Raw genomic sequence first — 57,671 nt, 5'->3', positions numbered from 1 at the left:
AGCAGTACGGATCCGACGCGCACACGCTCGCGCAGGTTTTGCAATGGATGCACGCGTCGAGGGCCCGGTAACGCTTGATGCCTTCAGGATCGGGGGTATTCGTGTCGCATTGCAGTGAACAACATGCCCCGTCGACGGTTTTCTTGTCGCACGGGCCAGGACCACCCGGCAGCCCCGAGTCATTGCAGAACATCAAAGAATTGCACGTTTTCCATTCCAAACATGCCGTCCACTCGGCTTCGCACTCATTCGCGACGGCCCCTGTTTTCCCCAAGCATTCGTCGCATGTCGCGTAATTGCTTCCGCCGCTGCTGCTGCTGCTGGAGCTCGACCCTCCACCGCTGCTCGACGACGAGCTAGTCGACGACGAACTGCTCGACGACGTCGAACCACTCGAGGAACTGCTCGCCGAGCTGCTCGAAGACGCCGAACTGCTCGAGCTCGAGCTGCTCGACGAACCTCCCGCCTGTCCCCCTTCGCTCACGGTGCCTCCGCAACCGACGAAACAAACCGCGCTACCCGAAATGCAAAGCCCCACGACGAACGAAGAAATTTCCATTGGATGCCTCCCTATGCGCAACCTCGGCTAGCGTACCTATATTTTGGGAACGGTTGCCACGAATCGGCGTCATCGATATCTTTCCGCCCCTCATGAAAATTCCTCGCTTGCCTGGTCCTGCTTTCAAGACGCCTCGGTTGTCTGGACCAACCCTTGCCGCAATCCGGCGTATCGCGGAAACTCCAGGCGCCGATGTCGCTTTGCGGGCTTACCTGAAAACGACCATGGGCATCGATCGTCTTACGGAGCTACCCGAACGCTTTCGCGGGCCACTTCCCATGCAATTGCGGCCGATTCGAGCTCGCCCGTCGAGATCACGTCCGAGCGCAGGTTTGCCTTTGCCCGAAATCGGCGCGTGGCCCAACACAGTCGATTCTTTCGCGTCCGCCTATCGAGACGGAAAACTATCCCCGCGTGACGTCGCCGACCGCGTGCTCACGCGTCTCGACGAGCTCGCCACGCGTCGCCCATGCATGAACATTCTTGCTGCCAAGGATCCCGCCATGACCCTGCGCGACGCCGAGGTATCCGCGGACCGTTTTGTTCGCGGCCGCCCCATCGGCCCCCTCGATGGCGTCCCATTTCTCGTCAAGGACCAATGCGACGTCAATGGTTTGTCCACGCGCGATGGATCCATTTGCGAAAGTGACGCACCCATTTCTTGTGATTCCACCATCGTTGCTCGCTTGCGCCAAGCAGGCGCCGTATTTTGCGGAAAAACCGTGCTCACCATCTGGGGCATGTCGCCCATTGGCAATAGCACCGATTACGCCATGCCTCATAATGCGCACGATCCGACGCGCGCCGCGGGTGGTTCTTCCACGGGATCCGCCGTCGGTGTCGCGCTGGGGATGGCTCCGATTGCCATTGGTACGGACGGGGGCGGGTCCATCCGCATTCCAGCAGCGCTCAACGGGATTTTTGGTATCAAACCAACGTTCGGCCGAGTTCCACGATCGCCCACGTCTTCCAGCTCCGTCGCGCATACCGGCCCCATTGCTGCATCGACCCGCGACCTCGCGACGTTTTTGGATATCGTCGCGTCCGAGCCCGATCCGAGAGATCCCATGACCTCGTGGGCCCCCGCGCCTCCCGAAGGCGGATTCGGCGCATATCTCGGCTCTGGCGTGCGCGGATTACGCATCGGCGTCGACGAGCTCGAAATGCGCCAGGCCGAGCCCGATATCGTTCGGGCCTTCGAACGAGCCATTTCGGCGCTCGAAAAGGAGGGGGCGGAAATCGTTCGTATCGAGATCCCCATGGCGAAATATGCCCCCGCGATGGGCTACATGACCATTTCGCCCGAGGAAGTTGCCATCAAGCGCGACATTTTGCGAAGTAGGCGTTCGGAATTGCCCGATGACCTTCGCCTCATGTTTGCCATTGTCGAAGGGTTTTCTTGCGGCGAATACCTCGACGCGCAGCGCCTCCGTTCGGGGCTGCGCATCGCCGTCGCCGAGCTGTTTCATGACGTCGACGTCATTGCGCTTCCCACGACCGCCATCACGGCACCGCGCTACACCGAGGCCGAAGAGCGTTTGCCTTTCAGCGACCCCACGGCCATCGATGGACTCTGTCGTTTCAATTTTCTCGGTAACCTCACGGGTTTGCCTGCGGCAACTGCGCCCATTGGTTTGGACTCAAAAGGTTTGCCCATCGGCCTTCAAATCATCGGTGATGCGTGGGACGAACCCACCGTCCTGTCTGTCCTCGCGCACCTCGAACGTATCGGCCTTGCGACCGTGAAAAAGCCGCCTCATGCATGCGATTTGCTCGCATGATCAATCTCTGTCCTGCGCTCATCCCGTAAGCGTCGGAAAGTTGCCTTGCCGTTGACCAAATCGCGCCGATTGACCGATACTTCACGAACGTGCGAACGTCGCGCTTGAAACTCGCGAGCAGTCACCGTATGTAGCGTCTTGGAGCAGATCGAATGACGGAAACCCCGGAGGAACCCGGAGTCGCGGTAGATGAAACGCGGGTCGAGCGAGTGCTCGAGGCGTTGTCGTTGGCATCCGTAGGGGCGTTCGAAGAAGCGATCGCTCTCTCCGGCGCGCTCTCCGAGGACCGTTTCGGTGCGCTCGAAGAAAGCCTTCTGGTGCTCCTTCGCGAGCTCAAGCAAACGCGCGAAGAGCACGACAAGGCGATGAGCGATCTCGAGGCATCGCGCCAGGATCTCGAAGTGCAGCTTCAGACGATCGAGCGTCAGCGCATCGCGATCCGCGAGCTCAGCGTGCCCATCATCGACGTGTGGGACGACATCATCACGCTGCCGCTCGTGGGCGCGATCGACAGTGCACGCGCCTCGGAGATGACCGAAAAACTGCTGCAACGCATCTCGGAACGCGGTGCGGATTATGTTTTGATCGACCTCACGGGTGTCGACATCGTGGATACGATGACCGCCGCGCACCTCGTGCGTCTCACGCATGCTGCAAAGCTTCTTGGAGCGCGTTGTGTGCTCACGGGTGTGCGTCCCGAAGTGGCGCGGACGCTCGTCGAGATTGGCGTGCATCTCGGTGGTCTCATGACGCTTCGCACGTTGCGCGACGGTTTGCGAGCGTGTCTTGCGATGCGTTCGGCAGATAAGCGTTCGCTGCGTTCATTCAAGAAAATTCGGCGAGCGAAGGATCAGGCTGAAGAGAGCGGCCGAAACGCCGCACCTGTCGACGACAAATCTGCGGCGACGCCGGGCGCCTGAGGCGCATCGAGATCTGTCGTCCGGTACGCGGCCGCGTTTGCAGCGCCGAAAGAAATGCTACATGAACGCTGACGATGCGAGTCGACGGCGAGCGGACACGGCCATGGTCACTTCCGGCAGTGCCGCGAAACCGCGAGTAGCATAGGCGCCGAGCAGGCATCCGACCGGGGGGTAGGATCATGAGCGAAATCCAAGTCGTTGCGAAATTCGCCATCAAGGACGGCAACCTCGACGAATTCAAACGTATTGTCGGCGAAGCAATGGCCATCGTTCGGGAAAAAGAACCGGAAACGCTGGCATACGATTGGTTTTTCGATGACGACGGCTCGACCAGCGTCGCCATCGAACGGTATTCGGGATCGGCGGCACTTTTGCAACATCTCGGCCACTTGGGTGGCCATCTTGCCGAGCTCTTGAAGCTCTCCAGCATGACCGTCGAAGTTTACGGCATCATACCCACCGAGATAGCCAAGATCATTACTCCATTTGGAGCAAAAATATTCGTGCCGCGGTTTCGAAAAGGGAATTGAGCACCATTGGGGTTCTCGTTGACATTCGGACGACGCGTCAATTCAGTTTGACCACCGAAATGTTGTCGAAATCGACGCGCCCTGGGTAGTGGGCGCTGAGCCAAACGACGATGCGCCGTGCTCCGGGCGGGGCCACGACGTCCCACCAGACGACTTGCCAATCGTAATCGTTCAGGTCGGCGCTCGCCGGTTTGGGATTTTTCACATCGCCGAATACGCTGTCATTGCCGTCGAGCCATTGCGCGCCGATGTGAAACCACGCGGCAGGATTTACCGTATTGCCTTGCGAGCGCGCAGCCGTGCTGATGCGGTACGTCGCTCCCTCCTGAATCGTATTGTAATCGCTGAAAATTTGCACGGCGTAACAATCCCATTGCCCGCGAGCATCCACGGCAAGCGCATTGCCACCACAACCAGGCGCTGCCGTCGTCAAAAAGACGTGGCTGTCGGGCGCACCCGATCCGAGGCATGCGCCCGGCGCCCCAGGATCGCGCACCTGCCAATAAGCGGGAGCCTGACCATTCATTCCTTCTTCGAATGTCGTATGCGCGAGGATGTTGCCCGGCAATGGATTGCAAAGATCCGTTGGACCCATCGGAGCATCGGGTGGCGCATCGACTCCACCATCCATCGGCATCTCGCCACCTTTCACGTCGACCATCAATGTGCGATAAACGGTATTCGATGGATCCGCTCTGAATATCAATTGAGTCGTACCGAGCGGCAGTGGCGGCGCATTCCAATGCCATGCAAACGGCGCCATTGCACTATCGACTCCACCGAACGTAGCTTGCACGAGCCCATTTGGCGTACACAGATCGACGCCCACGTTCGTATGCCCCGTCTGCGCGTCCGCGACACGAATGGTCAATGCATCGATCGTCGTCAATACCGTAGGCTCGACGCTCATCGACGTGACTGCACTGTCGACATCGGACACGACGCACGCGGCGGACGGCCCCGGAGGCTCCGCATTGCCTCCCGCCCCGCTGCTCGACGATGCTGACATGCTGGAACTTTGCGCTCCGCCTGCACCACCGCTTCCGGCAAAAGCGCCCGAGCCGTTCTGTTGCGTGCCATCCGAACATGCGAACGATACGACTCCAGCAGCAACGAGGCATCCAGTGCCAAAAAGAAGACGTTTCATTGATCGAGAGTACATGAAATCGTTGAGGAAACAGATAAAATAATGGTTGACCCAACGCTTGGAATGCATGTACGCATCTTCCATGCGCCACACGATTTTATCTTTGGTCATTGCAGGCTTTGCGGGCATGTCCTTCGCCACGGGCGGTTGCGTTGCGGACACCGAAACGCTCGATGGTGTCGATACGAACGTGGACCCGCTTGCACAATCCAACATCGACATGGCCGATTACGTCATTTCGAAGTGCGATGCCCCCGCGGGCGGGTGGCAGATTGGTTCCGAGCAGTTCCGCGTGATTCCCATGGGCATCCAGAACGGCGTCGGACGATTCGTCATCGTGAAAAGCACGAGCGGCGATGGCTTCGAAGAGTGGTCGATTGAAAAGGATTGGTTACGCATCCGCACCGACACGACGTGGGCATACGAGGAAACGCCGGGCGGAGCGTGGTGTGACGTCAAATGTGGTGACAATGCGCCGGGAACGTGCCAGCAGCGCTGGAACACGAATCCAAACGACCCGCGCAATGGGCTGAATCCAACATCGCCGTGGGCATATACGATTTATCAGGAGCCAGGAAAAACCGGGGTGGGCGCTCGTTGGATTCAGCGAAAGCTTTCGCTGGCGGTTGGTGGAACGACCGAATTCACGACGCAAATGGAAATCAAAGGGGCCGAGCGCAATACATGCAATTCGTGCGCGGTCAACTTCGGCACCAAGCCCGGTCAGAGCGTATCGCGCCGGGTCCAGGCGCGCCGGTATGCGAATTGGAAAGGTTTTACCGACGTCGTGCACTTGACGGTATTGTCGGGACCCGGGGCGGGCGAGCAATATTTTTATGCGCGCGGGCAAGGCTGGATCGGATTCAACGACCGCGTAGCGACGCACAAGGTATCGAATACCGTCCTCCCGACGTCTTCGTGTGCAGGATTTCAACAAGGAAGCATTTGCGCAGTCGTCGGCAAATCCGACGGCTCGTCGCCTCCACCGCCACCACCACCACCGCCGCCGCCTCCACCGCCTCCACCGCCGCCTGGAACGTGCGAATGTCGCACGGACGTCGACAATTATTGCCTTTACCCCAAATCGACGCCGAATTGCGCCATGACTGCGCCCGGTGGGTATTGTGATCCGAATGGCGACGGGAACTTCAACGATGCTGATTGGGTAAAAGGGTACAACGAATACCACGCCAATTGTCCGGACAATCCACCACCGCCGCCTCCGCCGGGACAGTGTGAATGCCGAACCGATGTGGACAACTTCTGCCTATACCCACCCAAAACCACCAATTGCGCCATGACGCACCCGGGCGGATACTGCGACCCGAATGGCGACGGAAACTTCAACGACGCCGATTGGACAAAAGGGTACAACGAATACCACGCAGCGTGCCCTTGAAGTCAACCCGCCAGCGGTCTCTGCCCCCACAGCACGCGTGTATCCACGAAGCGTAGGATGCGCATCGACACGAGGGGCCGGCTGCGAGCTTCAATCCCCAAATCAAGCCGACTCGGCAATTCCGTAGAGCCCCAGCCCCGAAAGCGTCGTTTCACACGCAAGGGGCGTGAGTCCGGCGTTGGCATACACGGACCTGAACCGATTTTCGTCGAATCGCCCATACGTGCGCGAGTAAAACCGCCACAATGTCATTGCTAAGACAAACCGAGGGTCTTCGGTGACTTTTCCGAGCACTTCCATTGGAATCAACGTATCGAACGTGTCGACGTTCGGCTCGAGAAAAGCGCATCGCCCTCCGGGGCGCAGCACTCGTCGCACCTCCGCCAGCACGCGCTCCGGCTCCGGCAACAAATACAAAAAGCTATGCCCCGTGACCGCATCGAACGAGTGATCACCAAAGGGTAATTGCGTGGCATCGGCCCGGACAAACTCGATGCGATGACCGTTGGGCTCCACCTTTTGCCATTGCTCCGCGAGAAAAAGCATCATGCGGCTGAGGTCGAGCCCCACGATATCGACATCGGGCACTCGGTCCAGCATGCCGAATGCGCTTATTCCGGGACCGCAACCCAGGTCGAGAACCCGATGGCCAGGTTTGACGGCGGCACGATCGGCCAAATCCGCACAATGCGCTCGCCACGAAGGCGCGCGGGTCATGAGCGCGTAACCGAGCGCTCCTACCTCGAACGTGGCAGCCGACAATGTGTGTTTGACTTTTCCGACGAGATTCATGGCGTCCATGGGGCCCCTCAACTCGCTTCGGCGGCATCCTGAACGTCGTCGATTGCGTCGACGACGATTTGCCCATCTTCTACCGACAAGAGAGCAACCGAACCCGACGGCAATTCACCACGGAGAATCATCTCCGCAATGGGCGCTTCGACGTGCCTCATGATTGCTCGTTTCATGGGGCGTGCTCCAAGCCCCTCGTCGAATCCACCTTCCGAAAGGAGCACGTCGATCACGGCTGGCTCGACGTCCAGCCGAATGCCCCGTTCGAAGAGCGATCGGCCCAATTTTCCGAGCAAGCGCCGCGCAACTTCTTCCACTTCGGTCTTTCCGAGCGGCCCGAACACCAGCACTTCGTCGATACGATTGTACAGCTCCGGAGGAAGCGCCGACCTTGCAGCATTCAGCATGGCTGATTCGAGTTTTTCCCCAGAAACCTTGTTCGTCGTTCGAGAAAAACCCACGGCCCGTTCGGTCTTCAGCGCCATTGCTTCCGCGGCGCCAATGTTGCTCGTCATGACGATGACCGTATTCGTGAAATCGACTCGGCGCCCGCGTCCATCGGTCATTCGCCCCTCGTCGAATACCTGCAGGAATGCTTCGAGCACGTCGCGATGAGCCTTTTCAATTTCGTCGAGCAAGATGACCTGGTACGACCTGCGTCGCACGGCTTCCGTCAATTGTCCGCCCGCTTCATGGCCCACGTACCCCGGTGGAGCGCCGATCAATCGAGCCGTCGCGTGCGCTTCGCTGTATTCGGACAAATCCAGGCGCGTCATTGCATCGGCCGAATGAAATAGCGTGTGCGCAATGGCTTTGGCCGTTTCGGTTTTTCCGACGCCCGTAGGACCCAGCAGCAAAAACGTGCCGAGCGGCCTTTCGGCTCGAATGCCGGCCGCATTTCGTCGAAGAACGCGGGCGATTTTGCCAAGCGCTGCCGTATGCCCCACGACCGATTCCGCCAAGTGTTTTTCCATATTGAGCATGCGGTCGCGGTCGGTTTCCAAAAGGCGTTCTTCCGGAATGTCCGCCAAGCTCGCGACGACCGCTGCAATTTCCGCCGGACCCACGGGCGAAACGCGATTGCGCCCCGCACGCCGGCGCACGCGAGCGCCCGCGGAGTCCAGAATGGAAATGGCTTTGTCCGGCAAGGCTCGGCCGGGCAAATAACGCATCGACCACGAAATGGCCGAAGCAATGCCTTCGTCGGTGTACGTCAATTGATGATGCGCGCCCAGCGTTCGCGTCACCTGCTTGCATAGCAAGAACGCCGAATCCTCGTCCGGCTCTTCGATGAATTGCACGGAAAATCGCCTGGCCAGCGCAAGATCCGTTTCGATGTTCTTGCGGTATTCCTCGGGCGTCGTTGCTCCAACGATACGAAGCTCCCCGCGAGCGAGCGCCAGTTTCATTTCGGCCGTTGCTTCGTCGAGGCCGCCCGTGAAGAGCTCGTGAATTTCATCGAAGAAAAGCACGACCTTGCGCCCGCAATCTCGAGTTTCGCGCAAAATCGTCGTCATTCGTTCCGCAAGGGCTCCGCGCGTGCCCGTGCCCGCGACGAGCTCGGATACGGTCAATTCGACGAGCAGGCGCGCCGTCTCCGGTTCGCGATTGCCCTCTTCCGCCAATCGCAAAGCAAGACCCCGCACGACCGAAGTTTTCCCAACGCCGGCGGGGCCGATGAGCAAGCAACTGTTTTGGTTTTTCTTGGCCAATGCATCGAGCGTTTCGTCAATTTCGAGCTCGCGCCCAATGACCGGATCGATTTCACCGAGCGCCGCCATGAGCGTGAGGTTTTTTCCGAGCGTCGAAAGCGTCGGCGCTTTGGCTCGATCGAGCGCCAGCGGATGCACGCCACCTGCGCGTGCTGCAAGCGGCGCCAAGGTTTGTCCAAGGAGACGATCCTTGTCGACCGGTTTTGCAAGCGCGGACAACGGAACGGGGACGGCCGTTGCGACAGGCGGAGTTGGGCTCGCCGATGCAGGATGCGTCGGGGCCGGGTTTGTCGAGGCCGCAGGCGGCACGGAAGGCGTTTTCGCGGTCGTTCGTTCTGGCGCTCGTGAAGGCGGCGGAAACAGCGGCACGGTCACGCCAGCGCCCAAAGGCCGTTTCGGGGGCGACATTGCAGCCGGTTTGTCCAGCTCAACGCGCTGAGACAGGCGCGTCGACAATGACGAAGGTTCCGTTTTCGAGGTTTTTCCGGTCGACGCTCCAGCGTTCAATCCACGCCGTGCAGCGACGACGCCGAGCGAAAGTTGCATCGCGGCGGTGCGCAGCCTCGCGGTGTCCACGCCTGCTTGCATGAGCGCTCGATACGCCGCGGACGAGCGGTCCGCCAAGAGCGCGAGCAACAGATGCAGCGCGTTTGGCTCGCCAAACGGCGCTCGCTTGCCGAGATCCCGCGCCGCAACGGTGGCTCGCGCCAGCGGATCGGGACTGTCTTCATCGAAAGATCGACCTGCCTTGAGCAGCGTTTCCGCATCGAGCCTCCGCTCGCGAAGCAGCTCGCCCGCTTGACCCTCGCGCGATGCGATGGCCGCAAGCAGATGCACGCTCGTCGGCCGTTCCTTGCGCGATGCTGCGAGGTCTTGCGCAAGCTTGCGCAACGTGACGAGGTCGGCCTGCGAGCCGGTTTGCGAGCGGAGAGTCGTCATGGTCGAGAGGGGGTCGCATGCTCCGACGCTCGGGGGCAAATTTTTTGCAGGTGAGTTTTTTGTTCCGCTGGGTTGTGTAAGTTGCGTTACGCAGAAATGTGCTCAAAATTCGGCTTTGGCGCCGATTTGTATCCATCGAGGCGCGCCGGGGCGTGCGCCATAGGGACGTCGCGAAACGATATAGGCCGCGTCGAGTAGGTTGCGACCGACGCCGTACAGCGTGAGCCAACGCAGGATGCGGACATTTGCGGATGCGTCGAGCAAGAAGAAGTCGTCGGTGGCGTATCCTTCGGGGATGTCGCCTTGGCCGGCGACTTCACGCATTTTGCCCGTGTACGTACCGGAAACGTTGACGCCCCATTTCTTCATTTCGACGCCGATGGAAGCGGTCAGTTGATGCGCTGGCACGTACGGAAGCTCGTCTCCTGCTCGGACGTTGCCGAAAATGGGATCCGCCGATTGAAAATCGGTCAGAAATCGCGCATCCGTAAAGGTGTACGAAAGCCGTCCCGGAACGAAGAGACCCTTTTTGACTTCGAGCTCGCTTTCTGCATACGCTTCGAAGCCCAGGACGCGCGCCGTGCCGCCATCGGATTGCTGATCCAAATTGTCGAGCACGCATCCGGTGGAGAACGTGCAAATGTTCGTCAGGTTCCGGTAATCATTGTAAAATCCAACGATTTCGGCCCGGAAGCGGCGCGGCGAATAACGGACGCCCGCTTCGTAATTGGTGCTCTTTTCCGGTCTGACGATGTCGTTTTGCCCCGGCGGGACGGGGGAAAACCCTTGGTGCACGCCTGCAAAAAGGCCGATGTCTCGCGGCAATGCAAGAAATGCTCCCGCACCCGGAACGATGACCTGCTGGATGGTCAAGTCCTTTACGCCGGTCGTGCGATTGTCCATTTCGCTTCGAATGGATTCCAATCGTGCGCCTGCGGTGACGGTGAGCGGGCCCCAGGTCATTGCGTCGATGGCATGCATCGAATAGGCAATGGTGTTCGCGTCATTGTCGGCGGTCGTCTCCGTCGGCCGCCCTTCCGGAACGAGCTCGTTGCCTTGGACGAGAAAACCGTCCTGTGTGTGGAGGCGCCTGATGGAATCGTAATGAAAACGCAGCCCGTATTCGATGCGGTGTTTGATGGGGCCGGTTTTTTTGCGCATCGTGATGGCGCTTTGAATGCCCTGCGAAACGAAACGCCTATCGTTTGGCCCGACGAGCAACGTTTCCGCATCGGTGCTCGGGGCAATGCCGCCGGTGAGAACGCCATAGAAAACTGCGTTTCGAGGATCGTCCGGATTGCGCAATACGTCGACGATCGACGCGCCGCGAAAACCATTCACCTTGCGCCAACTGCGATGCAAATCATGGCGGTAAGCCGTGCTGACGATATCGACGTCTCGACTGAGCTTCGCGCGATGCGTGAGCTGGAATTGCGTCCGATGATATTCCATGCGATCGAGCTGGCTTGCACCATAACGACGATATGGGCTGGCGCGAAAGTCTTCGTCCGTGAGCCCGAGGTACGTTTCGTTGGAGATTTCGCCGGAATAACCCAGCTTGATCTCGAATTCGCTGATGGGAGCAAAGACGGGGCCGAGGACGTATCGGCCTTTCAGCATGATTTCATTGCGGGCAAACCCCGTATCGCCGCCGCCATCGAGCTGTTTGAAGCCGTCGTTGGCCAAATGTGCCGCTTCGATGAGAATACCGTAATGGTCGTCGGCGAGCCCTTGCTGCAAGTGCACCTTGCGATGCATGAATTGACCCACGGAAATATCCACGAAGCCGCGGCGTTCGGAAGGAATGGGCGCCGTGACGAGGTCAATGGCGCCGCCGACGGTGTGCGGCCCATACGTGATTGCGGAGGGACCTTTGATGACCCGCACCGATTGCATGCGCATCATCAGGGGGAAGAAATATGCCGCCGGGGCCGAATAAGGTGCAGGACCAAAAAGAACACCGTCCTCCATCAGTGTGATCTTTTTGCTTCGATCGGACAGGGCGCCGCGAATGCCAATGTTCGGACGCAATCCGAATCCATCTTCACCACGAACGTACACGCCGGGGACCGAATTCAATACCTTGTGAGGATCGTCGTTCTTGAATCGGCCAAGCTGTTTTGGCGAAATGACGTGCGCCGAACCGCTGGTCTGTTTGACTCGAGTTCCAACGACGGAAACGTCGAGCGGCACTTCAGGCGCGGATTTCGGCTCTTCCGGCGGTGCCGCTTCTGTCGCAGCAGCATCCGCCGGCGGTGCAGGCGCAGCGGAAACGTCGATTGCTGCTTCGGGCGCTGCTTCGCCCTCGGGTTTTGGCGACGCGTCTTCCGCAGCCGACGCCAATTCGGCGAGCGCAAGAAGAGCCAGCGTGGGAAGAATCGAACGTCGAATCAACGATGGTGCCATGCGACGGCCTCGAGGTGAATGGGGGGATCGACGGGACTGGGCAAGATCCACGATGCCTTGGCAAGTCCGTCTTCGATGCGAGCGAGATCGACATTGGGGTCGATGAGCAATTGAGCAGGTCGCCCATTGAGAGATACGAGCGCGTGCACGCGAACGATGGGGCGCACGCCTTCACGCGCCTCGAAATCACGCGCAATCCAATGAGCGACGCGCAAAATGAGGTCGGGCTGCGTCGAGTAATCACGCTCCTGGCGGCTGTTCAAGTATTGCCGCGGGCTCACTTCGCGCGTTCGGCCCGTCTGCGGGTTCGTTACCGAATAAGTGACGCTGCCGTTTTTCTCGCGCAACATCACGCGCCAGGAAAAACGCATTCCTTGCTCGTGCCAAAGGACGTTGCCTCCATAAAGGTGCGTTCGCAAGGGCCATGCGACCTGGAATGCACAATAACAAGCAGCAACTGCGACCAGCGCTTTTCCGAAAATCGTAAAGCGCGGAACGTTTGGCAGAGCGACTTCGGGAATTTGCACCTTGCGGCCGAATACGGCGAGCACCTTGCGCGGCCAGCTCGGCGAGAAAAACACCAGCGCCGAGACGACCATGATGAACGGGAACATGCCGATCGGAAAGAGCGTCTTCGTCGCGATGTGGAAGAAAATGACGACCAAATACGCAAAGAAGCGCGTTTTGGGCACGAGCAGGAAGAAGACGATGCTCAGATCGAAGAGGCATCCGGCCCAGCTCATTGCATAAGCAACCCAGCGTTCACCGAGCAGCGGTCCCACGACGGGAAGATATGTGCGCGACGAAAGCCATAGATTGAGCGGCTGCGCATGAAGGAGCCAATCCGAATTCACTTTGGCGAGCCCGGCGAAGAAATACACCGTGCCCACTTGAAAACGCAGGAGGTACGTGCACCACGCTGGAAACGTCAGAGTTTTATGCTTGGGGAAAAGCAGCGCGTCCACCGAATACGCACGATGGAGCGGCATGAAACTCATGAGAAACGCGACGAGACTCACGAGGTAGTAGTGATTGAGGTAGTTCGTGACATCGATGAGCTGGACGAACGTGAATGCCACGAAGAAGGTGACGATGGCCGCGCGGTAAAGAAATCCCATCGCCACGCAGGCGCTCGTCACGGCCAGCGTGACGAATAGCGCGTGCATACCTCGAGAGGAGAGGGGAGTGATCCAGTCGAATCCCCAATACTGCAAGAAATGATGCGGCTGCGTGAAGAGTTGGTCCACCCAACCATACGCCATGAATCGCAGGGCGCTCACGAATCCGAGCATTCCAAAGCAGAAGCGAAACGCTGCGAGCGCTGCCGCGTCCGTGGGACGAAGCAAAATGCGCGCAAGCTTGTCGAAACGTCCCTCGGGAGCCGAAGTTTGCGCTTCAATCATTGTCGCCCTCCACGTGTTGTGGCGGTTCGAGGTCCAGGATCGATACGAATTCAGTTTTCAACAAATCCGTGATGCTCTTGACGGCCGCGTGCAGCGCCAAAACGCTCGAGGGGTCGTTGGCGAGCGCTACGGCCAAATCGTCCTGAGGCACGGCGTCCGCCGCTGCAATGGCCAGGTCGACGTTGGTTGTCAACTTTGTCGCAAGGGACCCCGCGCCCGAGGCCGTGAGCAAATCGTCAAAACCAATGTTGCCGCCCGCATCGCACCCGCTCAGGAGCATGCGAAACCCGACGAGGTTATTGCGAATGTGCGTCCTCGATCGCCCGGCATAACGAGATTCGACGGCCTCGGGGCACGACGCAGCGTCGCAATCCATGATCCCGAGAGGTCGTGCTAGCTTCAAGTCCTTCAATGGCTTTTCCATGTAAAACATGGCGTCGCTCACTGCATTGAGGGCCATTTGTTCGGTCGTGTAGACCGAACCACTCGACCCAGCGCCCAGGAACTTTCCAATGAAGTTACCGCCGTCCGCGCGCCATGCTTGTTCGAGCGCACGCGCCGAATTCGCGACCGACGTGGCGATGGCGGAGGCATAATGCGCCTTGCGCAAAGCGAGCTCGTCGGTGCCGAGCGCCGCCCAATCTCCGGATGCATTGATGTTCGTCGATGGGCTGCACGCATTGTCGCTGCCGCCATAATAGAGAAGATATTCGGCTGCGGCGAGACCTCGCATGTTGACCAGCACAGCCGTGCCGAAATCCGGATTTTCGTAGGACTTCGAAACGATGTTTTGCTCGACCAAGCAGCGGCTGACGAGAGGCCACGAATAAATTTGATCGCGGAGAGATTGACCTCCTGGCGTATTGCTTGGAGCCGCGGGGCCAAATTGAAACAATTCGGCCTGTTGCCAGACATCAATGGCTTTCGTCCAGGCCAAACGCGCTGCTTCTCGTGCAGTCGGGTCGTTTTTTGCGGCGATTGCAGCCGTGTCGAATTCCTCGGCGGCTTTGCGGAAGGATGCGAGCAGGTCGAGTTGACAGGCGGCGACGGATTGGAGCAGCGCGCCTCGCGTGAGAGAGGGTCCTCCGCTGGATGACGTTCCGCTGCTGGTCGAAGTCGAGGGAGGGGGATCGTTGCGGCCCGTCGAGTAATAAGCGATTCGCTCGCAACTTGTGATGGCGCCAACGCCCGCAAACAACGGGACGAGTACCCAGGCGGCCTTGCGATCGACAACGGTGCTTTTTGTCACATCCACTCCACTGCCCTCAGGGCGTTCGAATCGTGGGACGAGTCTTAACGAACTTGAAAACTACTTTCAAGTTCAAATTTCAGTTTCTTGCTTGACAACTGTCCAAGCGAAAGGTATTCCCTGCGCTTGTTGAAAATGCCTTTCATTTTCCTTTTCGATAACGTCACCGACAAAGCTACAAAAACATACTCAAACACACGAAAGCATAGGTACACCTACATGAGCGGACATGTCTTCCTCGTTGGCCCCCGCGGCGCTCGATCGAGCCGCGTTCTTGCAACCGTCCTTGGCATCGCCGGACTCAGTTTCGCCGCCGGATGCGATGACGGAACGACCACCACCACAACATCCAGCGGGCAATCATCCAGCAGCTCGAGCAGTGGCAGCACTGGAGGTATGGGCGGCGAAGGCGGAATGGGCGGCGGTGGAATGGGCGGTGGAGGAGGAATGGGCGGCGGTGGAATGGGCGGTGGAGGAGGAATGGGCGGCGGCTCATCCGAGGCAAAGCCCGTTATCGTCGCCCTTTCCGAAAATGGACACGACCGCTTCTTGGGCGTCACGCATGATTCGCAAGGAAATATCTATACAACGGGTATCGTCTCCGATGGCGCCGACGCTGCCGCGGATTTTGCGACGATCGTTGCGAAATTCACCCCCGCTGGCGAGCTCGATGAGGCGTTTGGCACCAAGGGTATTGCCACGCATAACATCATCGTCGGCAAAGGCGGCGAAATCGCTCGCGGCATCGTCGTGCAATCGACCGGCAAAATCGTCGTCGCGGGCACCGTAGAGCATGATGGTGCGGCCGATGAACGAGATCGCGACGTTGCCGCGCTTCGCTTCAATACCGACGGGACGCTCGATACGACGTTCGGCACGAACGGCGTCGCCATTCTCGATCTGAGCGACGGAGAGCTCGTGGGGACCACGTACGTTGCTGATACGCAATGGGGCCTCAATCTCGCAGCCAACGACAAACTCGTCATTACTGGTGCGCAAAAAGCGCCCGGACGCACGGACCTCGATTTCGCCGTCGTGCAACTCGACGCGGACGGCAAGTTGGATACCACGTTTGGAACGAATGGCGTGACGCTGGTCGATATCGCCCTGCAAGGCGCGAGTCCGAAGAGCGCGACCATTCTCGGCGATGGAAGCATCGTCATGGCGGGATACACGCGCGACATGGATAGCATCGTGAGCCCCGTCCTCTTCAAGCTCACGCCGGCGGGACAGCTCGATCCGACATTCGGCGCGGGCGGCATTTTCAATCAAATCGTGCTCGGTGCAGTGACCGAAGCGTATGCGGTAGCCTTGCAAGGGACGAATTTCGTCACCGCGGGGTATGGCAGAAACAGCGCGGCGGATTCGCTGGATTGGATCTCATTGCGCATTGGGGCAAACGGAACGCTCGATACGACGTATGGCGAAAGCGGCGTCGCCAAAGTCGACGTGGCGGGATTCAACGACAATGCCCGTTCGCTCGTCACGCTGCCGGACAATCGACTTTTGCTCGTGGGCGGCGGCAGGTCGACGATGGACGATTCCAATGCAACGGTCGGCGTGCTGATGGCCGATGGCAAAATCGATACCACCTTCGACGCCAAGGGGGTCAAGACGTACGACCTCGGGGGCGCATCCGACTTTTTCTGGGGCGTTTCCATGTCTCCAGACAAGAAGACCGTCGCCATCGTGGGCGCCAGCGGAAATGCCGCGGGAATGGGCGACGATGACGCCGCGATCATGCTGATGCCCGCATCGCTTTGATGGGGGACGGGCTCATTCTCTAGAGCTCGACACGATTTCCTGCCGATAAAGTCGTCATCGCCAAAATTGCCATGCTTTGGGGCTCTTCCTTTGCAGAGCCGAAAGCATGACGTTCCCGAGCGCTTGCCAGCGGCCGCTCGCTGTATCATGTCCCCAATGAATCGAAGGATCGGGTTGGCCGACCTGGGAGGGGGTGTGCCATGGCGTCGCAATTCGTCATTTCGGCGATCGCGATTGGGCTTCCAATCATTTTGGCGGGAGGCGTTTCGCAGGCGCAGCCCATTACGCCCGTTGCAGCTACGACATCGGCGCCGGTATGCTGGAAACCGGCCCAAAGTCGCGGCGTGGGCACACTTCCCACGATATGCGCGGCGGGTGAAGAGCTCAGCAGCGGTTTGTGTTATCCAATCTGTAAATCCGGTTATGCCGGCGAAGGCCCCGTTTGCTGGTCGAAATGTCCCGCCGGCACGGAAGACATTGGGCTTTTTTGTCGTCGCGGCGCGCGCGTTACGCCCAAGAAATCGCAGGGGCGGGGAGTTGGGAAATTGCCCGAATGCCGTAACGAACGCGATGCCGGCCTCTGTTATGACGCATGTCCGCCGGGAAAAACTGGTGTCGGGCCGCTTTGCTGGCCCGCGTGCGAGGGACGATATGCAACGAGTTGCGGCGCCCTTTGCGCGGTATCTTCCGAGGCTTGTGCCAAAGCCGTTGCTGAAATGACGGCGCGAGGGCTGCTCGTGGCTGTCGAAGCGGTGATTACGCAGCGAATCAATCCTCAGGCATTGGCGGATCTGGCCCGCGTATTCGCATGGCCCGTATGCGAGCAGCGCGAAGGGCCTGGTGTCAGGCAGTAGTTCCCGCGCGTGAGAGTCGCTCGCGTGATCAAGCTTGACGCCTTGGTTCGGTCATGGCAGGGCTGAATTTGGCGCTTGGCGCCCGAGGAGGCTCTCATGTTCGACGTCGGCGACGTCATCGACGACCAATATCGACTCGTACGACTCATTGGCGCAGGCGGTCAAGGTTCGGTATTCGAGGCTGAGGACTTGGAAATCGGGGCGCCGTTTGCCATCAAAGTCCTCAATCGAGAATTCGCGATGGATGTGGAGTGCGTGAGGCGCTTGCGGCGCGAAGCTCGCGCGATGGGAATGCTCACGGGCACGGCAGCCGTCCAAATTCTTGCCTTGAATCATGCCAAGAGTGGCCAGCTCTATCTCGTGATGGAGCTTTTGCGTGGGCAGGATCTCGAGCGTTACATCAACCAGTTCGAAGCGCGTGGGATGTTCATTCCGGTGCGCATGATGCTGGAGGTATTATCGCCGGTCGTCGAGACGCTCGAAGTGGCGCATGGGCGCGGTATCGTGCATCGAGATATCAAACCGGCCAACATTTTCGTGCTCGATTCTGGCATTCGTGGTCGTGTTCGCTTGGTCGATTTTGGAATGGCGAAGGACCTTTCGTCGCCCGCGCAGCTCACGCAAGAAGGGGTCGTCGTGGGATCGCCGTCGTACATCCCGCCTGAAGGATGGCACGGAAAGCCGGGCATGATCACGCATTCCGCTGACGTGTACGCGCTGGGCGCGCTCGTGTTTCGAATGTTATCGGGCCGGGTGCCGTTTCATGGTGCCGATTTGGTGGACGTCATTCGTCAGGTTGCTCGGGGACCGAGGCCCAGTTTGCATGCGAAACGTCCTGATTTGCCGAAGATTATGGATCCTTGGGTGGCGCGTGCGCTTGCCATTCACCCGCAAGAGCGTTTTGGTTCGGTGCGCGAATTATGGGATGAATTGATTGCGATTTTGAGGCCAGACGACATCATTTAGGGGGCGAACGTCGATACGAATACCTCGAGCGGCCCCTCGTGGTTCCAATCATTCCAATTGGGATCGCTCGGATCCACGACGGAGCCAACGACCGCAATTTGCCCGGTGCAAGCCACCGCAACGTCATGCAGCATCTCCGACGTTGGTCCCCCAATGCTCCGCGCCCAAGTTTCGTTGCCATTGGCGCCGAGTTTTACCAAGTATACATCGTCTTCGCCTGCGCTCGTGAGTCCCGCCCCCCAAGGTTCGAGCACATCTTTGAATTGCCCAGCGAGGATCACATTGCCTGCACCATCGGCTTCGACGTGCGGCGCTGCGAAAAAGTGGCGCCTATGCCGACCCGCCGCATCGAGCTCGAGTAACAAATGCTCGCTGCCCGACTCAATGACGAGCGGACCCGTTCCGACGTCGACGATATCCTCGTAAGATCCCACATGCCATATTTTTCCCAAACCATCGACGGCGACCTGCAATCCCGAATCCCATTCATGGCTTCCGAACCGCCTCATCCAGCGTGCGCGTCCATGAGGGTCGAATCGCGCAAGGAGCGCATCGGTGCCTCCATCGCTCGCGGCTGCGACGCCGTCGACATTGATGGCACCTTTCAAATCGCCGGTGAGCAAAATATCGCCATCCGGTGCGGCCGCGAGATCATTCACGATGCTATCGACTGATTTTGTTATCGCTTTTGCAAATAGGGTATTGCCAGCATTGTCGATTTTCGCGAGGAAAATATTGCCAACTGCGCCGATGGGTCCGAGGCCCAGGTTGAGATTTCTCCCTTCGTAACGGCCTGCAATGAGCAAGTTGCCTTCCCAATCGACCGCTGCAGCAGTCAAATACTGGTATTCGCCGCCGATGTATTTGTGCGCGAAGCCCTCGACGCCATCGGCATCGAGCTTCACGATGAAAAACGACTCGAGCGAATCAATCGCGAGGTAAACGTCTCCGCTTGTGGTCACGCCCAGGCCACGAAGCATTTCATCATTGAAGTTGCCGAATCGTTTGCTCCATAGCACGTTGCCGGCCCGATCGAGCTTTGCGGCGAATACATCGTAGCCGCCTGCCGAAGGGAGAACACCATTACCTGGATCGACGGAACCTCGGAACGACCCCGCGACAATGGTATTGCCGGACGCGTCCACGCCCACTTGGAGCTGCGCTGTCCGCCATTTTGTATCGACGACGAACGTGCGCGTTTGCACGTGCTCGCCCGTGGCAGGTCCGACCTCGGGGCAAAGCAATGGCGGCACTTCAATTTCGCCCGTGTCCCGCGCCTGCTTCGGTTCCGAGCACGCGCCCATGACAAACGCCATCTTTCCCATCACGATGAGTGTCATGAATCGTCGTCGCATTGGGTTCTCCTTCGACGAGGCAGAAATCGTCATGGGGACACTTTCAAAATGAATCCGGTTCGACCGGGACCGCCAGCGAGCGCATTTCCATCGAATTCGAGCTCTTCGATAAAGGAACCCGTCACGAAACCATTGCCATGTGCGTCCACGGCAATACCATGGGCCGCCTGAAATGCTTTGCCCCAGCGATGATTCCAAAGCAGTTGTCCGTCGGGAGCAAATTTCGCGAGAAAAACACCGTCGAGGGCGCCTCCGAGCAAAACGTGCCCCGCAGAATCCACCGTTATGCGCGGCGATACCTCGCCGACATATTTGCGAGCGAAGAGGGGTTGGCCGTGAGGGTCGAACTTTGCGAGGTAAAAGCCGCCTGGTGCGGAGAGCAATTCCCCGCCAAAATCCAGATCGCCCGAGAAGGCGGCAGTAAGAAAAATGTTGCCACGATCGTCGATGGCAAGATCCGGGGCCTCCTCGTGGAGTTTGCTGCCAAAGCGCAGGGCAAACCGGGGTTCACCGTTCTTGCTGATTTTTGCAATGAACGTGTCCGTATCACCCGCGCTGTTCAGCACGGTCGAGCCAAAATCGATGCTATCGTAGAAGGAACCGGCAATCACCACGTCTCCGGTATCATCCACCGCAATGCTGCGGACATGCTGCGGGTTCATTCCTGGAAACGTCTTGCTCCAAAGGACATCGCCGCCCGAGCTCAGCTTGAGCAAAAAGACGTTGCCCGCCCCGACGTGAGCGTCCGTGCCAAAATCGATCGATCCAATGAATTCCCCCGCTACATAAATATTGTTTGCATCGTCGACGGCGACGGCGCGCCCATCCGCCTTGGGTGCACCCGGGAAGGTGCGCACCCACAGAACCTGCCCGGTGGGGGAAAGCTTGACGACCAAAACATCGTTCGATCCCACTGGCGCAATCGGCCCCGCGCCAAAATCGCTCCAGCCGATCACGGTTCCAGCGACCAGAACATTGCCCTGAGAATCGGAGGCAATGCCGCCTTTGTCCCATATTCGCGATTCGCCGAAGTGCACGCCGAAGCGGAATTTCGCTTCTGGTCCGAGCCCGACGACGAATAGGCCATCCTCTGCGATGGCAGGCGGGACCGTCAATCCGCCCGCAACACCGATTGGGCCTGAAGCATATCCTGCTGCGGCGATATCTCCGGAGGGGGCCACGGTCACCGCATGGCCAATCACGTATTTACCCGTGATTGCGTGACTCCAGATGGGCGTTCCCGTGCCCGTGGGGCGATCTTGCGCATCCGTCGATGAATCCGTTTTTGCCGAATCCTGGCATGCAGGCAATACCGCGAGGCTCATGGCCAATACCAATGCATGCAAGACGGATCGCATATTCCCCCCCTCGTTTCACCGAAGCCAATACAAGAAGATAGGAGAAAGGCGCAAAGCCACTCATCCCATATACCAAAATTTCGACCACACTTCTCGTGGGCGGTGCAGAGACTACGTCTTTGCGCCTTGGCGTCTTTGCTCCTTTGCGTAAATTTTTTCCGTTGACGAGCGTTCAGCCAAGCATCGCTGCGCCACTTCACCTAGCTTACTCGGCTATTCGATTTGCACCAATCATTCGCATCGCTCGGCCGCGATGAGATGGAAGATCGAAGTGGGCGGAAGCAGAATCCGCAATGCGACCGAAGCTGCGATGTATGGAATTCAATCGCTAGGATTGCCCGAGACGTGCTTCGAATCTTTGCCGAACCAAGCGTAAACGGCTGGTAGAACGAGCATCGTCAGCATCGTCGCCGTGATGAGCCCGCCGATGACGACCGTTGCGAGCGGCCTTTGCACTTCGCTGCCCGGTTCGGTCGATATCGCCATTGGCAAGAATCCGAGCGATGCGACGAGGGCCGTCATGAGGACCGGGCGCAAGCGCAATTCAGCGGCGTGACGAATGGCGGCGACGTGATCCTGCCCCTCTGCTTGCAAGTGCCGAGCGAACGATACGAGCACGAGCCCGTTCAGAACCGCCACGCCGAACAGCGCAATGAACCCGATCCCGGCTGAAATCGAAAATGGGATGTCTCGAATCCAAAGCGCCAAGATGCCTCCCACGGTCGCGAAGGGCACGCCCAAGAAAATGAGCAATGCCGCTCGAATCGAATGGAATGCAAGCCAGAGCAAAAACAGAATCAGCGCGAGCGCCAGCGGTACGACCACGGCAAGGCGCTGGCGCGCTTCCTCGTAATGCTGAAATTGCCCGCCCCATTCGGCGCGATAGCCCGTCGGTGGCTGAATGGCGCTCGAAACAGCCTTCTTCGCATCCTTCACCACGGAGAGCATGTCCCGGCCTCGCACGTTGAATTCGACCGTCAACCTGCGCGATTGCCCCTCACGATTGACCGCCGCAGGACCCGTCACGAATTTCAGCTCCGCAACGTCACCAAGCGGCACGACCTGCCCGCTGACCGATTTCAGCGGCAATGCGCGCAAAACGTCGAGCTCGCCCGCAAAACCATGATTCGTTTTCACGACCATGCTGAATCGACGCTCGCCTTCCAGCACTTCGCCCGCGACGTGGCCGACGGCCATCGTCTCCGTGAGCTGATTGATGTCGGAAATGGTCAGCCCATACCGCGCAAGCTTCGCTCGATCCGGGACGACACGCAAATACGATAGCCCCGCCACTTGTTCGACGCGTACGTCTTCAGCTCCCGGGACCGCACGAATCGCTTCTGCAGCCTTATCCCCCAAAGTGCGCAGCACCTCGAGATCCGGACCATAAAGCAAGACGGCGACGTCCGAACGCACGCCGGCAATCAGCTCGTTCGTGCGCATTTGAATGGGCTGCGATACGCCTCCAGCGATCTCGGGCACGGCGGTTTCGACAGCTTCGGAGAGCTCGTCCGCAATCATTTCTTTCGTGTACCCGCTGCGCCACTCGCTTCGTGGCTTCAGATCGACATATACGTCGGATTGCTCGATGCCCATGGGATCGGTCGCCAATTCGGGTGCACCAATCTTTCCGACGACGTGCGCGACTTCGGGAACCTTCATGAGCGCCCGTTCGAGCCGCAAGTCCGTCGCAATCGATTCGGAGAGCGCCACGCCCGGCAATCGTCGCGCTTCTATCAATAGATCGCCCTCATCGAGCTGTGGCACGAATTCAGCTCCAATGCGCGTGAACACGCCCAGCGCAGCCGCTAGCGAAAGTACCGCCGCGGTCACGGGAATCCACCGCCGTCGCATGACGCGTTCGAGCACCTGTACGTAGAGCTTTCGCGCTTTCCGAAGGAGCCACGTTTCGTGCTCGTTTTTCCCCGGACGCACCACGTAGCTCGCCAAAACCGGTACGAACGTGAGCGATAAAATGAATGCCCCGAGCAGCGCCAAGAGCACCGTCGTTGCCATGGGGCGAAATAGCTTCCCCTCGGTACCCGTGAGCGCCAGAATGGGCAAATAGACGATCGCAATGATCGCCTCGCCAAACACGCTTGCAGAACGAACCTCGAGCGCAGCGCCTCGAACGGTATCGATTCGTTCGTCCGCGGTCATGATTCGCCCCAGCGCATGTTGCCGCTCGGACAAGCGTCGCACGGCATTTTCGACGATGATGACCGAGCCATCCACGATGAGCCCGAAGTCAATGGCCCCGAGGCTCATGAGATTGCCCGACAGCCCCACGACGTTCATCACCGTAATCGCAAAAAGCAGCGAAAGCGGAATGACCGTGGCCACGACGAGGCCCGCTCGAATGTCACCGAGCAAAAATAGAAGCACGAGAATGACGAGCAGCGCACCTTCGACGAGGTTTTTCCCGACCGTAGCAATGGTGCGACCGACCAACTCCGAACGATCGTAAAATGGCTCGATTCGAGTACCTTCGGGGAGCGATGGCAAAATGGTCGCAATACGATCTTTGACAGCCTGCGTCACCGTGCGGGAATTTTCGCCCATCAGCATCAGCGTCACGCCGACGACGACTTCGCCTTTTCCGTCCTTCGTTGCGGCTCCGCGCCGCAGCCGCGGGCCGAATTGCGCGTCCCCCACCGTTGCTACCGTAATGGGCACGCCGTCGGGCGTAGCGCCTATCACGACGCGCCGCAAATCATCCAATCCCTTCACGAGCCCGTCGGTGCCAATGACAAAATGCTCGCGCGCGTGCTCGATGTACCCACCACCCGCATTTGCATTCGACTTTTCCAGCGCCTCCACGACCTGGGCGACCGAAACACCTGCGGCCTGCAATCGTTTTGGATCCAGCGTAATCTGATACTGTTTGTCCTCGCCGCCAAAGCTGTTCACTTCGATGACGCCGGGGACCGTGCGCAATTGTGGTGCGATTTGCCAATCGAGCACCTCTTCGAGCTGCATCAAGCTCAGTCGATCGTTTTGGACCGTGAATTGGAAAATCTCGCCCAACCCCGTGGATATGGGCCCCATTTCGGGCTTACCGTATTGCGTGGGAACCGCATCGGACGCTTCACGCATTCGTTCGTTCACGAGCTGCCGAGCAAAATAAATGTCCGTTCCATCATGAAAGACGACCGTGACCACCGACAAACCGTATTTCGATATCGAGCGGATTTCGGTCGTTTTCGGAATCCCCGCCATCGCCCGCTCGACCGGCACCGTCACGTATTGCTCCACCTCGACCGGCGAAAGCGCGGGCGCTGATGTTATCACCTGCACCTGCACACTCGTGACGTCGGGAACGGCATCAATGGGCAATGTCGTCGCAGAACGAAGGCCGAAGAATGCAAAAAGCATCGTCAATATCAGGACGATGGGCCGATTGCGCAACGACCACGAGAGGATTGCAGAGAGGAGCGCCATCAGTGATGATCCTCCGCAATCGTGCCTTTGAGCACCGCGCTCTTCAGCGTAAAGACACCATCGACGACGACCTCTTCACCCTCGCGCAATCCCGAGACGACTTCGACGTTTCCGAGCGCTGCATCTCCGAGGACGACGTCGTGCAATTCGAATTCGTTTTCGCTTTGCTTGACGAATACGACCGGCTTTTGCCCCACTTCGGTCACCGCCGATCGCGGGACGAGCAGCCGAGCTTCACGTGTCTCGGATTCCCCCGTGGCCACGTGCGCCATGCCGAATAGACCAATGCGGAGCAAATCATTGCGATTGGGTAGCGTAATGCGCGCCGTGACCGTGCGCCCGACGGGGTCGATTTTTTGCCCAATGTAATCGACTTTCCCTTGAAATCGCTCGTTCGGATACGCATTGAGCTGCACCTCGACGCTCGCACCCACCGCGAGGCGCCCGAGGTCCTTTTCGAATACCCGCCCGAGAAACCATACTTCGCGCAAATCCGCAATGCTCCCGAGCGTATGCTCTGCCGTCACCGGCTGCCCCATCACCGCGTCCCGTGCGACCACCGTTCCATCCATCGGCGCGCGTAATGCCAGCTTGAATGGCGATCCTTCTTGTGCGCCTGCGCCAAGCGCCGATAGCTCAGCTCCCAGCGCTTGCGCTTCAGCCGAAAGTGCTCGCGCTTCCGCTTCCGCTTCGACGACCGATTGCTCCGACGTGAGACGTTTTTCCAATAGTGCCCGCAATCGCTCTGCATTCGCGCGCGCCGCTTTTGCCTTCGCCAGTGCAGCCGCGTGCGCGCCACGCACTTTGCCAAGCTCGGGCACGCGAATCACCACGAGCACGTCGCCCTTTTTGACAAGAGCCCCTTCCTTGAAGCGCACTTCTTCAATTTTGCCCGGAGCCGGCGATGCAATGCGTGCCGATCGATCCGGGTCCGCCGCAATCTCACCCGGTAGCGAAATCGTCATCGCCAACGTTCCTCGACGAACCGCCGCGGTGCGGATGTTTGCGTCGGCAATGACTTCGGGCGTCAGCTTGATTCGGCGAGGCAGCTCGTCGTGCTCGTCGTGCCCATGCGCGGATTCCGCAGCTTTGGGAGCCGTTTCTTTCGCGTGCTCGTCTTCGTGGCCCTTTTTATCGCAGCCAGCCATCGCGAAGAGCAGCGCCGTGCCGCATATCAACAATCTCCGAATCACGGCGCACCTCGTTCCAGCGGATAACCCGCGGCGACGGCCAGGTCCACCGAGGCGAGCGCAAGGTTTTTCTTCGTTTCGAGCCCCGCGCGGAGCATTTCCACGAGAGCTTGTTGCGATACGATCGCGTCCCGTATGGCAAGGCGTCCCGCCTCGATTTCCGATGCAATCGCACGCAAGCTTTGATCGGCGCGCTCCAGACGCGTGGCCGTATAAAGCTCGCTTTGAGCGCGCGCCGCAGCAAATGTCGCCAATGCATGCGCCAGATCGCGCTTGATTTCGCGCCGAGCTTGCTCCACTTCGGTCTTCGCTCGGCGAGACAATGCCTCGGCCTCCGCAATTTCTCCCGCATACGTCCGACCCACCGGTTGCGGTAGCGGTATCGGTACCGATATCTGCGCACCGAATACTTGTTCATTAAAACCATCGTTTTGAACGAATACGCCAATCGTCGGGTTTGGAACCCGCGAACGGCGAAACACCGACGCTCGAGCTTCGTACGCGCGTCCTGTCGCTTCGAGGGCCTGCACTTCGGGGCGATCAATGGGGGCCTGTCTCTCTTGGTTGGCCGCGTAGGTTTCAACATCGGCGAGCGGCAACAGCGTGCCTTCGATATCCACGTTGGCGCTCGGATCGAGTCCCAGCGATACGACGAGCGCGCTTTTGGCAATTTGTGCGCGTCGCGCTGCGGCAATGCGTTCCTGTGCAACGCGCAAATGCGCCGTCTCCGCCACGTCCGCATCCACGCCCGACACGACGCCCTTGTCCGCGGCCGCTCGCGTCGCCATTGCAACTTTCGCGGTCAACGATTCCAGCGCTTCGCCCAAACGCACTTCTTCCCGCCCCGCAAGCGCCTCGAAATACGCGCGCCATGCAGCGGCTGCCACGTCACGCTCGGTCTTCGTCACGGCTTTGGCTTGCGCTTCACGTTCCGCACTTGCCGCACGTTGCCGCGCATCACGCTGGCCGCCAATTTCGATTTCTTGCGACAGCGTCGCATACCAATTGATGACCGGCGCGACGCCCGGCGCACTTCGACGAGCCCCCGACAGCGTGACGATTGGATTGGCTGGTAAAACCGGACGCGCGGCCTCTTGCCGAGCGTCCGCAGCTTCCAGGCTCTGACGTTCGGCTTTTGCCGTAAGGCTTCCTTCGAGCGCGCAACGGATCAAATTCTGTCGATTGATGGGTGTGCAGGAAGGTGCCGCGAATGCTTCGGCGACAGGACACAATGATGCGGCGACGAGCGCGGCCACCGCGACGACACGAATACGCTTCACGACCGATGCTCCTTCCGCTGCACGCGCACGCGCGGCAGCGGTTGCAGATGCGGATGCACGACGCGCATGCGCCGTGACAAACTCATTTCGCGTGAACCAGTTACGAGGAAACGCGGCCTGGTCTAGGAGGTCGATACAAGGCGGCAGGATCTGGCCCGGATGGCTCCGCCGGGTCGTACAGCGCAATGGCGACTTCGATGGGCGCCAATAAATCGAGCAACGTGGGTGGCGCGACGGACGGCAGCGCATTCATTGCATGCGTGCAATGGCAGCTTGGACAGCCCGGTGGACATTCGCGTCCGTCTTCGTCATTCGGGCAATCTTCGGCGTGGTTACTGCCTTGCGCGATGGCGGCGACGTCTGCCACGACGTGCGGGATGCCGGTGATTTGCACCGCCGTCATCGCGACGACGAGGCGCATCGCGACGACGAAGACGTGCACGAGACGCATGGTTCGTCGAGGCCACCTGCGGGCGCGCAGCGTCGGCGCAGCGACGAGGCACTGCAACACGCCCATCATCGCGACGAAACGCGCGCGCAGGCCCAGCGCCGGAGCATTCGGCACCGATGGTCGCGTCGCGCGTGTCTTCCGCCTCTTCACGGGTGCTCGGTTGTATGAGGTGTGCGGCGGGATGTCAAGCGAGGGCGCTACGCTTCGCCGAGAGCGATGGATGTGTCCGTGTTGCGCGACGCTCGTGACCCCTCTCGCGCAATGCTCTGTCACGTTGTCAACGTTGAATGCCTGTTCATGCCACGTTGACGCAATGCAATCGTGAATCGACGCGCGGCGCCTCGCGAAATCCGCTGTTTCTTGGCGTGCAACGTTCGGGCATGGCCATTGCTCTTAGCGAGCTCATGCATGTCAATTCAATCGATCGTCTGGATCGACTTCAGGGTGTCCTTCTCGGTGCGGCCGTCGGTGATGCGCTCGGATTGCCCCGCGAGGGGCTTTCGCCGACGCGTGCGGCTCGAATGTACGGATTGCGTCCGCTACGTCATCGATTCTTGTTCGGTCGCGGAATGACGAGCGACGATGCGGAGCATGCTTGTTTGACGGCGCAGGCGCTTCTTGCGGCACCCGACGATACGCATCGTTTCTCGCGTTCATTGGCATGGCGCCTTCGAGGCTGGTTTGCTGCAATGCCGGCCGCTGTGGGGTGGGCGACGCTGAGGGCCATCGTAAAATTGTGGATTGGTTTTTCTCCCATGACCAGCGGCGTCTATTCGGCAGGCAATGGTCCCGCGATGAGGGCTCCCGTCATCGGTGCTTGTTGTGCGGACGATATTGCGCGCATCAAAACGCTCGTGCGTCTTTCGACGCGCATGACGCATACCGATCCACGTGCGGAAGAGGGAGCGCTCGTCATTGCGCTTGCGGCGGCCCATGGTATCCGAAATGGTCCTCGTGGCGTAACGCCGGGCGTATTGTTCGACGAAATCCGGCCGCATGTGCACGACGTCGAGCTTTGCCGAGCGCTCGAGCAGGTGGCCGAGCTCGTTGCGCGCGGCGCATCCGCGGCTGAATTCGCGCAATCGTTTGGATTTGCCAAAGGCGTAAGTGGCTACATGCTCCACACGGTCCCGGCTGCCCTTTTTTGCTGGTTATCCAATCCTTTCGACATCGAACGCTGCGTGGAAGACGTCATCCTTCTTGGCGGCGATGCCGATAGCACAGGCGCCATCGTCGGAGCACTTGCGGGAGCCACCGCAGGCGCGAGCGCGATTCCTGCTGTGTGGCTCGACGGCATCACCGATTGGCCTCGATCGATTGCATGGATGAGGAAACTCGGTGCGCGACTAGCTGCAAGGTTTGGAGGTAATCCGCACGGAGATGCTCATGAAGGGGAAGGCCCATTGCCGCTGTTTTGGCCGGCCATTCCGGTGCGCAACATGGTCTTTCTCGCCGTGGCGCTCGCACATGGTTTCCGCCGGATGCTGCCGCCGTATTGAATGGCGAAGTCATTGCATTTGGAAGTGATGTTTCGCCAAGCAAATCAGTGATCCGATGCGCGCCCGTCCGCGGCTCTCTCATGCAACTCGGCGAGCACCGGGTAATCGTAATGGCTCAATGGCTCGTCCTTGCCGCCGATCGGCTCGAGGAACCGCTGCCGCAAAACATCCATCGATGGCTGGTCACGTAGCCGAAACCCTCGCGCCTCCAAATATGTCGGCACGTCGCGCGGCCGCAATGCCCATTGCAGCGGCTCGCCAACCAAACGCAAAAGCGGGCGCATCATTCCGCTGAGTGGCCCCAAATAGGGCCGCCCTTCTTCGTCCATGTCCATGACCGTGAACGCGACGCGCGTGCCCGGAGCCGTGCAATTCGATAACGCGCGAAAAAAAACATCCACATCGGCCGGCGTGAGATACATCAATAGACCCTCGGCAACCACGATGCTCGGCACATCCTTACGCCATTGCGTCGTTTGCAAAGCGTCGGCGAGCGGCCTTTGTGATAGATCAACCGGAATCACCGCGAGATTCGGCCGCTCGAGCCCCGCGCCTTGGATGCCCGCGGCTTTCGGATTTGCGGTGGCTGGTGCATCGATTTCCACGCAAAGCACGTCCGGATGACGTTCGGCGACCATTGCAGCGAGCGGATCGAGCCCCGAGCCGAGCACCAAGAGCTGGCGCGCGCCATCTCGAAGCGCTTCTTCGACGCATTCGGCGACCCAGCGCTTGCGAATGCCGAACCAAAGCAGTTGCCCTTTGCCGGTGAACTGCTCGACCAATTCATAAAGACGCCGCGTGGACGGCGCTCGCATCATATCGATGAGCCGCGCGGGGACCGCACCCGAATTTCTCAGGATGCCCTCCACGGTGGCCGCTGCACCTTTGGGCAGCACGTCGCGCAATCGCGGGACGGCATCGAGCAGCAGCATGAAACGGGCGATCTTCGTGGCAGTTCGGCTCGGCGTTGATCGATTGGGCATAGGGAAAGGTTATACCAGGTAAAGCCGATCGGGCAACTCCTGGTGCATGCGCAAATCTACCACCGCAGTATGCTCGAGTTGACGGTCTTGCCAAACTTGCGCGGGAGCGAAAGGGGCCAACCAATGGATTGGAATAAAGATAAACCCGGTTTGCCGCGGTGGTAAAACCGTCAGCCGACGCGATACGAATCGGCCCATGCGGGGCGCTCGACGCTCGTGTCGTCGACGAGCCATGGAAACTTATCGGCGTACCGGCGCGGAATGACGACGACGTCAGCGCGCTCGTACGTACCAAATACCCAATCCCATAGCGGCGTCGTGACGCCATGATTGACCTTCGTGTCGCCGAAATGATGATACAAGTGGTGACGCCGTGCCCACGCGTCATACACATTGCGAGGCGCGCGCCGATGAATGGCCTGGTGCAAAATTTCATATGTCAACCAACCTGCAGCCATTCCCAAAGCGGCGCCGACGGCACCCATCACGCCCGCCCATGGATGCACGAGCGCCGAAAGGCCCCCGAAGACAGGGACCATACCGAGCGACTTGCGGGCAAGAGGCGTGAAGTAGTTCGGATTTACGTGGTGCTGCGTGTGCTCGCGCCGGACGACCTTTCCGACGAACCGCGCGTGTCCGAAGAACCGATGCAAGCCGTACTCGAAAATCGACCAAGCGAAGAGGCCCAAGAAAACGCCCGCAAACAGCATGATCATAAACACAAAGTACGCCGGATCGGAGCCGCAGGGAAGGGGCCTCGAGTGGAAAGTTGAAAACGTGCTTGGTGAAGGGACGAAACGTGGTTCGCGTCTTTGAGGTCGGTTCGAGCACCCATTCGAAGCGCTCGATTTGTCCGCACACCTCTTGCGCTTCGTTCTCGGTTCTGGCAACGTGACGATTGTTTGTCCTTAACGTCCAACGCCAGGATGATTGCCCATGCGATACTCGAGAAATACACATGCCTATGCCATGATCGTAGCCGCATCGCTGCTCGCGCCGAGCTGCGTCGGCGAACCGTCTTCGAGTAGCGGGGCGATGCACGAGCCTTCGAGGTCGTCGCAATCGGTGCCCAAAAGCTTGCGAGCGGCATACATAACGGCGGTGCAAACGGGGGCATCGGAGTCGTATGCGGCGGTGATGCAAGATGGCAGTTTGCGACTCGAAAACCCAGCGCAACGGTTCGTTGCAACCGTGAACGTCGACGGCATCAGCTTGGAGCCGAATGATCGAGATTGGCAGCTTGCCATGCGCACGGTGGCGGTGGGATGTGCGGGCGCGATGGTGCCGATGACGGATGCATCGATCGACGTGCGAGGAAACCGGGTCGAGCTTCATCGAGACGCGCTGCACGAGTGGTATGTGAACGGGCCGCTTGGAGTCGAACAAGGTTTTGTTTTGCTCGAGCCGCCGGCATGCGACGGGCCGAAGACGATTCAGATGGCGACGAATGGAGACATCGTGGCGACGCTCGACGATGCCGATGGAGATGGTCGCGGGGAAGCGTTGAAGTTCGTCGATTCCGACGGTCGCGAGAAGCTTTCGTATACGGATCTTTTCGTGACGGATGCGACGGGACGAGCGATATCGGCGTGGCTCGAGGTGCGTGGCGAGGATATTTCGATTGTCGTGGATGACGTGGGGGCGCAATATCCATTGACGATCGACCCATTGATATGGGTAGAGCAGCAGAAGCTGGTCGCGAGTGATGGTGCAGCGGGCGACAACTTTGGGCAGTCGGCGTCGCTCTCCGGCGATACGGCGGTCGTGGGGGCATTCAACGACGACGACAAAGGCGATGGTTCTGGTGCGGCGTATGTATTCGTGCGCAATGGTGGGGTGTGGACCGAGCAAGCGAAGCTCGTGGCGAGTGACGGGGCGGCGGGCGACAATTTTGGGCAATCGGTGTCATTGTCCGGGGACACGGTGGTCGTGGGAGCATTCAATGACGACGACAATGGCGAGGGCTCGGGTTCGGCCTATGTATTCGCACGCAATGGGGGAATATGGACCGAGCAAGCGAAATTGGTGGCGAGCGATGGCGGGGCATTCGCATCGTTCGGGCTTTCGGTTTCGCTGTCAGGGGACATGGCGCTCGTGGGAGCCCCTTATGGTGACGGTTCGATCAGCAGTGCGGGAGCGGTTTATGCTTTCGTGCGTAATGGTGGGGTATGGACGGAGCAAGCCAAGATATCGGATAGCAATGGGTTGAGTTTTGGTGAATTTGGCGTTTCGGTATCGCTGTCTGGGGACACGGCGCTTATCGGAGCCGACGGAGACGACGACAATGGCACGTACGCGGGTGCAGCGTTCGTCTTCGAGCATAGTGGTGGAATTTGGACGCCGCAGGCGAAGCTTTTGGCCATGGATGGCGCGGCCAACGATTACTTTGGCTGGGCGGTGTCGCTGTCCGGGGACACGGCGCTCATTGGGGCGTATGGTGATGACGACCTGGGCGCGGACTCGGGTTCGGCGTACATCTTCGAGCGTAGCGGAGGCGTTTGGACGCAGCAAGCGAAGCTCGTGGCGCCCGATGGAGCGGCTGGCGACGTATTTGGCGTGACGGTATCGGTGTCTGGCGACAGGGCGCTCGTGGGGGCCGTATTCGATGACGAATTGGGCGTGAATTCGGGTACTGGGCATGTGTTCGAGCGTGTTGGGGGAACGTGGAGCCATTACCAGAAACTCGTGCCGAGTGATGGATCGCAGACCGATTGGTTCACGTATTCGGTATCGTTGTCTGGAGACACGGCGCTGGTTGGGGCGCGGTACGACGACGACAAGGGTGTCGATTCGGGGTCGGCTTATGTATTGGTGCTGCGGAATGCGGCAGGAGACACGTGCGTCACGGCATCGGAATGTGCGAGCGGATTTTGCGTGGACGGGGTGTGTTGCGATAGCGCGTGTGGTGATGGGGATTCGACGGATTGTCAGGCGTGCAGCGTCGCAGCGGGTGCTGCAATGGATGGCACGTGCGGGCCTGCGGTCATGGGGACGGTTTGTCGTTCTGCGGCAGGTGCGTGCGATGCGGCCGAATCGTGCGACGGCGTTGAGACGACGTGCCCAGACGATGTGAAAATGGCAGCGGGCACGGAGTGTCGCGCGGCAGCGGGGGTATGCGACGCAGCAGAGAGCTGTGACGGTGCAATGAATGATTGCCCGGGCGATGCGAAAGTGGTGGCCGGCGTGGAATGCCGCGCGGCAGCGGGGGTATGCGATGCAGCGGAGAGCTGTGACGGTGCAATGAATGATTGCCCGAGCGATGCGAAAGTGGCGGCGGGCGTGGAATGCCGCGCGGCAGCGGGGGTATGCGATGCAGCGGAGAGCTGTGACGGTGCAATGAATGAATGCCCGGGCGATGCGAAGATGGCGGCGGGCGTGGAATGTCGCGCGGCAGCGGGGGTATGCGACGCAGCAGAGAGCTGCGACGGTGCAATGAATGAATGCCCGGGCGATGCGAAAGTGGCGGCCGGCGTGGAATGCCGCGCGGCAGCGGGGGTATGCGACGCAGCGGAGAGCTGTGACGGTGCAATGAATGAATGCCCGGGCGATGCGAAAGTGGCGGCGGGCGTTGAATGCCGCGCGGCAGCGGGGGTATGCGATGCAGCAGAGAGCTGCGACGGTGCAATGAATGATTGCCCGGGCGATGCGAAGATGGCGGCCGGCGTGGAATGCCGCGCGGCAGCGGGGGTATGCGATGCAGCGGAGAGCTGCGACGGTGCAATGGATGAATGCCCGGGCGATGCGAAGGTTGCGGCCGGCGTGGAATGTCGCGCGGCAGCGGGGGTATGCGATGCAGCGGAGAGCTGCGACGGTGCAATGGATGAATGCCCGGCGGATGCGAAGATGGCGGCTGGTACGGAATGTCGCGCGGCAGCGGGAGTATGCGACGCAGCGGAGAGCTGCGACGGTGCAATGGATGAATGCCCGGTCGATGAGAATGCGCCCGACGGCACGATGTGCCCGAGTGGTACCTGCATTGATGGCGCGTGCTTGGGTGAAGGCGGTGCAGGCGGTGCGGGTGGTGCAGGCGGCGGCGGTGCAGGTGGTGCCGGTGGTGCAGGCGGTGCAGGCGGTGCAGGCGGCGGCGGCGGCGCCGGTGGTGCAGGCGGCAGCGGTGGCGGCGGCATTGGCCCCGAGGTTGAAGGAGGAGGCTGCACATGTGACATGGGTGCATCCACCAAGAACACGCCGCATGCGGCGTTCTTCATGGCGCTCGCGTTTGCGATTGCACGACGGCGTGCTGGCGCAGCGCGCGTGAGATAATCCAGCCCGGCTCGATCCCTCGATGTTCGGCCAAGTGATGTTTGGCCGAACATCCCCTCACTTCTTCCCGTGTTCGATGGTCGCAGCGCAATGGCCATCGAATGCTGGTTTGCCCGGGCGGAGTGCTCGCTCGACGCAAGCTTTGGCGTCGCCTTTGGCCGCAATTTCCGTAACTTTGCCGCCACGTGCTCGCCATACGACGCGCGTTTCGGATCCGGCGGGAGCGCACCCATCGAGCGCGCTTTTTTGCTGGGACATCCACGCTGTTACGAGCACCATTCCCAGAAGCCCGAGCCCTCCGCCGCCTTCGCTTTTGCACTCGATGTCTTTCGTCACGAGCCCATCCGCTTCGAGCCGCCCGATTGAAATATTTGCCCCAGGCACGTCGGAAGCTCGTGCATTCGCAGCCGGCTTGTTGCTGGGCGCTTCCTTGACAACAGGCTCGCTCGGAGCGTTGCCTTCAGGCGCGCGTGGCGCTTCGGCTTCGACGGGCGAGGGTTTACCAGGACAATCGGCTCCACTGCATTCGGCGTCCGGCGCGTCGCGCATGGATTCCGGCGGAGCCACAGTGGATGCGGATTCCGGAGGCGGCGCCGTCACGTTCTCGCCACCGCAGCCAGCTACGAAGTAGGGTGCGCCGAGTATGCCAACGAGCAAGAACTTGGATAACATCGGACGCTCATGCTCTAGTTGCGGCGAGAAAGCAAGTCTTCGTGGCGTGTTTGCGCGCGGAGTCATTGGAGCATGGCGCACGTTTTTCGCACCAATGATTCGCAAAAAGGTTTCGAGGCAGTGCGGTGGCACTTCGAGGCTGAGTGGAAATGGCGCTCAGGCAGCGTGGGCCAAAATCACAACATCCTGTTGGCAGTCAGGGCATGGAAAGGTGGATGACATCAAAATCCACGCACGCCTCGAGTCGACCGAAGTCTGTACAATGCACAAAAAATCCATTGACCCCAGCGCCCAAAGGGGCGATCCTCCCGCTTACGTGAACACCCAGTTGTCTGGTTTCGTGGGCACGTCGTGGAGGTCCGGTGAAACGTCGCGACTTTCTCAAGAGTACAGGGATCGTGGCAGCGAGCGGCCTTGGCGTGTCCCTTTGGGGCATGAAGCGCGCGCTGGCGTTCGGTGAAATTCCAAAGGAGGCGGAGAGCATTCTGATTCCGCCCGAGCGGCGCGCGCAAAGTATCCTTGAAATTTTCCTGTACGGCGGCGTGAGCCAGTACGAGTCGTTCTATTGCGTTCCAACGCTTGGACAAGCATCCGGGACCCAATGGTATTCGTTCCTCAATGACGGCGATATCCAAGCGGCCGTCGACAAATGCGGCTGGCAAGCGCCTTTGACGGAACCGTTCGCCCCCGACGCAAACGGGGCCATGGTGCACCTCGGCCCATTCGTCATGCCTTTGCGTGAACGTCCCGATGTCGCTTCGCGCATGCGCGTCTCCGTGACCGCGCACGACCTCGAACCGCATGAAGGTGCCATTCCCATGGTGCTAGCGGGCCGAGGTCTCGGGCATCCTGCATTGTCCGGGCTCGGCGCGCACGTGCAGCGGTATTTCCTCGATCAATTCCCCGAACCAGGTCGCGCGCCGTATTCGTACGCGTTGTTTTCCGCCGGAGCCAATGGTTTGCCCACGGACAACATTCGCAGTGTCGCATCGATTGGCATGCATCCCGGAGCTGCCCGGCCGCTCATGATCCAAGTCGATGGCGCTGGTGATTTGACGGAATTGCTCGGCAGGCAAAACATCGCTGCCGTTCGTCCGCAATACGATGCGCTGATGCAGCATTACATCGACGAATACAACGCTCGCTTGCGCTGGAAGGGTCAAGGCTTGTCCTTGCGAGCTCCGCGGCTCGGAGATATGCAAGCGGCGTCGAGCTCCATTGCGAATGCATCCGCCATTTCGGGCGTGCTCGAGTCGCAATTCTTCCAAAAGATTGGCGGATCGCAATGCGCCGATACGGCCGATACCGATGCGATGACCATGAATCTGAAGCTCGCATCGCACTTGATCACGCACCCGACGACGCCTGCAAAATACGTGTGCATCATCGATACGGGCCTCCTTGGAGCGGACGGCGGTGGAGGGTACGACACGCACTTCGAAAACACCTTCACGCAATCGCGAAACCTGTCCCATACGCTGAAGAGCTTGTTATCGATCGTCAATCAACCGGGCGAAAACGACCCGATGAAGATCGACCTCGACAAGACCATGATCGTCCTGACGACGGAATTCGGCAGATCGCCGTTCAAGCAAGGATCCAAGGGGCGAAATCACTGGCCGTATGGATTCCCGATTGTTTTCATCGGGGGCCCGGTGCGCTCCGAAAACAAGGGAGTCTTCGGTGCTTGTGGTGAAAATGGGTATGCGACGCTGGCGTCGTCGCCGCAAGAGAATCGAATCGCGGCGCTGCTTGCCATGGGCATTTGGCCGTTTGCCCAAGAAAGCTACAACGTATCGGACGTGCCCGGTGCAGGAAATGAGCTCAATGCCGCGCTCTTGGTGCAGCAAAGGCAGCTCGGGGTGACGGTATGAACACGAATGGTAACGCCCGGCTTTTTGCCATTGTTCTGCCCTGTGCGCTGCTCGCTGCGGCCGCACCTGCTTGCACTTCGGACGTCGAGCCGCTCGATTTGCCCAAGCCCGTCGTCGATGCTGGTACCGAAGATGCCGCCGATGCGGGTCCGACCGAAGATGCCGCGCCGCCGCCTCCGCCGCATACGGCAAAACACGAATGGACCGAATGCCAAGCGAGCGATCAAGCGTGGGTTCGTCGGGCCATCGTGGCGCTCGCGGGACGAAAACCGTGGGGACAAGGCGAAGTCAAGGCGCTGACGGATACCATTGCGGCCATTCGCCAAGCGGATCTAGAAGAAACCGGGCAGTTCGGCGACCTCGGCGGCGTGCTTCCTCCCACGGGGAAAAAACTCGTGAATGCGCGCAAAATCGTGGCTCGTGTCATCATGCGCGAAGACGCCTTCCGCCAGCGCTGGGCGGATTTCTTCATGGATGCGCTTCGCGTCGTCCGCATCGAAACGAAGTCGCTCGAAGAATGTTACGGTTCGCCAAACTCGACGTCGTTCGACGGCGGAACGCTTGCCGCGTGGGTGCGTGACAATGCCGCCACGGCGACGAATCCGCCGACGCCGGGCTTCACCATGAATGAATTGCTCGATTCGGCCATCGAGCTCGATGACATTTCGCCGGTGTACCGAGCGCACTTGTTCGCAATGATGTCGAGACCTTACGATGCGGCCAATGTCGGGCCGCTGGAGCTCGAGCGGGCGCGACGGCAAAACTTTGGAGCGATCTTCGAGCGCGCTTATATCCATCGGGATCGCGTCTGTTTGGTTTGCCATAACAGCGAATATGCCGTCACGTATGATGCAGACCCGGCAAAAAATCGTCATTGGCAAATTCCGGGCTTGTTCGAGCAGGCGCTGTACGGATCATCGAGCGCCCAGCATCCGCCCGAGGAGCAAGAAACGAAGGGCACCGACGAATTGCGCGCCGTTTCGATGCTGCGTTATAGCGGCGTCGCTGCGTCGAATGGCACCTCGCCTTATGGCTGGAATGGCAACGCATGTGGACGATTCCGCGTTCCCACCCAAGACGATCCGCTCGGCGTCGACACCTATTTCGGCTCCATTCGTTCGACCCCCAACGAGCCGAACCTCGGACGGCGCGCCAGCGTATGGGACCTCGAGCGATCGCTCGCGCGCGGCGTGACACTGCTTGCCGAGCATGGCCTGACGCGTTTGCCCGGGGACGTGCTCGCCGATCCCGACGAAGCGTTTGCGTACCTCGTTGCGCAAAACATCGTCGATCAGGTGTGGGCTGAAGTCATGGGCAATCGGCTCACGATTGCGAATTACTTCCCGCGCACGCAGATGCAGCGCGACATTTTGCAGGAGCTGACGGAGCACTTCGTTGCATCGCACTTTTCGCTGAAAACACTGCTGCTCGACATTCTTTCGCATCCGCTGTTCAATTTGAAAGCACCGGAAGAAGGATGCGGCGTATCTGCCTACGAAGTGCCCCTCATCCTCAATCCGTGGAGCAGCGCCGAAAATGACGCCACGCTTCGCAACAACAGCCCCGGCGACAGCGTATTCGCCTTGTCGTCTCGACCGCTCCGGCGAAGCTTGCATCGCGCGATGGAATGGCCCGAATACCCCGAATATCCGGGCGGAAACGAGCAGGTTTTTCAAGTCGCCACAGGGTTTTTCCTGAAGGATGGCGAGCCTGGATTCCGTGGTTTGGATTTCCAAGGCCGTTTGTCCTGGGAAGCCAACTATGGCGCATGCAAGCCGCAAGGTGCCAGCGATTTTGTAACGAAACTCGTCGGGGTTGCTCAAGCTACGCCGGGCACGACGCTGGGTGATGTCATCATTGCCCTCAAAGATAGACTCGTGGGCGAGCCGTGGATCGAGAACACCAAAGAAAAACCGCTCATTGCCGATCTCGTGGGCTCCAACCTGGACGACAAGTCGCTGGCATTCTTGGACGTCCGCGTCCGAGCTTATTGCGGTGTGCTCGTTTCGTCGCCGCAATTCATGCTCGGTGGTATGGTCCCCGCCGACACCAATGCCATGCCGAAGTTGTCGGTCCCCGGAACCTCGTACGATGCAATGTGCATGAACATCGCGGCCAGCGCTGGCCAAATCGCCGCGCCGTACACCATTACGTGCGAGCCGGGCAAAGTCACCGTCAAGAAATGAAAAGCCCCAGCGATTCGAGCGCGCTTCTCGTCGTGCTCGCATCGTGAGCAATGCGGCATCGCGGGTGCGTGTGGTTTTTTGCGGCGCTATCGAACCAGATGGCGCTCATTCCCGCACCGAGCGCTCCTTCGACGTCGGCGGCGAGTGAATCACCGACGTGTACGATACGTTCGACGGGCACACCGAGCCGTTCGGCGGTCCAGTCGAAAATCGCCCGATGAGGTTTTTCCAGTCCCAATTTTCCGCTATCGGCAACCACCTCGAACCGATTCGACCACCCCAGCTCTTCAATCAGCTCGGCCAAACGTCCCTCTGAATTCGACACCACACCGATCGGGACTTTTGCAGCACGAAGATCATCGATCAATTCGAGCATTCCTGGAATTGGTTTTCGCCACAAGTTTTTGACTGGCTGTTGTTCCCAGAGAAAATCGACCGCTTGTGATATGTCGCGAGCGTCCGCACCTTTAGCTGCGCAGTCGAGCAGCTTGCGCATCAGGATTTTCCAAGGATGGCCGCCGAGGCCCTGATGAACGGCGTCGTTGTAGGCTTTCCACGCAATGGGCAGTGCGTGCTCTATGTGATTCGGATCAACGTGCAAACCTCGTTCTGCGAGACGGGCGGACGTGAGTGATGTATCGAGCTTCGCGAGGGTTTGTCCGAAGTCGAATGTGACGGCGAGCGGTGGCATTGAGCTCAGCATGATGGTGTCATTCGAAGGGTGCAAATCTGGCGCATAACGCGCTTGTTACGCCGCCCCAGGTTAAAGAGGCTGTCTCAAAATTCGAGCCGTAGTGTGTCACCGAACGCCCGCGCGGGATTGAAATCTCGCGCTACACATTCAAAAGTCCCTCACTACCGTTCGGGACTGGCCTTGTGGAATTTCGGATCGTCATCGAGAATCCTCAACGATTTTGCATAGATTGCAGGCCTCGCCATGCAGCCATGACGTCAGTCCGAGCGCGGTAGCGCGAGGACTTCTTGTCGTGTAGCGCGGGGTTTCAACCCCGCGCGGGGCTGGGCGAGGATACGCGTTCCGAGTTTTGAGACAGCCTCTTCAACCCCGCGCGGGGTGCAAAGGGTTCCGTAGGAGGGCGGGATGGATGTGGCCGTTTTCGACGTGTCAATCCGCGTTGTTCGCCCCCTCGTACAGCTTATCGATTTCCGCCGCAAAGTTCTGGTACACGACGCGGCGCTTGATCTTGAGCGTGGGCGTCAGTTCCCCGTCTTCGATCGTGAATGCACGGTGCGTCACGTGAAACTTCTTCACCGTTTCCACGCGTGCAAGCGTCTTGTTGGCGTCGTCGACACCTTTTTGAACCGCGGCAATGACGGCGGGGTTTTCCCTGAGCGTCGTCAAATTCGCGTCCGGCGTGCCCGCGATTTCTGCTGCACGAACAGGATCGATGACGATGAGCGCCGTGAGGAACTTGCGTCGATCACCAATCACGACCGCATCGACGATGGGCGGATTGCTCTTCAGCGATTCTTCGATGTTTTTCGGCGTGATGTTTTTCCCACCTGCCGTGATGATGATTTCCTTCTTGCGCCCGGTGATCCAAAGGAATCCATCGGAGTCGAATTTCCCAAGGTCGCCCGAATGCAGCCAGCCGTCTTGTAGCGTCTCGGCCGTCGCTTCGGGCTCCTTGTAATAGCCCAGAAACACATTGGGACCTTTGACGAGGATTTCGCCGTCCTCGGCAATTTTGACTTCGATTCCCTTGAGCTTCGTACCGACACTTCCGAGCCTGATGTTGCCCGGCACGCCGAACGATGTCGGCCCCGTGTCTTCCGATTGTCCGTACACTTCGCTGACGATGATGTCCAGACCCAGGAAAAACTCGAGCACGTCTTTGGCAATGGGTGCCGCTCCACTCACGCATACGCGCGCGCGCGACATGCCAATGGCGGTTTTGAGTTTTTGGAAGACGAGCTTTTGCGCAAGTTTGTATTGGAGCGCGAGCACTCCGCTCGGCTCTTGGCCACGCATCTTGAGCGCGTTCGCGTCGCGCGCGACATCCATGGCCCACTCGACGAGCGCCTTTTTTGCACCTTTGGCGTCCTTCAGTTTTCCCGTAACACCCGCGTAAAACTTTTCCCAAATACGGGGTACTCCGAAAAACAGCGTCGGTTGGACTTCCTTCAGGTTTTCCGGCACTTTTTCGATACTTTCGGCAAAGTATACCCCTCCACCGATCGTAAGTGCAGCGTGTATCGAGAACATCTGCTCCGCAATGTGCGACAGAGGCAAATACGAAAGCATGACGTCGTTTGCGTTGCCACCCACGAGCTCTCGGGCGCTATCCGCCGTCCACGTGAGGTTTTTGTGCGAAAGCATCACGCCCTTCGGCGGACCGGTCGTGCCCGAGGTGTAAATGAGTGTCGCGAGGCCCTGGGGTTCGAGTGCATCGAGACGCTCGAAAAACGCCTTTTCCGTGACGTTTGCGCCCTTCTCGAGAAATGCCTCGTACGTGATCACCATCGGATGATCGATGGGCTCGGCGCCCGACATCATCACGATGTGCTTCAATTTGGGCAGCTCGGCGAGTTTCTGCGCGACCTTCTCGAACTGCGCCTTGTTCTCGAGCAGCACGACCTGCGATTCGGCGTGGTTGATGATGTATTGCACTTCCTCGGGTGAACACGTCGTGTAAATCCCCGCGGGAACGCCGCCGACACTCATCGCGGCCACGTCGAAAGCAACCCACTCGCTTCGATTGAATCCGAGAATACACACAGTAAAACCCGGCTTTTGATCGAGCGCGATGAATGCCTTGCCGAGTCGTTTCACTTCGTTCGCGAGCTCGTGATAGCTCTTCGCGCGATACACACCGCCCTTCTTGATGTGATGGGCTGCCGCGTCCGGTCGCCGCTCGGCTTGGTTGAAGAGTCGTCGAGGTATCGAATCGATCGGTGTAGCCATATGGGCCGCACAGGATAATCGAAGTTCGTCCTAGGGCGTAGGCTTCTTCGATGGTGTTGCCGACGAAGCCGATGTCGGCGCAGCGGCTGAAGGTGCGGCGGACGATGCCGAAGCTGGCGGCGCGGCGCTCGATTCCGGGGCAGGCGCTGGCCTTTTGTCCTCCAACGAATCCAGCGCCTCTTGACGCTCCAGCGCCCGCCGCAGAAGCAGAAGCCGCTCCACGAGCCCCGTCGCTTCCTCGGCGGACATGTCCACGCGTGCTGAAACCCTGGTCCCCTCCGAGCTGATCTTCATGCGCTCCAAAATCGGCGCGGCGCCGACGAATCGCACGACCAAGTCGTCCACTTGTGACGTTCGACGAGCATCGAAGACTTTCCCGAGCTCGCCGCAGGATGGCGCTGCGTCGCAGACGACCACCCCGGACAAACCCACGCGCGCGTCGACCGAAACCGCGAGACCAAGCCCGATCATCGATGCCGCAGGCGATCCCTGCGCGCCTCCACGCGTAAGCTCTTCGTTGAGCGTGCGTCGCTGCTCCGGCGTGAGAACCACCGTCACGCGCACGGCTCCCGATCCGATCTCTCTCGACAAACGTTCGTGGAGCAGATCCGCCGATACGCGCGGCAAACGCCCTTCGGCTGCATCGATCATCGCGCGCAAATACGAGCCTGCTCCGAGCAGAATCGGCCCGCCATCGCGCACCGCAATCTCGGCGCTGCTCGTCCGAGACGCCGAGTCACGTACCGTGCGAAACCCTCCGATCGGGTTCACCACCGGCCTGCCGCCTCGTGCTTCGATCACTTTGCTCGCGCATGAAAGCAGCGATTCGGCATCCACGAGCCCCGAAGCGACGAGACCGAAGTCACCATCCGCGCCGGCGGCCGGAATGCCCATCGCCACCTCGGTGATCCCTTCGAGCGGGTCGAAGCCGCATACATCGCGCACTTTCCCAATGCCCGGCACTTCACCTTCCGAAAAGAGCGGCGCCATGACGCTCGACCGCCGAAGCACGCCGACGTCCGCCGTGGCCACGAGCAGCGCACCGTCCGGGATCGCATCGAGCGACGACACGAACGAGGGTGATTTCGTTTTTGCCCAAACGAAATATCCGATCGCACAAGCGACGGCGATGGCTAGAGCTGCGAGCGCTTTGCGCGCACTCGTTCGCACGCCGAACCCGTACCACAAGTCCTGTGCTTCAGTTCGCTCGTTTCGGCGTTGCGCGTCGCAACTGCCTCGCCGCGCGGAACTTCTCTTCGCGAGCGGGGGACCAAGTCGTGCCGTAAAGCCAATCGAAAACCGGCACCGTCACGTTGAAATTCCAGCGTTTCATGAGCCGCGGTTCGTGATGCCGACGATGATGCTCGCGCAGTTTCGCGATGAGCGGCAGCCGCCCGACCGGATGATCCGTTGGCAAGTGATACGCGAGGTGGAGCCATTCGTAAGATAGAAAAAACACCATCGAAGTGGCCGTCACGAGCATCGCAACGTTGGTCGTCACGTACCGTTCGATGACGATCGCGAGCGGAAGCACGAGTGTCAGAAAAACGAGGACGATTGCGTAGGGTGGCATCAGGACAAACCACCATTCGCGCTTGCTGCGCATGGCCATGTCCTGATCGGTGTAAATCACGTGATGTTGGAGCTCATGGCGTTCATAGAGCACGCCGAGAAGCGGGAGACGCCGATGCAGGATGCTCTTGTGCGCTCGCCATTCGAACCCGAACGCAGCAAGAAGCGTGACTGGAATTGCAAGCAGTTCGATGGGACGCAGCGTGTTCGCTTGAAGTCGAGCAAGCGCGGTGACGAGCACGCCGAGCCCAATGGCGGTAGGGATCGCCAGGTGTAGCGATGGGTTGTAGCGCGCGGGCATGTGCGCCACGATTTGCGCGCGACGTTCCGGCCGCTCATGCTGCTCGTCGGGGCCGTCCATCAAGACGACGATATGTTCTGCAAATGCAGAATGCAAGCGTGTGGTGCGGGAAATCAGCGGCGTTTATGCATCGGTTTTGGGTTTCTCTTCGTCCCGTTCGAAGAGCCGGCCGACGGCTTCACCCATTTTCGGCACGACCGAGTGAATGATGACGAGGCCGATGAGAAAAGCGACCAATGCGAGTTCGTTGGGTGTGGCAAAACTGAACATCGAGCTCCCGTGCTTTCCTTACCATCTCGCGCGTCTTCCGGGGCGACTGGCGTATATTGCTTCCGAACAGCTTCGGGGACAACGACCGAACGAGCGGGGCGCACGCGTTGACACTCTGGCCTCTAGAGTCGAAGGATTACGGCGTGTCCGCGCTGGATGATGCCCCGAACACCGTGCACCGCGACGTGATCCTGATGGCCGATGCATCGGCTGAGGGACAAGCGATTGCGGTCGCCCTGCGTGCGCAAGGGTTTGCCGTGGCCATATCGACCGTGGAGAGGCTCGAAGTGAGCGTGCTCGACGAGTCTCCCCGCGTGCTCATCGTGGACATCGACCAACCTGGTGCTCGCGACGCGATCGAGCGCATTCGGGAGCTTTCCGAGGGCGAACGGGCGGAGCTGGTTTGTCTGGGCAGTCCGATGCGGGCGGCCGAGGTTGGAGCGACGACGGCGTCGGGGCGTGCGTTCGCACGGCCTGTCGACATTCACGCGATCATCGCGCAAATCGGCGCGCTTGCAGATCCCGCACCTCTCGACGAAGAGCTCATCGGCGACGGCATCCACGACACGAATCCAAGACGTTCGGGCGAGAGCGTTCCGCCGTTCGTCGAGGACGGCAGCGGTGCATTTTCAGCGGTGTTTCAGTCGGTTTTTCCGGGCGGCGGCGACGCGTCCGAAATGCATTCGTCCATCTTCCCACCCGACGAAACCGAAGGACAATCACCGAACGCGCTCTTGGCAGCGCACCCGATGCAGCTCTCACCCGAGCTCACGGAGTTGCTCGCTGCCGCAGAGCAGAAGGTGATGCTTGCCGACGCATTCGTCTCGCTTCCTCCAGCCCCACACGTCGATGACGACTCCGACATCGTGCTCGGAGACGATTACCTCTCGCTGCTCGACGACCCCCTCGACGCCGACGACGAGCCTGGGACGGGTCCGGAGATGGCACAAACCGGCGCGCTCGACGCAGCGACGGGACCGATTCCGATCGCAGCGTTGTCCGCGATGCAAACGAGTCCGAGTGCTGCTCTGGCGAGTGCCATTCCAGACAAACCGGAGACGATCCCTCCTGCGACGACTGCGAACGTCTCGAGCGTCGGTGGATCGCCACCAGTGGACACCTCACCGCCTTTGCCGCGCGCCGTGCTCGGCCACGTTGCCGTGCGCGAGCCGATCAAAGTGCGCGATGTCGTTCTGGACAAACTCCCGATTTCGTACGCGGATGAAACATCTGCCGAGGCATCCACTCCAAAGCAACCGCCCGTCGTGACCGAGCATCGCCCGACGACGTCGAGTACGGCGATCACCGTCGTGGAGTCGCTGCGTCCGAGCCGCGGTGACGATGCTCAACTTCCCACGCGGCGCCTCGATCAAGCTGCTCCCGCCGGAGTCATGGCTTCGGTGAAACGTCCCGTAGCGCCGATCGTCATCGATGCGCCGAACGACATGCAACCGCCCACGGTTTTTCCGGGACGCATGCCCCCGCCGGTGCCCAAGATCGACGTCGCACCGCTCACGTCGTTGTCTTCGCCGACCACGCAACCGTCGATGCCATCGATGCCGGCGCCATCGACGGTGTATCCGTCGACGGTGGATCCACCGCAAACGAGTCCACCGCCGATGAGTCCTCCGCTGGCGAGCCCTCCGCGGACAAACCCAACGCCGGCAAGGCCCGCGACCATCGCCCCACCCACGGTGAAGCCGCAATCGCCGCATCGTGAAGCCAATCCGTCCTCGTCCACGCCGCTTTCGCCGCCCGCGCCGTCGCCGTCTCGACCGTCATCATCATCCAAGCCAAACCCTCCGTCGTCCGTACCATCGTCGCCGCGTCCTACGAAGCCGACGCCGCTCCTTCCGCCGCCCAACGTGCGTCGCGGAGCCGCCGATTCGCCGCCTTCGGTGCGACTTGCGCCGCCCGTTCCTCCGCCGCCCGCGCCGCTCATCACCGGTGCATCGTCCGACGCCGACGCTGGACCATCGTTGCAGACGGACAAACCCACCGTGCTTGGTCCCGCCGATGCACCGCGCGCGCTTGCTCGAGCCATCGCGAGTCGCGTGACAGGATCGCTCGCGCTGCACAGCCAAGGTTCGGTGCGGCGCATCGTTCTGCACGAAGGCGACGTCGTCACGGCGGGATCCGGCGTCGCGGAAGAAACGCTCCTGTCGTTCCTTGCGGCGCGTGGCGACATCGAGCGTGACGTGGCCGCGCGCCTTTCGGGCAAACTTCCACCGGGAGGCAGACACGCAGGTGCGGCTCTCATTGCGCACGGGTACCTCGGACAAGATGCGTTGTGGTCGGTGCTGAGGGCGCATGCCGAGTGGATCATTGGAGGCTTTTTGTCCGTTGAAACGGGCACGCTCGAGCTCGAGCCCGAACCTCCTGGGCGCCTCAAGACCGAGCCAAGCGTGTTTGGTGGCTCGATGGGTGCCGAAGTCTTCGTCGACTCCGTCAGGCGCGTCGTTTCCCCCGACGTTGCACTGCGTCGCCTTGGTGGTCCGGCTGCGCGCATGGACAGTGGTCCTCGCATATCGCTCTTGGTCGAGTGTGCGCTTGGCCCGGACGAACAGGCTCTCGTTCATGGCGCGCAAGGCGCGACGATTGGCGAGCTTGCCGAGCGCGGTGGTGCAGACCTCGCGACGCTACTGTATGCGCTGGTTTGTCTAGAAGTACTCTCGGTGCTCGTACCGTCGAAACGGATTGAGAAATCGACCCCAACGCAGCACGACCCGCTCGATCAGGAAGCGATTCGCATGCGCGTGCGAGCGCGCTTGGCGCTCGTGGAAGAGGGTGATTATTTCGCGGTGCTCGGGGTGCCTCGGGGCGCGACGAGTTACGAAATTCGGCGCGCATTCATCGATTTGCGAAGGTCTTTCGAGCCATCGCGTCTGCTCACGGCCGAGACCGCGGATCTGTCGGCGGACGTGCGCACGGTCCTCGAAGTGCTCGACGAAGCGTACGAAATTCTGAAGGATGCGCATCGGCGCGAGCGTTATCGCCGCGCGATCGAGGCTGGTCCGTCGACTTGAGGCACTGGGCCATCGTTCATGCTAAACACGCGCCATCATGCGATGTCTCGTCACGGGCGCAGCGGGGTTTGTCGGTTCGCATCTTTCCGAGCGGCTCGTTTCGCTTGGGCACGACGTCGTCGGCGTGGATCGATTCAGCGATTATTATCCGCGATCCTACAAAGAGTCCAATCTCTCGAATTTGCTCGATAGTCCCAAATTCCAATTGGAAGAGCGGGATTTGGCTACGTACGACATTGCAGCGCTGCTCGATGGATGTGAAATCGTTTTTCATCAGGCGGCGCAGGCGGGCGTACGCGCGAGCTGGGGGAAAACGTTCGAATCGTATTTGCAGGACAATGTATTATCGACGCAGCGTCTTTTGGAAGCGGCTCGAGGGCATCGGACGGTGCGAAAAGTCGTTTATGCGTCGTCGTCGTCCGTGTATGGCGACACGAATGACTTGCCGATGCGCGAGACGAGCGGGACGCATCCGCATTCTCCGTATGGAGTGACGAAGCTCGCGGCGGAGCATTTGTGCGAGCTTTATCGGCGCAATTTTGGTTTGCCCACGGTATCGTTGCGGTATTTTACCGTGTATGGGCCGAGGCAACGTCCCGACATGGCATTTCACAAATTCATCGAAGCGACGCTCGATGGAAAAAGCATTCCCGTCTTCGGTGATGGTGAGCAAACGAGGGATTTTACGTTCATTGACGACATCGTTCAAGCGAACGTCGATGCGGGATTCGGGAAAGCGGAAGGCGTGTTCAACGTGGGTGGTGGGTCGCGCGTGACGCTGAACGAGGTATTGAAGGTGATCGGGGACCTCGCGGGCACCGTGCGTATCGATCGCCGGCCGAACGAAGCGGGCGACGTGACGCATACGTGGGCGGACGTGAGCGCGGCGCAGAATGCATTCGGTTACGCGCCGCGTGTGCCCTTGCGCGAAGGATTGGGGCTGCAAGTGGCGTGGCATTTGGCGCGGAGGAGCTAACGGCGATACGGCGTTGCATACCCCGTCTTCCTGAACGTATGCACTTCGTAAAATTGTCGCAATAGCGATAGCGGCTCCGAAAGCCGTTCCGGATCATCCGCCAATGTGTATTCTTCCGCTGGATCGGCCCGTAAATCGAAAAGCTCCACCGTGTGCTTCCGATTGTCCACGATGACCTTGCGTCCGTCGGGCAATATCAGCGCTTGTTTCAGTCGCGCTTCCGCAAGAATGGGCCTGTCGAGCTTTGGGGTTTGTCCCCAAATGAACGGCACGAGACTCTGTCCCATGTAACGCCCAGGCGTCGGAAGTCCGAAAAGGTCGAGGATCGTCGGCGCCAAGTCCACGAGCGAAACCGGTTCTTCGACGGTTCGTACCGCCAAACCCGGACGCCATATCAAAAGCGGCACGCGCAAGAGCTCGTCATACACCGTCGCTGCATGCATCAGCATGCCATGTTCGCCGAATGCTTCGCCGTGATCTGCCGTGACGATCACCATTGCGCGGCGCCACAGTCCCGACAAATGCAAATGACGTAACAAGCGGCCGAGCTGCGCATCCACCAATTCGAGCTCGCCAATGTAATTTTCGTATCTCGATTCAGTTTGACGACCCCGGTCGTAGGGCGCGTGAGCATCGAAAAAGTGGACGTACAAGAAAAGCGGGTCAGCCTTCGCATTCGATAGCCGGTCGAGCGCTGCGTCCATGAGCAATGCGGCGGGCGTGTATTGCATGCGTCCCGTCCGTACGCGCGTCGCTTCGGAGAAACCACGCAGCACGCCGTATTCGGGCATGAGCCCTTCGCCGCCGATGAACGTCGTCGTGATGACCCCCGCGCGCGTCAATTCTTCTTGCAAACGCGGCGTATCGTCCTCGGGCGGAACAATCGAACCTTTGTGAACCGTCCAGTATTGCTGCGAATAATACGCACTCGAAAAGATGGCCGACAGGCTCGGGACCGTGCTCGATGCCGCCGAGCGTGCATTGGCAAAAGAAAGACCCGTTTGGCGCAGCAACGAAAGCGTTGGCAACGACTTGTCATGATTCGCCGACATGATCACATCGGCCCGCAAGCAATCGATCGTCACGAGTATGACGAGCGGATTCATCGAGAAGACCCGCGGTTCCGTTGGTAAAACCGCCTGCTTGTCCTTTCGATCCTCAAAAAACGGGCGCATGTTTGCAGGAATGTCTGCTTTTCGTAATGGCGTCGGCTCGTGGAAAAAACCAAGAAGAAAATGCGCCAGCAAATTCCCATCGGTGCGCACGAGCTCCATGGCGACCGAGGGCGATGGAGCCACGACCAGCGAAATGCTCGACCAAAGAGCAACGACGGCAAGCAAAGCTCGCTCGAGCGACGGGCGACCCACGCGTGCGATGGTTTGTCCAATCTTTTTCGGGAAAACTGCTCCCGTGAGCGATGCCGCAACGAGTGTCGTTCCTGCGAGCACCAAAAAGAAATGCACGCCGTGATAATCACGCAGCAGAACGAGCTGATGCGTCGCGACGATGCTGCCTCCAGCCAGTATACCTACCCAGCGCAAGTATGGCCTCGCAAGCACGCGCCCGAGCGCCCACGTAATGGCGATGCCCAGGGCCGAAGCCGCAATCAATGCCATGACGAGCGCTTTCATTGCCGCCGCGCCATGCATTCCGGCCATTCGACCACTGAAATTCGATACATCCTGGGGCAGGACGAACGCACCTACGGCACATGCAGCAAGAAATACCGCGCTGAATGAAGCAATGAATCGACGCGTACGAAAACGTCGAAAAACGCCACGAAGACCCACGGATACGAGCGCGAGAAGCACAAAGTGCCCCGTCTCGAAGACGTGCTGCAAGATGCGGGTTTCGATACGCGGGGGAAGGGGAATGTAGAAGGCTACGTCGAAGATCTGCATCGCGGCGACGACGAGCCAGGTCGTGAAAATGGCGAATTCGGCCGAGCAAACCGTAAATCCGGCCTCGCGGTCGGAATTCGGTGCCTGGGGATTGCCGACCGGATCGGCCATGGGTAGCTACGCTTGGAAGTTTACGAACGACGGCGATGGCGGGGATCGGTCAACGTTTCCACGCGGAATTTGGCTAGTTCCCATACGATGCGCGTGACTACGCGCACGGGAAAATCAGCGAGAAACGATTGCCCAGCGTGGCGCTGCTCGAACGGCGTATCGACCTCGGCAATCGTGAATTTACGCACGCCTGCGGCTGCCCCAATGAAGCTTTGAAAGTATCGATAACGATACTTGTGATCCAATATCGAGCGAAATACTTCCTTGCGACAAAGGATGAAGCCCGATTTGCTGTCCTTGAGGTGCGTCCCGAATGTCACGTTGAGCATCAAGTTGAGCCCGCGGCTGAAAAGCAACCGGTGTTTTTCGAGCCCATCCGGATGCCGAACGGCCTGCACGATGTCCACCTGCTCGCGCTTGTACGTCTCCCATAATCGCTGAATGTCTTCCGGGCGGTTTTGCAAGTCGGAATCGATGAGGCAAATGACGTCGGCCCTCGCATGGTCGAGGCCGCTTCGCCAGCCGCCTTCGATGCCGCGGTTCTTCACGTGGCGCACGCCCCGCACCTCGGGATGCGCCTTCATGGCTTCGCTGATGCAATCCCACGTGCGGTCCTTGCTGCCGTCGTCGATCAATACGAGCTCGCCACGAATGCCCATGCTGGCAAACGTCGCCAAAGCTCGGCGCACGAGGACATCGACGTTGCCCTCTTCATTGTAGCAAGGTGCAATGACCGATAACTCGACGTCTGCCATGATTCATTCCAAGGTTGATGCGCTCGTCCATCGATTGGCTTACGCGGATTTCTTTGCCAGCGTGCTGATGCCCGATTCCTGCACGTCGACGTGCTGAATTTCGAGGCCAAGCTCGGCACACCATTGCTTCACTTCTTCCAGCGTATGCCGGTGCGCGTGCAGCGGGTGATACCAATCGAAATTGGTGATCACGTTGGCGTCCCAATCCATCGTGTCGTTCCAGTAGCACTTGAACATGTTCCAGTAAATGAAACGCTGGATGTCCTGCTTGCCGGCTTTGATGCCCAAAATCGGAATGTCTTCGGGCACGTCCACGGTGACCTTGAGGTCCGAAAGGGCTTTGCCGAGTTTCGTGATGGCCTCGGAAACCTTCATGCATTCTTCGGGCGACATGTGCACCGTTTGGGCGCGAATGTGATCGTCGCAGAATTCACGCACGGGGCCTTTTTTCTTGTACACGTAAAACGCAATATGACCACCCGGAGCGAGGCGCGTCACGAGATGCCCGAGCGACGTGCGCGTATTCGGCGTGTGGTGAATGACTTGATCGCAGCCGATGAAATCGAAGAAGTTTTCGGGGAAAGGCAGGCGCGTCAAGTCGGCCTGGACCAGGTGCAGCGACGGCAAATGCCCGATGTCCCGATACGCATTGCGAATGCCGTAACTGATGTCGATGCCGAACACCGTGGCTTTCGAATTGCGTACGTACATCTCTGCGTCACGACCATGCGCCGTGCCCGCGTCGAGAATGTTCTTTTTGCCCTCGAGCAGCTTCGCCAGGTTTTCCTCGGTGCCGAATCCATAACGATCGAGATACCACTTGACGTAATGGCCTTCGGTCGTCTTGCGGTAATGTTTCGCCTTTTCCCATTTCCAGGAAAAACTCTCGACCGTCTCCTTTTGCCCCTCGGCAAACTTGTCTTCGCGCACCATGCCGGGAACGCCACCGGAAATCCGGTATTCCGCCCCCGATTCGGACTTCAAAATGCCGGCATCGATTTCATCGCCATCGGGCGCATTCGTCAAGCTGAGGCGCTCGCCCGAGTCGGGGTCACGCAAGAACGAAACGAGGCTTCGCTTCATGAGATTCCATTACCTGTGTGAGGGATGATGCGCTTGGGCCAATTGCTTCAAGCATTCGCCCAAAAGGACGTGGTTCCAATCTTTGCGATCGAAGGCGTTGCTGTTGAAGAGCCACTGATTCACCGGAGCCGGAAGACCATGCTTGATCGTACGCTTGGTAATGCCGAGGTCCGGTCCGACGAGCTCTTTCAAGGTCTGCCGCAATAACCATTTTCCGTGACCATCGCGGTACTTCAGACCATCCGACAATTTCGTCGAAAACTCGATGATGCGGTAATCGAGGAAGGGATTTCGCACTTCGAGCGAATTTCCCATGCTCAACCGATCGGCCATCACGAGCAAAGGCTGCATGAACACCATCGTTTCGATGGCGCTCAAGTTCTGGCCGAACGAACGATCCTCGCGCCAAAGAGGCGTGAAAAATTCGATGAGCTCGTGCACGCCAGACAAACCTTGACGACTTGCCATACGACAAAAACGCTCGACATCCGTGCCAAAGTAACGCTTGCAAAGCGTACCGTACGGCCCTTTGAAGTCACCTTCGAGCGCCGCGACTTCGCGAAGCAGCAGCTCGTTACGGTAATACCCGTTGAAGAGCTCGTCCGAACCTTCACCCGAAATCGCTACGACAAACCCATCACGACGCGCTTGTCTCGCCAAACAGAAGAGCGGCAACACGCTGAAGCTGCCCACCGGAAACTCGATGTGCCGGGCAAGATCCGAGAACGTCTCGAGAAAGTCATCGCGCGTGGGCGTGATGATGCGCGCCTCGAAGCCGCGCTTCTTCGCAAACTCGAACACCAAGTCCCGCTCGTTGATCTTGTCGATGAACTCCTCGAACTGCACCGTGTACGTCACGTCGAGCCCCAAGACCGCTTGGATCAGCGACGAGTCGATGCCGCCGGACAGAAAGATCGTCACGGGCACATCGGCCACCTTGCGAATCTTGCAAGCATCCTCGAACAGCTCGAGGAACTGACGGATGGCCGCTCGTTCATCGACGATTTCCGGTGCAGTCACCGGGAACGACCACCACGTCTTGTGTTCGAGCTGGTTTGTCGCGGGACGGTACCGAAGGTACTCGCCGGGACGAACGCTCTTCACGTTGCGGAAAGGCGTGTGTTCGTCGAAGTAGAACTCGAGTGCGCGGCAGATGGGAACTTCGCCGAAGTCGAGATCGCGGATGGCCTTCAGCTCGGACGCGAAGCCGAGTCCCCTTGGGCCATGCGAGTAGAAAAGCGGCTTTTTGCCCACGCGATCACGCGCCAAGAAGAGTTGGTCGTCGTGCCAAATCGCCAGGGCAAACATGCCGTTGAAGCGCTGAAGACACGCCGGTCCCCACGTCAAGTACGCGCAAAGCACGACCTCGGTGTCCGTCTCGGTCGTGAACGTTTGGCCTTTGGCTTCGAGCTCGCTGCGGATCTGTCGCCAGTTGTAGATCTCGCCGTTGAACGTGATCGTCGCGCCATCGCGCTGAAAAGGCGTGGGGATGTCGTCCTTGCAGACGACCGACAAGCGAGTTTGGCCGATGAGGATGGGCGCGCCGTCGGATGCGTAGAGCAGCACTTGGCCGGTCTGGTTGGGCCCACGATGGCGAAGCAGCTTCGCCGCGTCCTCGCTGACGAGGTCAGGGGAGCCGCCGAAGATGCCGCACATGATACGCTCCGAGATTGTCCGCAGGGTGCTGCGAACAGTGCAAATGCAGAAGGGAACCCAGCCCGAAACGCCAAAGTGCGCCGGGCTCGGGTAGATAGCGCGTCAGGTTCGAGGTCGTCAATGCCGTTCCAAGCACATGCGGGACGTTCAGCGACGCCTGGCGATCGCGAGGATCGACGTGCCGAGCGGGAGGGGTGCGCGTTCGAGCCAAAGACGCTCGGCAGAGAGCACGCCGAGCATCACGCGGTTGAGCGGCTCGATGTTCTTCGATTCTGTCAAGTCCGCGATTCCACGAGCTTTTTCGCCGCCTGCGATCGCATCCTTCAACGTGCGAACGCCTTTCATGCCGAGCGCTGCGAAGAAGAGCGGACCGAAAAAATACGTCGACTGAACGACTTCGAATCCGGTGCGATGAAGCAAATCCGTAAGACCTTCACGCGTGTAACGACGCTTGTGCTTCTCGACGTCATCCCACGGTGACCAGAGCAGTTGGAACGCGGGCACCGTGACCATCACGAAGCCGCCATCGGCTTCGGCGAGCGCATCGCGCACGTGTTCGAGCGTGCCGTAATCATCGGGCAGGTGTTCGATGACGTCGAAGAGCATGATGCCGGACCAGCTTTTCAAGGGCAGGCCGCGCGTCACGTCCATGCGCAGAAAGCGCCGTTCTCGAGCGACGCTACCAAGCTTGTCGTGCGCTCGCTTGGCCGCGATATCGAGCGCTGCGCCGTAGACGTCCGAGTAGTCGACGCGGTAGCCGTGTTCGTTGAGGTGCGTGGCGACGGTGCCGATGCCGCATCCGAGCTCGACGAGCGGGCCGCATGTTTCGGGAGAAGCGAATCGCCTGAGTTGGTCGAGGATGATGCCGCGTCGATGCACGTGCCAGTAATGGGTCTCTTCGATTCCCGCACGCAGCGCGAATTCTTCGCCGTCGAAATAATCGCGGCCAGCATCGTTCGAGCTGCCCAACAAATCCTCGTAGCTTGACACGCGAAAGCTCCTATCAGCACAGTTACGTTACGTGGTTCGAGGAAGACGAACTCCTCATCGAAACAGGCGTTGCGACGGGTGCGAGAAACGGACGAGGCCTGTCATTTTTTCGGGCGCGCGTCACGTCCGAAAGAGTATAAGCAGGCGGCTCGGCTTGGAATTCGCACGATCTGCTCACAGAGGAAACCCGTGTCTCGACTTCAAAGCTCACTCGGTCGTGTCCGCGATGCGATAACCCGCCAGTTCAGCCGGGAATCGTTGTCGGCAGTGCTGCACGTGCTCGTGCTGCTCGCGCTCGTTACGGCCGTAAGACCTTTGTTTTCTGCACCGATTGGGACGCAGCATTACGAAGCGAGCTCCATCGTTCTGAGTCTCGTCAAATCGGACATTGCTCTGATTCAGCAAGCGGCAACGCGCAATCGAGCGGCGATTCCCGAAATCTTATTTCTCCTGGTTCCGACGCTCTTTTTCGTTTTCTCGAAGCGTAAATTGCGATGGTCGGATTGGACGCACGGGGAATCTTTCCGTGTCCTGGTCATCGGTGTGCTCGCTATCGTGACGTGGTCAGGGGCGACGTTCGAATACAACAATTATTTGCAACGCGGGCACGTCTTCGATCGATTGCTGCTCGTGGGCTTTTTGGCATTGAGCTGGCGTACGCCGCTGGCCGTGCCGTTCGCAACACGCCTCGGGATCCTGCTCGTGCGCGAAGCGTACGTGCCCATCAATTTGGATGATTTCGAATTCCGTACGGTCACGGAGCTTTTGACGATTTTTTCGGTGTTCATCTGGGCATCGGCCAGGCGTTCATTTCAACCGTGGCACGTGCTCGTCGTCGGGATCGGATCGTGGGCTTCGTATTATTACATCGCGGGCGTGGCGAAGTGGATTTACGGGCCGCAGTATAGCTGGCTGCTCGAGGATCGATTGACGAACCTCGCGCTCGCGTCGCACATGCGCGGGTGGCTACCATTCATCAGCGATGAAACCTTCAATGGGTTGATCGGGCGTTTTCGACCGTATGACGTGTCGCTCTCCGTGTTCACGCTCATCGTCGAGTTTGGCGCACTCGTTGCGTTCTTTCTGCACCGGAAAGTTGCACGGCTCTGGTTTTTCCTGTGTTTCTGCCTGAATTTCGGCATCTTTACACTGACCGGCGTCTGCTTCTGGAAGTGGATGCTCGTCAATTGGGTATTCATCTACTGGACGGGGCGAACGGGTACGCCCATTCTCGATAAATTTTACAGCCACAAGCTCGCCCTGATGCTCGGGGTCGCGACGGTGTTTTATTCGGGCAATCGGATTTGGTACAATCCGCAGACGCACGTCGTTTGGTACGATACGCAATTCCTCGAGCAATACGACATCATGGTGGTGGGCAAGAGCGGCGAGAAGTACGTCGTGGATCCGAATTATTTTGCTCCGCAAGACATGCATTTCGTGCAGGGGGCATTCTGCTACGCGACGGACAACGAGCGAGCCATCACGCATATTTATGGGACGACGGGCAGCTACGAAGTGATGAAGCAGCTCAACGAGTTCACCGATCCCAAGCAAGCGCTGGCGCTCCACCGCCGCGGTCGGATGTGCAGCAATCCAAAGCAGCGCGCGGTGTTCGACGATTACATGAAGCGCCTATTCGGGAACATCAATCGTAACGGTCGCCCGTACGATTGGATTTCGATGCTGGGCGCCCCGCATCATCTTTGGGTCGGGATTCGCGGAAAAGAATACAAGCAGCAGGAAAAAGTGACGCGGCTCGAATTGTGGCGGAGCCTCATGTACGCGCATGGCGGCAAGTACCACGTGCTCGAAAAGAAACTCACGCACAAGATCGATTTACCGAACGCGGATTGAGACAACGGCGCCAGCGTTGACGAGCTCCCGCATCTCGAAAGGACTCAATCGCACAACCACGCGCCCATCACCGCCAAGCCTGCCGCAAAGCGATTTGGGTCGTCGATTGCCATCGTAGCATTGCCAAACCTTGCAAATGCGAGTCGTCCGAAAACGTCGGCACGAATGGCAAACGGGCCGCGGACGAACAATTCGGTTCCAATACGAACATTACCGCCGACCATCAAATGCAATTCGTCATGAATAGGTGATTGTTTCGAATAAAATACCGTCGTCGCCAATCCGCCGCAGAATCGAACGACACCGCGGACCAAACACAACGAACCCACGAGCGGGATGGCGTGTGTGCGAATGGATTCCGACGTCTGCGATGTCCACGACCCCTCGAATTCGACGTGCACATGGGACCATTGGCGCCATGGGGCGTAGCTGAGGAGCATATACGGTCCGCCGCCGAGCCCCGAATGAATGCCCGACCCAATGAGTGCGCCAATGCCGAAAGAGGAGCGATGAAGCGTTGGTGCATGCGTGATGGTTGGCACGGGCGGCGCAGGCGGTGGGGACGTTGGCAAGGGACGTGTGGGCGGCGACGGAGCGGATGGTGGGCACACGGGACAGATGACCGGTTCCTTCGGCGGCGGTGGTTCGAAGGCGCCCAAAAGCTGTGCTGCACTCCGCGCGGCGTCATGCAGCACGAAGTGGCACTCGGCCGCGGCTTCATATTCCGCGTGCCGCTCCGCCACAACGGCGCCTTGGGCATCGACGAGCGACACCTCTGCTCGTTTGCCGCCCGTCGGCGTCCAGCGAATACGCACCACCAACCGACGCTCGGCATTCTCCCGCAACACGCCCTTGGGGACCCATCCGCCCAGAAGCGACGCAAACCCGTCGGCGTCGTTGCACACCTTGGGAGCGCGTGAGGCATCGAAGTCGAGCTGCGTGGGAAGGATCACGGGTGGCTCATGACCGAACGCGGGTTGAGCGGAAAAAACCACGCCCAGCAAGGTCATCGCCAGGGCATGACAAAAAGTGAAAAAATGTTGAGTGAAACGGGTACGCTCGCGCCCTGTACCTGCATGGGCAAACGACCTCCGGATTTCCCTTTTGGTTTGTCGGCCGATCAATTTGCCAAGCTCACGCGAACGATGTTGTCCGTCGCGCGACGGGTGACTCGTCATTCCGGTGCTTCTCCTGAAGACGCCGTGCAGCAGGCGTTCGTCAAGGCATTACTCAAGCCCAGCAACGAACTGCCGTCAATCCAAAATGACAAAAGGTTT

The 57,671-nt window shown here is 59.6% G+C and carries 43 protein-coding genes (2 of these 43 only partly in view); 16 read left to right on the top strand and 27 right to left on the bottom strand.

Annotated elements, in window-relative coordinates:
* On the bottom strand, positions 1-193 hold the 5' portion of the coding sequence (locus IPM54_45430) for a hypothetical protein (protein ID MBK9267007.1). 44 nt of this gene lie to the left of the window's left edge; only the first 193 of its 237 coding nucleotides appear in the window; the start codon lies at positions 191-193; its stop codon lies beyond the left edge, outside the window.
* 103 nt (positions 194-296) lie between these two features.
* Here IPM54_45430 and IPM54_45425 point away from each other — a divergent pair, with 103 nt between their 5' ends.
* The 4 genes from IPM54_45425 (at position 297) to IPM54_45410 (ending at position 3,790) form a co-directional block, all read left to right on the top strand.
* Positions 297-590, top strand: coding sequence for a hypothetical protein (locus IPM54_45425; protein MBK9267006.1), 294 nt, complete (start codon positions 297-299; stop codon positions 588-590).
* Positions 591-651: 61 nt separating this feature from the next.
* Positions 652-2,340 (top strand): amidase, encoded by a 1,689-nt coding sequence (locus IPM54_45420; GenBank protein ID MBK9267005.1) that lies wholly within the window; start codon positions 652-654, stop codon positions 2,338-2,340.
* 152 nt (positions 2,341-2,492) lie between these two features.
* Positions 2,493-3,260, top strand: coding sequence for an STAS domain-containing protein (locus IPM54_45415; GenBank protein ID MBK9267004.1), 768 nt, complete (start codon positions 2,493-2,495; stop codon positions 3,258-3,260).
* 179 nt (positions 3,261-3,439) lie between these two features.
* A complete protein-coding gene (locus IPM54_45410) occupies positions 3,440-3,790 on the top strand; it encodes an antibiotic biosynthesis monooxygenase (GenBank protein ID MBK9267003.1) in 351 nt (116 codons plus the stop codon).
* 37 nt (positions 3,791-3,827) lie between these two features.
* On the opposite strand, the gene IPM54_45405 is transcribed toward IPM54_45410, so the two are convergent.
* Positions 3,828-4,937, bottom strand: coding sequence for a hypothetical protein (locus IPM54_45405; GenBank protein MBK9267002.1), 1,110 nt, complete (start codon positions 4,935-4,937; stop codon positions 3,828-3,830).
* 82 nt (positions 4,938-5,019) lie between these two features.
* On the opposite strand from IPM54_45405, the gene IPM54_45400 reads away from it, so the two are divergent.
* Positions 5,020-6,336, top strand: coding sequence for a hypothetical protein (locus IPM54_45400; GenBank protein ID MBK9267001.1), 1,317 nt, complete (start codon positions 5,020-5,022; stop codon positions 6,334-6,336).
* Between the two features lie 102 nt (positions 6,337-6,438).
* On the opposite strand, the gene IPM54_45395 is transcribed toward IPM54_45400, so the two are convergent.
* The 5 genes from IPM54_45395 to IPM54_45375 all read right to left on the bottom strand — a co-directional run bounded on the left by IPM54_45395 (position 6,439) and on the right by IPM54_45375 (position 14,837).
* The gene (locus tag IPM54_45395) at positions 6,439-7,137 is read right to left on the bottom strand and encodes a methyltransferase domain-containing protein (GenBank protein ID MBK9267000.1); all 699 of its coding nucleotides are present in this window, start codon (positions 7,135-7,137) and stop codon (positions 6,439-6,441) included.
* 8 nt (positions 7,138-7,145) lie between these two features.
* Positions 7,146-9,779 (bottom strand): AAA family ATPase, encoded by a 2,634-nt coding sequence (locus tag IPM54_45390; GenBank protein ID MBK9266999.1) that lies wholly within the window; start codon positions 9,777-9,779, stop codon positions 7,146-7,148.
* A gap of 102 nt (positions 9,780-9,881) precedes the next feature.
* Positions 9,882-12,185, bottom strand: coding sequence for a TonB-dependent receptor (locus IPM54_45385; protein ID MBK9266998.1), 2,304 nt, complete (start codon positions 12,183-12,185; stop codon positions 9,882-9,884).
* Positions 12,170-13,588, bottom strand: coding sequence for an HTTM domain-containing protein (locus tag IPM54_45380; GenBank protein MBK9266997.1), 1,419 nt, complete (start codon positions 13,586-13,588; stop codon positions 12,170-12,172). Before IPM54_45380 ends, IPM54_45385 begins: the two co-directional genes overlap by 16 nt.
* A complete protein-coding gene (locus IPM54_45375) occupies positions 13,581-14,837 on the bottom strand; it encodes an imelysin family protein (GenBank protein MBK9266996.1) in 1,257 nt (418 codons plus the stop codon). The genes IPM54_45380 and IPM54_45375 overlap by 8 nt, the downstream gene beginning before the upstream one ends.
* Positions 14,838-15,056: 219 nt before the next feature.
* Here IPM54_45375 and IPM54_45370 point away from each other — a divergent pair, with 219 nt between their 5' ends.
* The 3 genes from IPM54_45370 (at position 15,057) to IPM54_45360 (ending at position 18,421) form a co-directional block, all read left to right on the top strand.
* The gene (locus tag IPM54_45370; protein MBK9266995.1) at positions 15,057-16,601 is read left to right on the top strand and encodes a hypothetical protein; all 1,545 of its coding nucleotides are present in this window, start codon (positions 15,057-15,059) and stop codon (positions 16,599-16,601) included.
* Between the two features lie 200 nt (positions 16,602-16,801).
* The gene (locus IPM54_45365; protein MBK9266994.1) at positions 16,802-17,455 is read left to right on the top strand and encodes a hypothetical protein; all 654 of its coding nucleotides are present in this window, start codon (positions 16,802-16,804) and stop codon (positions 17,453-17,455) included.
* A 96-nt stretch (positions 17,456-17,551) separates the two neighbouring features.
* Positions 17,552-18,421, top strand: coding sequence for a serine/threonine protein kinase (locus IPM54_45360; protein ID MBK9266993.1), 870 nt, complete (start codon positions 17,552-17,554; stop codon positions 18,419-18,421).
* On the opposite strand, the gene IPM54_45355 is transcribed toward IPM54_45360, so the two are convergent.
* The 6 genes from IPM54_45355 to IPM54_45330 all read right to left on the bottom strand — a co-directional run bounded on the left by IPM54_45355 (position 18,418) and on the right by IPM54_45330 (position 27,646).
* Complete coding sequence (locus IPM54_45355; protein MBK9266992.1) at positions 18,418-19,776, bottom strand: hypothetical protein; 1,359 nt, start codon at positions 19,774-19,776, stop codon at positions 18,418-18,420. The genes IPM54_45360 and IPM54_45355 overlap by 4 nt on opposite strands.
* Before the next feature lie 29 nt (positions 19,777-19,805).
* On the bottom strand, positions 19,806-21,134 hold the full coding sequence (locus IPM54_45350; GenBank protein MBK9266991.1) for a hypothetical protein: 1,329 nt from the start codon (positions 21,132-21,134) through the stop codon (positions 19,806-19,808).
* A 321-nt stretch (positions 21,135-21,455) separates the two neighbouring features.
* The gene (locus tag IPM54_45345; protein ID MBK9266990.1) at positions 21,456-24,575 is read right to left on the bottom strand and encodes an efflux RND transporter permease subunit; all 3,120 of its coding nucleotides are present in this window, start codon (positions 24,573-24,575) and stop codon (positions 21,456-21,458) included.
* Complete coding sequence (locus tag IPM54_45340; GenBank protein MBK9266989.1) at positions 24,575-25,768, bottom strand: efflux RND transporter periplasmic adaptor subunit; 1,194 nt, start codon at positions 25,766-25,768, stop codon at positions 24,575-24,577. The genes IPM54_45345 and IPM54_45340 overlap by 1 nt, the downstream gene beginning before the upstream one ends.
* A complete protein-coding gene (locus IPM54_45335) occupies positions 25,765-27,045 on the bottom strand; it encodes a TolC family protein (GenBank protein ID MBK9266988.1) in 1,281 nt (426 codons plus the stop codon). Before IPM54_45335 ends, IPM54_45340 begins: the two co-directional genes overlap by 4 nt.
* Positions 27,046-27,145: 100 nt before the next feature.
* Complete coding sequence (locus IPM54_45330; GenBank protein MBK9266987.1) at positions 27,146-27,646, bottom strand: hypothetical protein; 501 nt, start codon at positions 27,644-27,646, stop codon at positions 27,146-27,148.
* A 254-nt stretch (positions 27,647-27,900) separates the two neighbouring features.
* Here IPM54_45330 and IPM54_45325 point away from each other — a divergent pair, with 254 nt between their 5' ends.
* Complete coding sequence (locus IPM54_45325) at positions 27,901-28,995, top strand: ADP-ribosylglycohydrolase family protein (protein ID MBK9266986.1); 1,095 nt, start codon at positions 27,901-27,903, stop codon at positions 28,993-28,995.
* A 44-nt stretch (positions 28,996-29,039) separates the two neighbouring features.
* On the opposite strand, the gene IPM54_45320 is transcribed toward IPM54_45325, so the two are convergent.
* Together IPM54_45320 and IPM54_45315 are read right to left on the bottom strand one after the other, a co-directional pair.
* Positions 29,040-29,978 carry an SAM-dependent methyltransferase gene (locus IPM54_45320; GenBank protein ID MBK9266985.1) on the bottom strand — a complete coding sequence of 313 codons (939 nt, stop codon included), beginning with the start codon at positions 29,976-29,978 and terminating at the stop codon, positions 29,040-29,042.
* A gap of 170 nt (positions 29,979-30,148) precedes the next feature.
* Complete coding sequence (locus IPM54_45315) at positions 30,149-30,694, bottom strand: sterol desaturase family protein (GenBank protein ID MBK9266984.1); 546 nt, start codon at positions 30,692-30,694, stop codon at positions 30,149-30,151.
* Between the two features lie 220 nt (positions 30,695-30,914).
* Between IPM54_45315 and IPM54_45310 the strand changes: the two genes are divergently transcribed.
* Positions 30,915-34,241, top strand: a complete 3,327-nt coding sequence (locus tag IPM54_45310; protein ID MBK9266983.1) for a hypothetical protein — start codon at positions 30,915-30,917, stop codon at positions 34,239-34,241.
* 57 nt (positions 34,242-34,298) lie between these two features.
* Here IPM54_45310 and IPM54_45305 read toward each other — a convergent pair whose 3' ends face one another.
* Positions 34,299-34,913: a hypothetical protein gene (locus IPM54_45305; protein MBK9266982.1), complete on the bottom strand. Its 615-nt coding sequence runs from the start codon at positions 34,911-34,913 to the stop codon at positions 34,299-34,301.
* A 434-nt stretch (positions 34,914-35,347) separates the two neighbouring features.
* Between IPM54_45305 and IPM54_45300 the strand changes: the two genes are divergently transcribed.
* Both IPM54_45300 and IPM54_45295 read left to right on the top strand, forming a co-directional pair.
* Entirely contained in the window at positions 35,348-36,787 is a 1,440-nt protein-coding gene (locus tag IPM54_45300; GenBank protein ID MBK9266981.1) for a DUF1501 domain-containing protein, read from the top strand.
* Complete coding sequence (locus tag IPM54_45295; GenBank protein MBK9266980.1) at positions 36,784-38,973, top strand: hypothetical protein; 2,190 nt, start codon at positions 36,784-36,786, stop codon at positions 38,971-38,973. The genes IPM54_45300 and IPM54_45295 overlap by 4 nt, the downstream gene beginning before the upstream one ends.
* On the opposite strand, the gene IPM54_45290 is transcribed toward IPM54_45295, so the two are convergent.
* The 5 genes from IPM54_45290 to IPM54_45270 all read right to left on the bottom strand — a co-directional run bounded on the left by IPM54_45290 (position 38,963) and on the right by IPM54_45270 (position 44,039).
* Positions 38,963-39,664 carry an HAD-IA family hydrolase gene (locus tag IPM54_45290; protein MBK9266979.1) on the bottom strand — a complete coding sequence of 234 codons (702 nt, stop codon included), beginning with the start codon at positions 39,662-39,664 and terminating at the stop codon, positions 38,963-38,965. The genes IPM54_45295 and IPM54_45290 overlap by 11 nt on opposite strands.
* Positions 39,665-40,096: 432 nt before the next feature.
* Positions 40,097-41,896 carry a long-chain fatty acid--CoA ligase gene (locus IPM54_45285; GenBank protein ID MBK9266978.1) on the bottom strand — a complete coding sequence of 600 codons (1,800 nt, stop codon included), beginning with the start codon at positions 41,894-41,896 and terminating at the stop codon, positions 40,097-40,099.
* Positions 41,897-41,926: 30 nt separating this feature from the next.
* Positions 41,927-43,066 (bottom strand): hypothetical protein, encoded by a 1,140-nt coding sequence (locus IPM54_45280; GenBank protein MBK9266977.1) that lies wholly within the window; start codon positions 43,064-43,066, stop codon positions 41,927-41,929.
* Positions 43,067-43,094: 28 nt separating this feature from the next.
* Positions 43,095-43,829 (bottom strand): sterol desaturase family protein, encoded by a 735-nt coding sequence (locus IPM54_45275; protein ID MBK9266976.1) that lies wholly within the window; start codon positions 43,827-43,829, stop codon positions 43,095-43,097.
* Between the two features lie 63 nt (positions 43,830-43,892).
* Positions 43,893-44,039, bottom strand: coding sequence for a hypothetical protein (locus IPM54_45270; protein ID MBK9266975.1), 147 nt, complete (start codon positions 44,037-44,039; stop codon positions 43,893-43,895).
* 143 nt (positions 44,040-44,182) lie between these two features.
* Here IPM54_45270 and IPM54_45265 point away from each other — a divergent pair, with 143 nt between their 5' ends.
* Together IPM54_45265 and IPM54_45260 are read left to right on the top strand one after the other, a co-directional pair.
* Positions 44,183-47,065, top strand: a complete 2,883-nt coding sequence (locus IPM54_45265; protein MBK9266974.1) for a DnaJ domain-containing protein — start codon at positions 44,183-44,185, stop codon at positions 47,063-47,065.
* Positions 47,066-47,102: 37 nt separating this feature from the next.
* A complete protein-coding gene (locus IPM54_45260) occupies positions 47,103-48,041 on the top strand; it encodes an NAD-dependent epimerase/dehydratase family protein (protein MBK9266973.1) in 939 nt (312 codons plus the stop codon).
* On the opposite strand, the gene IPM54_45255 is transcribed toward IPM54_45260, so the two are convergent.
* From IPM54_45255 to IPM54_45235, 5 genes are all read right to left on the bottom strand, one after another.
* Positions 48,038-50,053, bottom strand: coding sequence for a sulfatase-like hydrolase/transferase (locus IPM54_45255; GenBank protein MBK9266972.1), 2,016 nt, complete (start codon positions 50,051-50,053; stop codon positions 48,038-48,040). The two genes, IPM54_45260 and IPM54_45255, sit on opposite strands and share 4 nt — an antisense overlap.
* A gap of 20 nt (positions 50,054-50,073) precedes the next feature.
* The gene (locus IPM54_45250; GenBank protein ID MBK9266971.1) at positions 50,074-50,808 is read right to left on the bottom strand and encodes a glycosyltransferase family 2 protein; all 735 of its coding nucleotides are present in this window, start codon (positions 50,806-50,808) and stop codon (positions 50,074-50,076) included.
* Positions 50,809-50,847: 39 nt separating this feature from the next.
* On the bottom strand, positions 50,848-51,891 hold the full coding sequence (locus tag IPM54_45245; protein ID MBK9266970.1) for a class I SAM-dependent methyltransferase: 1,044 nt from the start codon (positions 51,889-51,891) through the stop codon (positions 50,848-50,850).
* 9 nt (positions 51,892-51,900) lie between these two features.
* On the bottom strand, positions 51,901-53,547 hold the full coding sequence (gene asnB, locus IPM54_45240; GenBank protein MBK9266969.1) for an asparagine synthase (glutamine-hydrolyzing): 1,647 nt from the start codon (positions 53,545-53,547) through the stop codon (positions 51,901-51,903).
* 147 nt (positions 53,548-53,694) lie between these two features.
* Complete coding sequence (locus IPM54_45235; protein ID MBK9266968.1) at positions 53,695-54,537, bottom strand: class I SAM-dependent methyltransferase; 843 nt, start codon at positions 54,535-54,537, stop codon at positions 53,695-53,697.
* A 189-nt stretch (positions 54,538-54,726) separates the two neighbouring features.
* Here IPM54_45235 and IPM54_45230 point away from each other — a divergent pair, with 189 nt between their 5' ends.
* On the top strand, positions 54,727-56,394 hold the full coding sequence (locus IPM54_45230) for a hypothetical protein (GenBank protein ID MBK9266967.1): 1,668 nt from the start codon (positions 54,727-54,729) through the stop codon (positions 56,392-56,394).
* Between the two features lie 44 nt (positions 56,395-56,438).
* Here the strand turns inward: IPM54_45230 and IPM54_45225 are convergent, their stop codons facing one another.
* Positions 56,439-57,347: a hypothetical protein gene (locus IPM54_45225; protein MBK9266966.1), complete on the bottom strand. Its 909-nt coding sequence runs from the start codon at positions 57,345-57,347 to the stop codon at positions 56,439-56,441.
* Between the two features lie 9 nt (positions 57,348-57,356).
* On the opposite strand from IPM54_45225, the gene IPM54_45220 reads away from it, so the two are divergent.
* Positions 57,357-57,671 carry the 5' portion of a hypothetical protein gene (locus IPM54_45220; GenBank protein MBK9266965.1) on the top strand. 894 nt of this gene lie beyond the right edge of the window, so 315 of the gene's 1,209 nt are visible here — the first part of the coding sequence; it begins with the start codon at positions 57,357-57,359; the stop codon falls past the right edge of the window.

It is taken from the genome of Polyangiaceae bacterium (assembly GCA_016715885.1).
In the GTDB taxonomy this organism is placed as follows: Bacteria; Myxococcota_A; Polyangia; order Polyangiales; family Polyangiaceae; genus Polyangium.
Note: the sequence above shows the minus strand (reverse complement) of the source record. Positions and strands in the feature narration are given on the sequence as shown.

What these genes read in the sequence shown, in the direction of transcription:
- IPM54_45295 (MBK9266980.1), top strand. Translation starts at nt 36,784, where the DNA reads ATGAACACGAATGGTAACGCCCGGCTTTTTGCCATTGTTCTGCCCTGT.
- IPM54_45370 (MBK9266995.1), top strand. Translation starts at nt 15,057, where the DNA reads ATGAGCGGACATGTCTTCCTCGTTGGCCCCCGCGGCGCTCGATCGAGC.
- IPM54_45360 (MBK9266993.1), top strand. Translation starts at nt 17,552, where the DNA reads ATGTTCGACGTCGGCGACGTCATCGACGACCAATATCGACTCGTACGA.
- IPM54_45250 (MBK9266971.1), bottom strand. Translation starts at nt 50,808, where the DNA reads ATGGCAGACGTCGAGTTATCGGTCATTGCACCTTGCTACAATGAAGAG.
- IPM54_45365 (MBK9266994.1), top strand. Translation starts at nt 16,802, where the DNA reads ATGGCGTCGCAATTCGTCATTTCGGCGATCGCGATTGGGCTTCCAATC.
- IPM54_45285 (MBK9266978.1), bottom strand. Translation starts at nt 41,896, where the DNA reads ATGGCTACACCGATCGATTCGATACCTCGACGACTCTTCAACCAAGCC.
- IPM54_45315 (MBK9266984.1), bottom strand. Translation starts at nt 30,694, where the DNA reads ATGATCATGCTGTTTGCGGGCGTTTTCTTGGGCCTCTTCGCTTGGTCG.
- IPM54_45345 (MBK9266990.1), bottom strand. Translation starts at nt 24,575, where the DNA reads ATGGCGCTCCTCTCTGCAATCCTCTCGTGGTCGTTGCGCAATCGGCCC.
- IPM54_45415 (MBK9267004.1), top strand. Translation starts at nt 2,493, where the DNA reads ATGACGGAAACCCCGGAGGAACCCGGAGTCGCGGTAGATGAAACGCGG.
- IPM54_45320 (MBK9266985.1), bottom strand. Translation starts at nt 29,978, where the DNA reads ATGCCCAATCGATCAACGCCGAGCCGAACTGCCACGAAGATCGCCCGT.
- IPM54_45275 (MBK9266976.1), bottom strand. Translation starts at nt 43,829, where the DNA reads ATGGACGGCCCCGACGAGCAGCATGAGCGGCCGGAACGTCGCGCGCAA.
- asnB (MBK9266969.1), bottom strand. Translation starts at nt 53,547, where the DNA reads ATGTGCGGCATCTTCGGCGGCTCCCCTGACCTCGTCAGCGAGGACGCG.
- IPM54_45305 (MBK9266982.1), bottom strand. Translation starts at nt 34,913, where the DNA reads ATGTTATCCAAGTTCTTGCTCGTTGGCATACTCGGCGCACCCTACTTC.
- IPM54_45325 (MBK9266986.1), top strand. Translation starts at nt 27,901, where the DNA reads ATGCATGTCAATTCAATCGATCGTCTGGATCGACTTCAGGGTGTCCTT.
- IPM54_45400 (MBK9267001.1), top strand. Translation starts at nt 5,020, where the DNA reads ATGCGCCACACGATTTTATCTTTGGTCATTGCAGGCTTTGCGGGCATG.
- IPM54_45245 (MBK9266970.1), bottom strand. Translation starts at nt 51,891, where the DNA reads ATGAAGCGAAGCCTCGTTTCGTTCTTGCGTGACCCCGACTCGGGCGAG.
- IPM54_45395 (MBK9267000.1), bottom strand. Translation starts at nt 7,137, where the DNA reads ATGGACGCCATGAATCTCGTCGGAAAAGTCAAACACACATTGTCGGCT.
- IPM54_45300 (MBK9266981.1), top strand. Translation starts at nt 35,348, where the DNA reads ATGAAGCGCGCGCTGGCGTTCGGTGAAATTCCAAAGGAGGCGGAGAGC.
- IPM54_45270 (MBK9266975.1), bottom strand. Translation starts at nt 44,039, where the DNA reads ATGTTCAGTTTTGCCACACCCAACGAACTCGCATTGGTCGCTTTTCTC.
- IPM54_45310 (MBK9266983.1), top strand. Translation starts at nt 30,915, where the DNA reads ATGCGATACTCGAGAAATACACATGCCTATGCCATGATCGTAGCCGCA.
- IPM54_45255 (MBK9266972.1), bottom strand. Translation starts at nt 50,053, where the DNA reads ATGGCCGATCCGGTCGGCAATCCCCAGGCACCGAATTCCGACCGCGAG.
- IPM54_45405 (MBK9267002.1), bottom strand. Translation starts at nt 4,937, where the DNA reads ATGAAACGTCTTCTTTTTGGCACTGGATGCCTCGTTGCTGCTGGAGTC.
- IPM54_45390 (MBK9266999.1), bottom strand. Translation starts at nt 9,779, where the DNA reads ATGACGACTCTCCGCTCGCAAACCGGCTCGCAGGCCGACCTCGTCACG.
- IPM54_45385 (MBK9266998.1), bottom strand. Translation starts at nt 12,185, where the DNA reads ATGGCACCATCGTTGATTCGACGTTCGATTCTTCCCACGCTGGCTCTT.
- IPM54_45380 (MBK9266997.1), bottom strand. Translation starts at nt 13,588, where the DNA reads ATGATTGAAGCGCAAACTTCGGCTCCCGAGGGACGTTTCGACAAGCTT.
- IPM54_45410 (MBK9267003.1), top strand. Translation starts at nt 3,440, where the DNA reads ATGAGCGAAATCCAAGTCGTTGCGAAATTCGCCATCAAGGACGGCAAC.
- IPM54_45355 (MBK9266992.1), bottom strand. Translation starts at nt 19,776, where the DNA reads ATGCGACGACGATTCATGACACTCATCGTGATGGGAAAGATGGCGTTT.
- IPM54_45290 (MBK9266979.1), bottom strand. Translation starts at nt 39,664, where the DNA reads ATGCCACCGCTCGCCGTCACATTCGACTTCGGACAAACCCTCGCGAAG.
- IPM54_45420 (MBK9267005.1), top strand. Translation starts at nt 652, where the DNA reads ATGAAAATTCCTCGCTTGCCTGGTCCTGCTTTCAAGACGCCTCGGTTG.
- IPM54_45260 (MBK9266973.1), top strand. Translation starts at nt 47,103, where the DNA reads ATGCGATGTCTCGTCACGGGCGCAGCGGGGTTTGTCGGTTCGCATCTT.
- IPM54_45350 (MBK9266991.1), bottom strand. Translation starts at nt 21,134, where the DNA reads ATGCGATCCGTCTTGCATGCATTGGTATTGGCCATGAGCCTCGCGGTA.